Origin of the sequence: Pedobacter sp. GR22-6, assembly GCF_037402555.1 — a bacterium.
Classification (GTDB): Bacteria; Bacteroidota; Bacteroidia; order Sphingobacteriales; family Sphingobacteriaceae; genus Pedobacter.
This window is the reverse complement of record NZ_JBBEUC010000002.1, coordinates 1,152,845-1,210,515: the sequence shown is the minus strand read 5'-3', so window position 1 is coordinate 1,210,515 and position 57,671 is coordinate 1,152,845. Positions and strand designations below refer to the sequence as shown.

The following is a 57,671-nucleotide window of genomic DNA, read 5'->3' as shown; positions in this document are numbered from 1 at the left end:
ATCATCGGTGATGATCTTTTTAAAATCGAACTGTTCATCCAGCACCCTGCGGTTGCCATATTTAGGTTTCGGTGTGCCCAATTGGAGCAGGGTGAGCACCGATTGCAGTACATGCTCATTGTTCCAGGGCTTATTGATGAAATCATTGGCACCCAGCTTCATCCCTTGTACTGCGAGCTCTATACTGGCCCAACCCGTGATGAGGATCACCGGAACCTGAGTGTCCAGCTCCCGGATCTGGCGGAGCAGTTCCATTCCTTCATGACCGGAGGTATCCATGGAAAAGTTCAGGTCCAGCAGGATCAGGCGTGGCATCTGCTGGCCGATCACCAGTAGCGCATCGTCCACATTATCCGCCGTCAGGACCCGCAGGCCGGTACTTTCCAGCAGCAAACTTAAAGAGGCCCTTACAGCAACATCGTCGTCAACAATCAGAATCATATCCAAATATAATTATTATTCTTCATGCAGGGCTATGGCGGGCTGTATGGCCGCCGCTTGTTTACCGGGGTATAATGCGCAGATGAAGACCAATGCATAGATAAATATTACCGCAATGAATAAAGCAATGAGGTAAACCAGTGCGGGGATATTGAATACGTTGAGCATCGGAAACTGTATGGCAAAAAACACCCCGACCAGCAAGGCCAGCGTAGTCATCACCACAGTTTCTGTAACCAGCTGGTCGGCAATGGCCGATTTGCTGGCGCCTATGGCCATCCGTAATCCAATCTCTGAGCGGCGCTGACTGATGTTGTACCAAAGTACGCCAAATAGCCCCAGGGCTACGTTGATGATCAAAAATCCGGCGATGGTGAGGCAGATCATCATCGGGATCAGGGTTTCTGAATTCTTGGATTCCCGCATGTCCTCCAGGTGCTTAATCTCCAGATCTGAGTTTTTCATCAGCGAGGCAAGAGTCTTACTCAGCTTGCTCTCAAAGGCGGCATCGGCATCCGGGCCTACCTTTAATAAGAGATGTCCGGTCCAGTTGAAGGCCAGGGTATCCATGAGCTTATAGAAGGCTGGGGCAACCGGCTTATAATCGCCATCTGCTTTCGTATCTGCCACCACGCCAATGATCTTGAATTGCTCCTTGTTATCATAATCTCCTGCATGTTTTCCGACAGCCTTACTATCTCCAAACATCATTTTGCTGAGCGTCGCATTGATGACCATTTTCTGTTTGGCATCGCTCACATCTGATTTGTCGAACCAGCGCCCTTCCAGCAGTTCCATACTGAACACCTTTGCATAGTCATTTTCTACACTGTAAAAATTGATCATGCTGTTTACCTTGCCATTGAAGGTAAGTCCGGTGGAGGAATAGCTTTCCGAATAGGGATAATTGGAGGAGCTGAAACTCAGCTCTTCAATCTGGGGCAGCGCCTTTAGTTGCTGACGGATTTGCTCGTAAAACTGGCTTAAGGAATCTTTATTTTCCGACTTAAAGGGTGTGGAATAGGCAACACTCCAAACCTGTTTGTATTGTAAACCATTGTGCTTGGAATAGTTTAGAAAGTAGTAAACGAACATACTGCAAAGCGCAAATATGACCAGGAAGGAAATCAAAATCTCCGAAAGAAAGAGGAAATTCTGTTTTCGTTTGTTCCATATCAGTTTGATCAGGTGTTTAAACATGATGATATCTTTTAATTAAATAATTATTGTGCTTTCAAAGCGTGTACGACATTCAATCTGGACATCCGCCAGGCAGGATAAACCCCGGAAAGCAGGCCAAACAGGAGGCAAAGCAGTAGTCCAAAACCCAAGACCCTGTAGTTGAGCGCCAGATCTATCCCGGGCTGCATGTCCGACTGGTTGTACAGGTAGATCACGATCAGGGAAAGCAGCGTTCCGATGAGTCCGCCGATGATGGTCAGGATCACGTTCTCCACGATGAACTGGTAGACCAATGTTCTTGATGAGGCCCCAAAGGCCTTCCTCACACCGATCTCCGAGGAGCGTTCCATGATCCGGGTGATGTTGATATTGATCAGGTTAATGGCGGGTAACAGCAGAAAGAGGAAAATGGCCACACTGCCCGCTCCGAACATCTTGCCGACGCCGGCTGATTCATCGCCCCCAAAGATGTTCCTCGCAAACGCTTCCATAGCGGTGTCTGCATGGACGTACAGTTTATCATAGCCTTCTTCCGGTTTAAAAATCCTGGCCAGTACCTGATCGAGTTCCTCCCGCATTTTGGGTACTTCTGCTGTTGACCTGGCTATCAGCGCTGCACCGAAACCTCCCATGTAGCGATCTGTAAGGGATATTTTCAGCTGACCGGGCTTACCAGTCTGCCGATAGTCTATTTTGGAAACGGTATATGGTAAATAGACATCACTGTAAAAATTTCGGTTGGGTTGCGGGGCTGTTTTTACCACCCCGATCACGCGGTACTTTACGTTATCCAGTTCAATGAACTTACCGGCTACCGGGCCTTCACTATCAAAATAACGCTGCTTTGTACGCTCGGTAATGACCGCTACCTTCTGGGCTGTGCCGACATCTGCTGCTGCGTAGGCTCTGCCCTCCAGGAACTGAAAGCTGGCAATCTCCCAAAAAACGGCGTCTGTGAACTTATATTCGAGCGACAACTTTTTGTTGTCTACATAAGCGTTCGTAGAATTGGGAAAAGTGTAGATGGATACTTTCTCCGCACTTTTCAATTTGGTAATGTAATTTTCCAGTAGCTGAAAAGAGGCCGAATTTCCGTTGTACCATCCCTCCTTTGTATTTAGCAGGGCCACTTTGGAAATATACAGAGAGCGGCCCCGGTTGAAATCAGGGTAACCGGGGCTAAACATTTTGTCGAAAAACGCGGTAAGCACCAATAGCACAGTTAAGGTCAGGCTGATCCCAAACAAACTGATGAAGGTGAAGAACTTTCGCCGGCGCAGTACTGCAATGGCGATTTTGAAGTAGTTTTTAAGCATAACTATAGAACTTGGGAGCCATCAAATAAACGAACCAGGCGATGGGTTTTGAGCGCCATCTGCTCATCGTGCGTGACCATCACTATGGTGCTGCCATCGTACTTATTCAGGTCCATCAGGATCTGCATGATCTCATTGCCCATGGCACTGTCCAGGTTACCCGTAGGTTCATCTGCCAGGATGATGCGGGGTTTGCCCACAATGGCACGGGCAATGGCTACACGCTGCCTTTGTCCGCCACTGAGCTGGGTCGGGAAATGTTTCAGACGGTTGCTCAGTCCTACTTTTTCCAGGGCTTCCGCAGCCAGGCGGCTTCGTTCTGCAGCGGAAGCGCTCCGGTAGAGCAGCGGCAGTTCGACATTGTCCAGTACCCTCAGGTCGTTGATCAGGTGATAGCTTTGGAAAATAAAGCCCAGCTTTTCGTTCCTGAAAGCCGCCAGTTTGCGGTCAGGGTAATTGGAAACTTCCTGTCCATCGATCCGGAGGCTACCAGATGAAGGTTCATCCAGCAGTCCCATGATGTTCAGCAGGGTACTTTTGCCGCATCCGGATGGCCCCATAATGGAGAGAAATTCGGCCTGTGCCACATGCAGGCTGATGTTGTTGATGGCCAGTGTTTCGATGGTATCTGTCCGATACACTTTTTCAATATTTTGTAATTGTATCATAATGTGTATTTACTAATATATCATTTTGCTTTCCTTTATCTTTTCATTTTTCTCGAAGTCGTAGAGTGAGAGGTACCGCAGCTGGTAGTAGGCCGCCCAGAAGTTGCGCAGTGCAGCGACTTCATCACGACGGGCACGGTCGTTTTCCTGGAAAGCAATACTGAGGTCGGTAATGCTCAGATTGCCGAGCACATAACGTTCTGTAGCGATCTGGTACTTCTCCTTTGCAATACCGGCAGCCTGCTCCGTGAGCAGCATCTGCTCTTTCATCATGTGAAAAAGACTGAGTTGCGTGGTGATTTCCTGTCTGAAGGTCAAGCGGGCCTGTTCCACTTCATATGCCGCCAGTTGCGCATTGGCTTCGGCAGTCCTGGTTCTGGACTTGGAGCGGCCCCAGTCCAGCACAGGGATGGACAACTGAATCTCCACAGACTGCTGACTTTTAGGAGAACGGTATACATCTGGAATCCTGGTGCCGGCATTGGAAAAGCCCAGGTTGGCCCTCAATGTGGCGTTCAGTCCATTTTCACCTTTTGCCTTTTGGATATCGCGCTTGGCCTCTGCCAGTCTTCTGGCGAATGCGATCGCGTCGGAGCGGTTTTCCAGTGCTTCAGCTAATACTTTTTCCTCCGGAATATCCATCGTATGGTTTGGTGGAGCAGGTTTCAGCACCAGGAGCCGCTCATTACCTTCTATACCCGCATAGCTCCTGAGGTTTAGCGTAGCGATCTCTACATCCCTTTTGGCTGTGCCTACGGACTTCTGCGCGTTTAAGCGCTCCAGCTGCAATTGCAGGATTTCATTTCTTGCGATCTTACCCAGTTCAAATTTGGTATTGGCAATATTGAGGATCTTTTCGGTGTTGCTGAAATTGCTTTCCGATAGGTGGAGATTTTCCTGGGCCAGCAGGAGATCGAAGAAATACTCCGTCACTTTCAGGGAAATCTGCTCTTGGGATTCGATATAGGCTTGCTGGCTTTCCTTATATTTCAAAGGTTCGATCTTCTTATCCCATTTCAGGCGGTTGAACTGTAAGAGGGGCTGCAAGTAACCGATCCCGTAAGGCGTGCCGTTGTACAGCACGGTATTGCGGTCGAAATCACTGAAACGCTGCAGTTCCGTAGTGCCGTAAACCGTCCCTCCTGTAGCCGCAATGCTTTGTGTAAAATCCAGCTTCAAGGAAGAATTGTCATTGCGGATGGGCTGGAAACTGATGGTTCCGTTGGGCTGCAGTACCTGGGCGTAGGTCTTATTGTAGCCCGGCAGGATTCCGCTGAGGGCCAATTGGGGCTGATAGTTGGACTTGAAAGTACGCCACTCCCAGTACTTGGTTTCTTTGACCGTGACGGCTTGTTTTGCAGCGATGGAATTGTTTTTAGCTCTTGCGACGATCTCCATCAAGCTGAGCTTCAAGGTATCATTTGCGGGAGCCGATAGGTAAGCGGCCATGCAATCGCTGTAGCAGCTTGAGTATGCGATCAATAAGATGAATAGATACCTCATAGCGCTAATCTTTAATGTCGACTTCAGCCGCATGTTCATATTTCCCCATGTCTGAATTGATGACTTTCTCTCCTACGGCAATCCCCTGCTGAACCTCTACATAATCGAAATTGCTGAGCCCTATTTTCACATCCCTCCTTACAGCTTTGCCGTTCCTGAGCACAAAAACATAGGACTGGCCTGCACCTTTAAATGCCGCGCCATTGGCCAGGCGTACCACATTGCTGCGTTTTTCTGTGACCAGGTAGAGCTCTACTTTCATATTGGGCCTCAACAGCGAATTGTCTTTGTCATCGAGCCTGACTTCAAAGGAAACAATAGAATTGCTGACGGTAGGTGAAATGTCACTGACTACGCCTCTCAACTGTGATTCGTTGATCCGGATGATGGCAGGCATGTTCAGACGGAGCTGATCTGCCTGTGTATCTGCTATAGTTCCGGAAACTTTGTAGCTGCTGAGGTTAGCGATCCTCGCCAGGGGATCTCCTTCGCGGATGCTGGCGCCAATATTCCTGTTGACCCAGGTGACCACTCCTGCCCGGGTAGCGCTCACATCTGCCAGATCGAGCTTCCTTTTGAGCGCCTGCTGATCGCTCTGATGGATGGCCAGTGCGATTTCCGCTTCCCTGATCTCGATCTTCATTGTTTGTTGCTTGTTTTTGATCTCGTTCTCGAGTTGCTGTTTTTCGAGCACAGCCACCTTCAGATTGAGTTCAGCAGCTTCAATATCTTCCCGGGTGGCACCACCGGCTTTGTATAAGCGCTGGGCACTGGAAACGGCGTCTTTCAGGTTACCGATCTTCAGTTCCTTAATTGTATTGCTGTTGCTGATGTCGTAAAAGCTCTTGCCGAGGTCTAGTTTCAGTTTCTTGATTTCGTTGTTTTTAGATTCAATCTGGAAACCCAGTTTATCATATTCGGTTTGAGCGGCGCCTTTATCGAGTGTAAGTATCGATTGTCCGGCATTGATGCGGGTACCGGCAGTCATGTGCACTTCGCGAACTGCGGCATTGATCGGACTGGTGAGCACTTCTTCAAATTCCGGCAGTACCTCTCCCATCGCATTCAGCGTATTTTCTATATCGCCTCTTTGAGCGACAGTGGTAGTGAAGGCTGATCTTTCAATGGAAGGCTTGATGTAAGTTCTCAGCGCCAGCAAGAGCAAGGCGATCAGCACTACAATTATCAGGATAATAAAGATCCGCTTTCGTTTCCTGCGGAGTTGCACTGAGTCTTCTATCGGTGTGTCCATGTGTGTTGGTTTTGCTAAGGTTTTGGCAAAGCAAGCGCCAACAGTAAAGTGTTGTAGTTTAGAATATTACAAGAAAATAGGCTTTAAAGAAACGCCCGATATCGAACAAAATAGTCGATATCGGGCGTTTTTGGTAAAAAATAAAAAAGCTCCTATCTTCAGTCTCAGATGGAAGCCCGCTGCTCATATAAATTTGGAATCTTTGGTTAAAGCTGCTTCATCAACACCAAACAATGCTGCTATTCGCTCATCCAAAAAAAATTTTACTTCAGCTTTGTTAACAGTTTTTTCCTCTTGTCTGGAATCGCTATAGTGATCGCGTGCAATTACCTCGGCAAACTCTGCTAAGGTTTCATTCTCGAATTCCATTCCGAACCGGCGACCTAGATTCCAGATAGCTATATTCAGGATAATGCCGGAAACTGCTATTTTCCAACTGAAGAAAAATGCAACAAGACACAGGATCGAAAATAGCAAAACAAGATTAACATACCAGGTTGAAGGCTTCAGACACAGAATTTTTATTCCCAGATTTCCATTTACATTTTTAACAATGCCAGGCCTGCGATGTGCAGGGATTAATGTTTCGAGTTTGGTATCTGCATTTATGTTTGACTCGCTAATCGCTAACGCAGAGGCAATTGCAGCCCTAAGTTTGTAAAAGGCTTGCTCCGTAGTAGAGTCGGGAACATCTTCAAATTCATCAAACTTAGCTATGATCATGTCACATAGCTCACCATAGGTGTTTACGTCGGCGAAATCCTGATCTCCAAATTTAATTCCAAATGACTTCTCAATGTCGAAGGTAAATTCCAGGAGTGCTTCATCATCAATATTATACAGTTTGAGGTAAGAGACTTTATTCGCTTGCGTTAGACTCATAACAGCTTATAGATCCTAGCCTTTTGGCACAGGTAAAACGGCATTAATTTATGAAATGAAGGTAACGAATATTTTTTAAACAAATAATCTAAAAACTCTGCACCAAATCTACTTTGCCTTTCTTAACGATTACGTTAATCTGATATGGAAATTCACCTTTCAGGTCGTCCTTGATGAGCACAAGGCCTTTTTTAATTGAGTCAACTAGCATGATTTTCGAAAGCTTTGATAATTTGCCGGTAAAAGAAAGATCTGTAAGCTTGTTGTTTGTGAAACTAAAAGAGATGCCAAAGTGACCATCTACTGAGTTTTCGAAAACACAGTGTTCAAAAAGGTACTGTTGCAAGCGCTGTTTACATTCAGGGCTAATATATCCCGTAGGCATCGCCATGCCGGCGTAAGTTTTAAAACCAGGATCGGAATCAACTACCCTTGGCTTAGCACCGCCGAGAATAACTGATGCTGGCTTTGGCGCTTCTTTGCAGGCTGTAATCCCAATGGCGGCCAACATGGCCATGAGCCAACCCCGCCAGCCTACTATATTACTACGGACCGGCATGTTTATTTGTTCTGCACGGAACCGTCCGCAAACACTGTTGTTATTTTCCCGCATGATCTGGATGAAGTATGCAGCGTTTTTATCACTCAGGTCATAGACCTTTTTTTGGCAGCTTTCACAAAATCGCCCGTCCTGATCTGGTTTCATCTTCTCCCATTCCTGGTTACAAGTAAAGCTTAATCGTGCGTTTCTGATTTGATCTTCCATAGTCTGTTTGTTGGTTTTTCAGATGATGCGATCCTTTGGCGGATTCCATAATTGCTAAAAACCATTTAGTATGCATTTATACTCTGATCTCTGAAATAATCCCTAATATTGGGCAAGATTCAGATAAGAATACATTATGGCCAAAGAGATAGAACGTAAATTCCTGATTGAACCGGAACTCTGGAAACAGCTAGACAAACCTAAAGGTCAACATTATAACCAGGGATATATTGGCGGAAATGAGGATGTCACCATCAGGATCAGAATCGCCGAAGACAAAGGTTACCTTACATTAAAGGGAAAGACAGTTGGCATTAGCCGGGATGAGTTTGAATATGAGATCCCACATGGTGAGGCAATTGCGATGATCAGCAGCTTTACTACCTCAGGTACTGAGAAAATCCGTTACAAAATTGCCCAAGGCGACCTGATATGGGAAGTAGATGAGTTTCTTGGTTCAAATGCAGGTTTGATCGTGGCAGAAATCGAGTTGCAATACGAAGAACAGGCATTTGATAAACCGGAATGGATAGCTGAGGAAGTGACTGAGGATCATCGCTATTTTAACTCAAATCTGGCGACAAATCCATATTGCAATTGGGAAACTAAGTGATTGGTTATGGATTTCAACTTAGGTAGTTGTAAATCGAAGTATATAATTATCTTAGACCAATAATCAATACGCTAAATTAACCTTTCAAATATGAATAGAATCCTGCTCATAATCGCAATAGTCACAGTTGGCTACAGCACATCCACTTTTGCTCAAGATGTCAACATCAATCTGATTGGAAAAAAGTTCAGTCAGGCGGTCAATAATGAAGCGAAAAACAAGGGTGTTGTGTATATCTCTGACGGTGACGTCATCATTCCTGGTGGGATGGCTGAGCCGGTAGTCTACACTCGTATGGGCAAAGATGTCAAAGAATTTTTTGTAGAATATACTGTCAGTGAAAAGGATTCGGTGGTTCGTCGAATTGAATATACATGGGGAGAAGGCAATGGCAAGAACGCATTGACTGAGAAATTTAAGCTTTTTCTAACTGGTTTAACTGAGAAATATGGCAAAGGTAAGGCTGTAGGCGAATATCAGCATCATTGGGTTACCGACGAAAAGATGGAAGTTGCTCTTTATGGCAATTTTACCACCTATCCAAAAGTGACAGTAAGGATAAGGAAAGACCAATAATATCATGCAATACAATCTCCTATCTTATACTTCCATCTTCGTTGATTACATCTTTGGACGGGTTTGCTATCGGATCCCAATCATCAATCTCTGCTTGTATTCCTTTCGGATTTGGGCCAAATTGATTTTCGCCCGGTTCACTATCTCCAAATAGCAGGATAGCGCCATAAAATGGGATGAATTGCCATACTGCTATCACCCCTCTATCATGACATCGCTTTGCTCTTTGTGCAAAGAAAAACCAAATAATAGGGATAAGCGCGATGAAGCCGGCAATACTGTAGCCGCCATCGGGACGTTCAGGACCCAAAAAAGATGCTACCACAGCGGCACTTAGGAAAGAAATGATCAAGCTCAAGCCATATTCTAGTCTGCGTATACGGCCATTAAATGAGAACGGTTTTTTAAACATGTGTCAATTTATCTATCACAAAATATTAATTCTTTTAATGCTGCTTTTTCCGCGCGAAGTTCTTTTCTCCTGCTTCTATAGCTAGACCTAGTTTATTTTCTTCAGGAGGCTTAGGACAGGCATAACCACCTCCAAACGCACAATACGGATTATACGCTTTATTGAAATCGACCACCAGCATTCCATTTTGAAAATCTCCTTCCCTAAAATCCAGGTATCTCCCACCGGCATAGGTATCCCGAAGATTAGTTTCATCTGTAAAAGGCAAAAATAGATAATCCGCAAAGCCAGGACGCTTGGACAATGCTAAATTGCGGTACACGGTCAATTCCAATGCTTTACCTTTCAGACTAAACTTCAGCAGGGCATATGGTACATATTCCGCACCTTTACCTCCTGATATGACGGGCATATTAAAAGCATCGGCGTCAATGAGTATGCTTGCTTTAGCTGTAATGCGGTACGAACTATCGGCATCATAGAAACGCAAATACGCCAGATCATCTTTTTTGAGGGGCGAATTACCATCTTTTAAAAAGTCGTTCTTATAGCTATCACGATATGCCGCAATTTGTACATCATAGCCTTGAGAGAAGCCTTGTAGGCTGATCAACAGCAGAAAGAGAAGCAAATATTTCATGTTTTTTATTTACACCTAAAGATATCCAAAAAGAAAGGATTAACCATATGCAATTATTAATGATTTCTCTAAAACTGTTGCAAGGCCTGTCTCACGGTGTCCTTATTGGGTTTAGAAATAGGGCCTTATGGGATTCTTGATTTATGGTGAAAGGGATCACATATTAGCTATCAGCACTTATATGACAGACACCGTAGATTTCAAATTGAGTTAAGCTTATCCAAATGTAAAATTGCAAAAGTAACAACTTATTTTGATGGCTTGGCCAATAATTCCTTAGCAGGGACATGTTTCACCTTACCCTCTTTATCTGCAATGACTAACGTTTCATCGTTGGCGGCGGCACTTATAATCAGTTTATCGAATGCTTTATGGATGCCAGCCATGATCTTATCTCTCAATTCGACATTTTCCGGTTTTAAATTCATATTGACTGAGCCTTTATTGTGTTCCAAATATCGTGATTATAAATCAATTCTGATCGATCGGCCTCACCGTCTGCAATTATTTCCGATTTCCCCAATGAATTATTAACCACCATCCAGAAATCGCAAATTGGTTTATACAATTTGACCAGATTATTTATCCCTGCATAATATCGTCTTCTGATTACTTCTTCTGGTATGTGATGTCCGCCCTTACTCACTCTCGTGGCAACCCGCTCAATGGCCTCTTCAGGGGAAGACAACCAAAAATATACCAGTGTAATTTTATATCCCAAAGCCTTCGCTTTTTGAATCAAAGAAACATAACTCTTCGTCGCTAGCGTAGTTTCGAAAGCGAAATCGGCACCTTCGGTGAGCAACTCATCTATACGTTTCAACATGATTCGACCTGCGCCAAGGGCTACACTTTCAGGGTTAAATGGCGAGATGCCTGCTGCAATATTGTCCGCATTTACAAACTCGCGGCAATTGAGCATTTCAGGCAATACAGTATAACTCGCTGTAGTTTTACCAGCTCCGTTACACCCAGAAATAACATATAAATTGGGAGCTTGTGGCAATGTTTTCATTGTATGCGAAAATAGCAAAAAGGTTTACATTTTTGATTCTTAAAGCTGTTGCAGGGCCTGCCTCACGGTGTCCTTATTGGGTTTAGAAATGGGAATCTTTTCTCCGGATTGCAGGAGCAGAATACCGCCATCTTCTTTGAGCCAGCTTTTTACATATTTGGGATTGACCAGATGGCTTTGGTGAGTTCTCAAAAAGCCGTTGGGCTTCAAGAGATCCGCGTATTCTTTTAATGATTTGGAAACCAGTATTTTTTCATCATTTGAAAGGCAGAAGCGGGTATAGGTATTGTCGGCCTCGCAACGGATGATTTCTTCTAAAGCGATGTAACGGATTTCGCTTTGCATCTGCAAGGCAATTTTGGTCACATTGGCCTCTGGTTTTTTGAGCTGTTGCAGTAAAAAATCCAGTTGTGAAGTAGGTAATTGTGCCCGTTTTTGTTCTGCTTTGCCCACTGCTTCGTTCAACTCCAGGATATCAATTGGTTTTAAAAGATAATCCAATGCGGCAAATTTGACTGCCTGGATGCCATAATGGTCGTAAGCAGTCACAAATATCACTTCGAAATTGCGCATAGGTAAGCGCTTAAGTACATCAAAACCTGTATCCTCTCCCATCTGAATGTCCAGAAATACCAGATCAGGTTGATAAGCTTCAATGGCATCGACCGCATTGGCGATATCGCCTGCTGTAGCCTGGATAGTCACCTGCGGGCAATGCTTTTCTAGTAAAGTCCGCAGGTTCTCTAAGTTGGATATTTCGTCGTCTATTAAAATTGCCTTCATCATATTATAACCAGTCGGTTAAGGTCAATGTTATTTTTGTGCCGCTGGCAGTGGATTGCAAGTATAAAGTAAAGCGATTTTTCCGATAAATACTATTTAATAGCGCCACCCTATTGTTGCTTAGGGATAACCCCAGGCCATCGCTTTTTTTCTGCGTATCATATCCATTGCCATTATCGCCGACGCTTAACACCAAATCATTTCCTTGTTTAACCATGGTGATGGTCACTTTTCCCTCAGTAGCTTTCTTCGCAATGCCATGCTTCACCGCATTTTCTACAAAGGGCTGCAACAGCATACTTGGTATCTCTACAATATCTAAATCCAGATCATTCGAATGATTGATTTCGTATTGGAAGCCGAAGCGCAATTGCTCCATCTGCAGGTAATCGTCCAGTAAAGTCTTTTCTTGTGATAGACTGATCAGTTCCTTACTATCCAGCACATTACGGGTCAATCTTGCAAATTTGGAAAGGTATTGATTGGCATTATCTATCTCGTTTTTATTCATCAGGTTCTGAATTCCGGAAAGGGCATTAAAGAGAAAATGAGGGTTCAGTTGCGAACGAATAGAGTTCAGTTGGAGCTTTGCGGTGTTTTTTTGCTGCTCATTTTCAAGCAGTTTTTTTTTAGTTCTTTTTTTATTGAAGTAAAGAATGATCAAAAAGATGAATCCAATAAACAAGGCGGCGGCCAGCGCATAGATCAGCAGTTCTTTTTTAGTATAACTTTCTTCTTCTAAGGTGATAGAAAGCGTGTGCCTGGTGATGTATTTTTCAATGTCTTTTTCCTTAAAATCGCAATCACGACATCCATGCCATCTTATTTGAGGTTGAATGATGATTTCATAATCCCCCGATTTTTTGAAAATGCTTTTATCGAATTTGATATAAGGTGAAAGTTGACGTGATTCATCGACATAGCCGCCATAGTTCCAAATAGTAGATTCGAAGATGATCTTATTGGTTTGCTTGTCCTTTATCGACGTGGAGTAAACATAATCGATATCTGAAGCATCCTTTATGAGGGTTAAATCCACGTCGCGCTTTGCAAAAGTGACCTGAGTAGGTTCCTTAAGATCTGTTATGTGGCTAGAGCTATAATTTCCTTCTTCTCCAGTGAGCTTGCTGAAGAATTGGATCTTTGCCTTCGGAATAGGCTTCCCGTAAAAGATAGTTTTATACACATCCTGAGGTTTTTGGATGTCGTATGTGAGGATGGTGAGGATTTTATTTTTAATAGGATATGTTCCAAAATCCATAGTCCGGAGTATTTCCCCCTCGTCCCGATCGACACTCTTTAGTTTTGCTAAGTCTATAGGCTTGTTGACCACCAGGGGCTTATTATCCTCCAAAATGGTATAACGATACTGCCTTGGATTGTCCTTTTTTCTAAAATAAATGGCCACGCTTACATTGTGTACCTCAGGTAAGAAGTTGAAGGCCGTATGGGGTTGATTTTGAAATACATTTGCGTAAAAGACATTCTTTGCAGAACTGTCCACGCTCATGAGCATTTTTCCTCCCGCAGCATAACTACTAAAATTGTTGATGCCTTTTTGTGCGTGTACAGTGGATAGTGCTATTACGAAGCTGAGGAATGTGAAGAGGATCTTTTTCATAGTGTTAAGTTTAATTTTCATCAAACTTGTCACAATAATAGCAAAACTAAAACCATAAAACAGGGACGGCTAGCTTTGAAATAGCAGAGGTATAGGTTTGTGCAGTATTTGAATATCGTGAAACTTTTGATCGTTGCGGAAATTGAATTTTAGCTCCGACTATGGAAATACACTCTTGTAAGCATCTTCAATGAAAAATCCCTTACCTTCGACTAATTTCCAGCCTATGAAAAAATTAATATTATTGGCTTCCCTCGTAATTGCAGCGATAAATTCATTCAGTCAGGAAAACGAACGGTTAAAAGAGCTACATCGGATATCGAGTCAAATGATGGATAGCTTAAATCGCAAGGCGATAAAAGACACTAATCAAGTCGTTATGTTTGCCTATAAGGTGAGGGTTGCGAAACAAAGTTCTGGATCGTATAAGATCATTTCCAGTAGTGTGAGTGATTCGGTTGCATTTTTATATTACCCAAGACCTGGCTTTTTAAAGACCATTAATTATCACTTATTTACTCAGGAAAAGGCTGAAGCCACTTTTGTGCTGCCTATGGCGCTGATTATCGGATATCCTACCAATATAAACCCTGGCCTAGTCGACATCAATAGCTTCGGAAAAGGCTTAGTTAATTTCTTATATGTACACGATGAAAAATCAAATCTCCTGGATACTTCAAATTTCATATACTTGCCAATTGGAATTATAAACACTACCAGTGCAGTAGATTACTGATAATGAAATATAACGATATGAAAAGATGACCACCCTTATACTTCTTTCTCGTTGATGTGGGCCAAATTGATTTAAACATGTCTAAAAAAGTGTAACTTATTTAATCTAGCTTGCTCTAAGCTAAAAAAACTAAAATACGATATGGGATTATTTTCTGCATTAATGGGCAATGCCGGTTCGGTGAGCCAAGACGACTTAAGAAAAAACTACGGAACATTACTTACTGATAATGAAGATATTGAACTAGGGTTCAAACTGATCAGGGACACTTTTATATTCACCAATAAACGATTGATCATTGTGGATGTGCAGGGATTAACCGGCAGCAAAACGGAATACGTTTCTATCGCCTATAAAGCCATTTCCAGATTCAGTGTAGAAACTGCTGGTACATTTGACCTGGATGCCGAACTTAAGATTTGGGTGTCGAGCGAAACCATTCCCAGTATCCGCAAAAAATTCAATAAGTCGGTCAATGTATTTGAGGTGCAGAAAGTACTCGCACATCACGTACTGGGCTAATCTGAGCGTTGTAAATTAGTCGATTAGCAATAGCGCCTTTTTTAAGGCTTCATCACTTTTGATCGGTATGGAGGGAATCACTCCATGCCAATCATCTGCTTTCGCTCTGATGTTTAGGTGAACGTTAGGCATTTATAATTCTAATTATTTCTTTGAAGATTCAAATAATCTCGCAATATTTGATATAAAATATCCCTAATTCATCTCTATGGCCACCAAAACACCACAAGACATGAGCAATGAAGAATTGCTTAAAATTGAAAATATATACAAGACCAGCGTGACGGTCACCATTATTAGCTGCACCATCATGCTGGCCGTGGGAATTTATTTGCTGATTGCCAAAGAAGGAAAGATCAATGTTTTCTTATTCCTGCCAATTGTGTTCGCCGGTACCGGATACACGAGCTACACTTCGTTAAAAAGCATCAGAAAAGAGAAGGCTTCCAGGAACATATAAGAAGATTGTTTGTCAGTGTTCCTCCGCTCCTCCTTCGAAAAAACCGACCATAGCCTCCAATGCATTTTCTGAGTGCATAATTTCCCCATTGTCCAATGATTCTTTAGCCATCACCGCCGCTCTTTTGCGCATATTGCTTTCATAAGCGGCAATTGCTTCCTTAAGGTTGCTGTATTGCGTAGCAGTTAGGGATTCGCACAATTCAAGCGCATCCAGCATGGCCATATTTACACCTTCACCTGCAAAAGGTGGCATCACATGCGCAGCATCGCCCAGCAAAGTTACATTAGCCAGGGCTTCCCAACTTTGGTCCAGGGGCATGCAGTATATTGGCCGGGGAATAAATGGCAAAGCTGAATTTTCAAACAGTTCAGTCCAAACCGGAGCCCATTCCGCATATTCCTTCCTAAACCAGGCCAGCATCGCGGCACTGTCGGAATAATTCAGTCCACTGTCTTTTGCCCAGTTTTCATCTGCCCTGAAGCTTGCATAAAAGCCGACTTCGCCATTGCCTTTCTGACCGATCAGCAGGTTCTTTTCATTGCCGAAGGCCATGATCTTACCACCAGCAAGTAAGCGGTGCAGATTAGGTGCTTTATTTGCAGCATCGTACACATTCCCTTCGAGCATCAGAATACCTGAATAAAAAGGTTTGATATCGGTTACATATGGACGGATCCTGGAATTGGCCCCATCCGCAGCGATGACCAGGTCGGCGTAGATGCTGGTTCCGTTTTTAAACTGCAGCTCCCAGCCATCGCCCTGCGCATCCATGCTCAGAAAATGGCTGTCCCAAACAACAGTATCAGGCGCAAGGGATTCCAATAGAATCTTTCTCAATGCACCACGGTCAATTTCCGGACGAAAGTGTTTGTGTCCAAAGTTTTCTTCGGGCTTACCTTCATGATCGCTGAAGAAAACCTCTGCCTGCGGATTGGTGATGAGCTCCCGGTCGGCCCCTGCCATATAGTTTGCTTTGAACTCTTCCAGCAGACCAGCAGCTATAAGGGCTGCCAGGCCAGACTCCTCATGCAAGTCAAGGGGCGAGCCTTGTACGCGGGCATGTTTGTCCAGATCGCGTTCATATACTTTCACATTTGCGCCTTTCAGTTGTAAAAGTTTTGCCAGTGTCAATCCACCCGGGCCGCCGCCCACGATGGCGATGTGTTTATTTTCTAGTAACATAAATTAAATTTTATGTTACAAAGCTATTGGTCCTTCAAAACCGATAATAGTACAAATCGGTCATTTTTATTTTTGGAGAGTTCCTTAGGCACTACGCCTGAAAATTTCTTGATTTCTTTGATGAAATGGGTCTGGTCGGTAAAATTGAGTTCTGGCGCTAACCTGCCCTGCGCGAGATGTTCCAAGGAAGCTCTAAATCTCAGTATTTTACAGAACGTCTTTAGAGAAAGACCAAACTGGTTACTAAAGTAGCGGTTGATCTGCCGGCTGTTCCAGCATGCCGTTTCTGAAAGTTCTTTGACACTCATTTCCCCCTTTGTTGCATAAACCAGGTCAAAGAGCTTCAGTTTTCTATTGTCGACCTCGGGCGGCAAAAGCGAGGCGATTTTCAAGGAAGCTTTTTTGTAAAAGGCATCGAAGTCGTTTAGATCATCTGCATGGAAACCCCAAAAGTCTGCAGGCATTTCCTTTGCACTGTTCAGAAAACCGGCAATGGAACTTTTTAAGAGGTATTCTACAGCAAGTGGCCTGAAGCTGATGGAGAAGGTGATTGTATGCGGCAAAATGCTGCGTTGCTTTGGGGCGGTTTCCAAACCCATCAACCAGACCTGGAAAACGGTATCAGGTGACTGGTAGAAAAAGAGGTCGATACGCCCATCCGGGATGATGGCCACTTCTTTGGGATGATCAGAGGGGTTGTGAAACATGCCTATGCTCTCCACAAAATGCCCGACTGATGGCTCCGGCGGCAGGAATTTATAGTTGAAATCGCTATGCATTGATTGCAGGTAAATCCATAATTATTTATGCTTTCAGCTCTAAATTACTGAATCTCCATTAAAGTTTTCATATCGCTAACAACACTAAGTTAAATTGTATTGCTTAGAGTACCGCGTGTAGTAACCTGCCACTGCGTCTAGCAGGCCTCGGTTTTCTTTTTCAGTTTCCGGCTAAATTCCTGCTTTGAGAAGTTAAAATATGTACATCATTAAATTTCGTGTTTGGTATATTGCAATTCATCAAATTACCTGCTCATGAAAGCTACACTAACGCCATCGAAAATCATTGTGCTTATAGGCACTGTTTCCACATTTTTGATCTGCTCTTTCCAGCCTGCTACCAAAACCCTGGATTATAAAGATTTTACCATCGAAGTCCCGAGTCACTGGGAAAAAGTTAAAGTACAAGGAATAGACAGCTATGTAGGGCGCTTCAGCATAAGCGCGAATGAGTATGCCGGTTTTGATCTTGGTCGCTATTCCTCTAAACTCGAAGGTGAAGACCAGATTTATGAATTCACCACGATAAGTAACAAGAAAGCCAAAATAGTAAGGCCTAAGGTGTCAGGAAAGGGCCTTACAGGTGTTTATATTGACAGCATAGGCAACACGCCATATGGCAGAATTAGGTTTCAACTTAATGGTAGAAATCTAACAGCTGCCAATGAGGAACTCTTGTTAACAGCCATTAAAACGATAAAATTTGCGAACACCAGCAATTGATGGCGGGAAAACAAATCTATTTTAAGCCGGCTCTTTCATCTGTCAGCCCCAAGGCATACGTCAGTTTGTATTTGCAATAAAGATATTTATATTGCAAGACCAAATAAAAACACTGACGATATGTACGATTTCCCGAATAAAACTTTCATTACAAAATCCCTTCGTTTATTCGGTTTTATCCTGATTACCTTAATTGCTTTTTCGGAGTATACAACTGCACAAAGCATGCCCAGGATTGGTGATCATTGGGACGCAACAATTGATTCGACCCAAAAGATACTACTTCCTCCACCTCTGGGTATTAAAAATAAAATAGATTTCGAGCGTGAGGGGATAAAATTTACAGGAGCCGTATCAGATAGAAAGATTATATCCATAATTACCCGTGACCCAAATTTTGAAATTGGGGGTTTAAAGTATATTGGCACCGAGCTTTCTTCCTTTAAGGACAGAAACCAAATTAAACAAATAAGAGGCTGGGGAAACTTTTTACCGCTATCTGATGGCTGGTATGCTGTTTTTGATTTCAAAGACCTATCTGATACTTCGAAGGTGCTCTACCTCTTCAAGAAAGAAGATCATTTTTAGCAGCCGCGGACGATTATCCGGTTATTTCTTTTCCGCCGAAATCAAGCATATATTTTCTTCTTGAAAAATCCACAACTGATTCTAACGCACGTGTCTGTGGATTCAATTTCTTCATTTTATGTCATAGGCTTTCGACGCGGGCAAAGCCTCACACTGATCAGTCTTTCGATCAATAAACCATTAAAAAGACAATTAAAGAGTAGCGTAAAAATAAATAAATCCCCTTCAAGGTATTCGAAAAACAAAGTATGAGTTGGAAAGCGGCAGATATGAAAACAGAATGCCAGCGCCTCAATTAAATTACCTCTGGAAGTGCCCTCTTCCAATGCGGCATATGCGACCAGAGAACAGAATGTCAGCAAAGCTAGCAGCAAAACTGCTCCTGCATACATCCAGATATTAAATCTTTTAAAGATCATGACTTTTTCACTTCCTTTATGTACCACGAAGGATAGCCCTTCCTGAAAAAAGACATTCTATTTTTCTTCCTGATTATGCACCTGTCTTCGGATATTGCAAATAACTTATTCTTTTTGAAAATAAGTTCCTTTGGAAAATGCCGTACCTCTTGTGTTACAAATTCATCAGGATATGTAAATTTATATGCTGAGATTGGATAATAGGCGTGGTTTGATTCCACGTCTCCGGAGAGATAGCGTTTTGTGATATTAATCCGCTCATCAGAATAAGTGACAGTATCATAAATTGGGATTACTTTAAAATAAATGGTGTCGTTTTTTAGCCGCCAGGTCCCGCTCGACCACCTATGTATCAAGCAAAATGTCACACGGAAGGTAAATGTGGAATCTGGTCTGAGTTCGAGCGAATTATTCGATAATTTATACTTGCCAACTACCCCACTTTGCGCCCATAAAGAGCATGGTACTTGGGTAATAATGGCTAAGAGTGTTACCAAGAAGAATATAGAGCGCCTGTTCGGTTGCATACCTAAATATAACAAATCTTTTAACACTCAGGAAATTCAGAGCAATTTAGATCTTGTGATTGCATTTAGTTTATGGCCGGTTCAAATATAGTATGCCTTTCCGACCATGCCATTCTTTCAGGGAGATCTTGGTTGCAAAGTTCAATATGAATAACTCTCCTCCTGCTGTTATTGGTTGTACGGTTAGAACTGTGTAGCAACAACGGCTTCATGATCATTACACCTCCCTTTTGCACTGGGCAGATATGTTCTGACTGTTTACTCCAATCGATCGCCTCCAAGCGAGCTACCTTTCTTAAATGCGATCCGGGCACGACTTTTAAAGCGCCATTATTTTCATCCGTATCATCGAGATGGATTCTTACAGTAAAGCTGTTTTCTAAGATATGTAAAGGTGGTTGCACGGCGAACTGTCCCTGCTTTACAGTCCAATTGGTAAAACCCTCCAACTCCAATCGCTGATCTACGGAAATTGTAAGATCCTGATGGTAAGAAACAAACCAATTAGATTGCTCCGGCTTATCAAAATAGATTGACTTGACCACAAAGTAGTCTTTACCGAACAGCTCTCCAATCAGTCCTTTAAAACTATTATTAAAAATTAAGCTGTGGATATCCGGTACTTCCTTCAAAAACTGCCGGATAGCAAAGAGGTCTGCAGATCTTCTGAAGGTAGTATTCGAGCCGTTCGCATGCGCTATTATATCGCGAATCTGCTGGATTTGATCATCAGAAAAGATATCATGGATGGTTGTGAAACCCTCGGCCTCTATTTGGGATTTATGCTGCTTCATGATAAGGGTTTTAGTTATAGGTTTATACAACCATTTTTACATGGAGGCTAAAATAGTAAAACACAAGATATTTGGAGAGAGATTGCTTGCTTAATTGCCATCCTTATAGTGTATTATATAGATTGGATACTTCTGGCGTCATTTATGCTAGAAACGCCCAGCATCCCTCCACTATGAAAAAATTAATACTCTTTACCTTCCTCTCCCTCCAAGTTTGTGCATTTGCACAACAGAAGAAAAAAGCAGACCGTTTTGACACGAAGATCAGGGAAGCTGAGGGTGACCTAAATGGTGACGGTCTTGCAGACAAAGTAATCCTGAGCATGGATACTATAGCTGCAGACGTCCCCCTGAGATTGCAAATATTTTTTGCTCAAGCGAACAGAACGCTGAAACTGGTTACCTCAACTACTCAGCTCATTGAACCGCAATACCCCAACGGTGGAAAATACAGTGGTCGACAAATTCCCAATTTTGAGATTGAAAAAGGAAAGTTGATCATCATATCTGATACTGGACATGGTCAATCGCTACACACATTCAAATACCAGAATGGAAATTTTGAACTCGTTCATTTTTTTAAAGTTTACTGGGACGGTAAGAACACCACTACTGAAACTGATTTCAATCTGCTGACCGGAATGAAAACCCTGAAAAGTAAATCATTGGGCTCAGAAAAAATCAACAACCAAACGAAGTCCAAAGTGCTGATCAGGCCCTTACCTAAGATCCAGGACTTGGTCGCATTTGAGAATAAGCCTTATTATTAGCTCCCCCAATATAATTTACCCAAGCCCCATAATTTTCTGCGATTCCTTTGCAGATGAGTCTAAGCCCTATCCAGCGTCAGCCCGTCTCCGCTCCGTCTCCTCTCCGTCTTTTCTCCGTCAATAGACGGTGGGGAGGCGCTTCGGACAGGTGAATGGTAAAGTAAATACCTACACTCACCTTTATCTCATTTGCATTACTGAATTTTTGTGATAATAATTATCTTAGCTGCATTTACCATTCAAAAATTAACCTTTCAAATAACATATGAAAAATCAATTGACACTCTTTGCAATCTGCGCATTGTTCGGTTTGCTCATGAACAGTTGCACAAAGGATAATGAACAGGTTTTTCCTGTAAAATTTTATCCTGAAAGCATTGAGGTTAAGTCCGCAGCAAGGATGTTCAGATCCACTGGCGAGGTGAAAAACGCAATGGAGATTTCCACTGCATTAAACGGAACACCTTATTTTTCGCTCGAAAAAGAGCCTTTTGATAAGAATGAGCTTGCGCTGACTTTTACTACTGAAGATTCTGTAGTCATCGGCAATTCGGATTTGAAATTTTCTGTCAAAAGAGATGGCAAGCAATTTCTATTCTACTCAAAAGCGACAATTCGTGTAGACGCGGATCCTCGCAATCCAAATGGCACTACCTTGTGGCATTTGCTTAAATATACCTATAACGGGGTACCAATTTCCCGATGGAATACAGCACTTACTAAAGAAACCAGGGTTGCGTACGGTAATTTTAAAGAGATCAGACTTTCTGCAATGGCTTACCTCATCCTGAGATCATCGCAAGGAAGTGTCTCTTCAAATAGTGGCCTAACCTTCAACGAATTTAATTCAGAATCCGCTACGAAACTACAGCCTGATGAGACGGTGATTGTAAAGGAGTACGAATTGGTACTGAGATCGCGGTAAATTGGGCACCTGCCGGAAGGAGAAACTCAACGAACTTAACCTATCTTTCTTTACTTCTTTTCAATGGCGTAACAATCCATAAATCTCGCTATCAAGGAACTTACCTTCGAAGTAATAATCTTCCCGAAAATAGGCTTCTTTGATGAAACCATGTTTCATCAGCAACTTCCTGGAAGCCTCGTTGCCGGGATTGATATTTGCACAGATGGAATGGAGATTTAATGTATTGAACCCAAAATCAATCACCGCCGCTAAAGCTTCGGAAATAATACCATTTCTCCAGTAATCGGGGTGCAGCATGTAGCCCAGTTCAGCCCTATGGTTGTCTAGATCTATACGCCAATAACCCAGATTTCCTATCATCTGATCGGGATGATCTTTTAGCGTTAAAGCCCAAATTACATTCATGCCTTTATGGAAATTTTCATTGATTGTTCGGATGACTTTCTCGGAATCGGCTATTGCGGCCGGTTGCGGTCGGTCAATGTACCTCATCACTTCAGGATTGGTTCGAAGTTGAAACAAGGCGACAGCATCCTGAGCAGTTTGTTTCCTTAACAATAATCTGTTGGTACAGATTTCAGGCTGATCATGTAACGTGAATTTCAACATAATGAGTTGTAAAAATAAGTGCTATAAAAATATTGAATTAAAGTTCAAAACATTTTATTTTCTTAACATACAAATTATATTTTTGCAACTATACCCACTCTAAATTGATAAGGATAATTATTGCCCCCATTTTGGCTCTCTTGCTGTGTGGCTTTTCTGGCTATGCCCAAATAAATCTAACGGCTGTAGACGCTGGCCCGTATACACCAGGTTCTGATATTGCTGCACTTTTTAGCACGGATGTTTCAAGTAACATGAAACCCGGAAATAAGTATACGCTCTATTTGTCTGACCCTTCGGGTAGTTTTGCAACCGAAGTAGCCATAGGGGAATTTAATGGTTTCTACAATACTTTTGTGAATGGGCGCTTACCGGCTAATTTGCCGCCAGGAATGGGTTACCGCTTACGTATAAAATCAACAAGTCCCGCTTTGGTGAGTAATGAATCCAGTCCATTTGTGGTAAGAACCGGTGCCCTTGTACAAGCAAGCCTATACAACAGAAACCTCCTGAATGCTGGGGACGACCAGTTGATCGGGTTTTGCTCCGGACGAAACAACTTCAATTATAACCTGGAAAATCGCTCTACATCGGGTGCAGAAGTGAGCGCATCATTCAAAAATGAACTCACATCTGCACTACTCCCCAACCTCAATTTCGATATCTCGGCCAAGACATTTACCGCCCAGCTTGCACATTACACCGTCTTGGTAAAGGCGGTATTGAATGGCAATGTCGCAACCCGTGCCTACATGATTGTGAACAACAGGGCCACTACGGCATTTGGTACAGCTGGTACAAATGACGTGTGCTTAGGAGGTGATGCCTTGCAATTTAATGTGATCGTGGCTGGCAACGATGGGATCATCAACAATTATCCAGGTCTCAGCTATCGGGTAGATTGGGGTGACAATACCAACACCGTATACACCATCAAGGACATCATGGCCAATGACAACAAGGTAGGCCATAACTACACGCGTACAGCCTGCGGCAACGTCATCAACCTTGGGAATACGACAGTTTACAATGCATTCGGAATCAGCATATCCGCACAAAATGCTTCCTGCGGGACTGTCGGCACGCCAATCTCTACTACTGCTAAAGTGAGTGTACGTCCGCAGAACAATTTCAGCATTTCCAATACCACCTGCTTGAACACACCTACGGTCTTTACCAATACTTCTATAATCGGTGATAATCCAGGTGCAGATCAGGCGGGCTGTGTGCAGAACATCAGTACCTACACCTGGTATGTAGATGGAAATGTGGTACCGGGTGCTATAGATAAACCAAAATCTTTCAACCTAAGCTATCAGTTTAGCAGTCCCGGCAATCATACGGTTACGATAGAAGCTACCAGTAATGCAGCCTGTCCGCCCGCGCCGGTTACCAAAACAGTATGTATACAACAACCTGCGGTGCCGTCTTTTACACTCAATGGAACTGCAACTACTATCCAACTTTGTAATACCAACATCCTCACGCCACAGAATACGTCCTTCGTAGACAATTCCGGCTGCGGCACCAACACCTACCTCTGGACAGTAAGCGGTGGCTCCTCTCCTGCTACATTTGTGGGTGGGACTTCGGCAAACAGCGCACAACCGCAAATTAAATTTAACGGAACGGGCGAATATAAAGTCAAACTGACCATCAATGCGCAGAAATGTGGAGAAGTAAGCAGCGCAGAACAGTCGGTGATCGTAACTGCACCCCCGGTGGCCACATTATCTGCCAATACGGTATTGTGCAACCTTGGAACATTTGATTTCAACACCAATACAGGACCAACACGGACAATCCTAAGCGGAACTCCAGACATCGCACTTACTCCGAATACCTATACCTGGACAGTCACCGGTGGCGCGGCCAGTTTCGTCAATGGCACGACAACCAACAGCCGCTATCCCCGCATCCAGTTTAGCGAATTTAAAACCTATACGATCAAAGTAGTGCACCAGAACGGATGTACGGCCGTAGAAGATGAGCAAACGATAGAGTTCAGACCAGCACCCATAGTAGAGGCTGGTACTCCCGCGGCCATTTGCTATGAAGGAACAGTAGCTCTGAATGCGAGCCCGGTTCCGGGTTACACTGCACAGTGGGTCGGTGGAGCGGGCACATTCGCTCCCGATAGGTTCGCTCCCAATGCCGTATATACGCCTGCTCTGGCTGAACGAAACGTGGGAGGGCTCAATTTACGCTGGCAGATCAATACTGCACTTGCAGCTCCATGCAATGTCGTGTACGACATCGCTTCTGTGGTCATCAACCCCAGAAACCTCATCAACACAGCTACTGAAAAGATCGTTTGTTCTGATGCCAGCGTGGACTACCTGCCTGCCAGTAATGTCAGCAATAGCACATTCCGCTGGACTTCCATTGCCAGCACAGGCATCACAGGTGCGACTAGGAGCGGCACGGGCCAGATCAATGACCGGCTAATCAACACCAGCGCGAGTGTAGCGGGAACGGTAAAATACACTATTGTGCCCAGTGCCAACGGTTGTTCGGGTGAAGCTTTTGAACTTCTGGTCATTGTAATGCCCCGGCCCATACTTACTGCCAGTGCAGCTAAGGCTTCCATCTGCAGTGGCGAAAGTTCTGCCATCAGTCTAAGTTCCAATCTGACTGATGTAAAATACCTATGGACGGTAAGCAGCAGCAGTCCAAACATTACAGGCTTTGCAGCAAACAGTACGGCCATAGAAGTTTCGGAGATCAATGATCGCCTGGTCAATACAGGAAATACAGCTGGTGTGGTTACTTACCGCATCACTCCTATAGCCAGTTCCGGCTGTCCGGGCACTGTCCGGCAGATTGCCATTACCGTTCATCCGCCCGGTACCATTGCACAGGCGGGCGCCGATGAAACGATCTGCAGTAATGCTGCATATGGACTTGAGGCCAATATTCCCGAAGGGACAAGTACAGGTAGATGGACACTGGTATCCGGCCCCCCGGTCACCTTTACAGATCCAGGTAAATACAATACAACCGTAAATGGACTAGTCGGTGGCAATACCTATACCTTCAGGTGGACCATCAGTACGCCAGCGGGCTGTGCAACATCTGATGAGGTGATCATCACCAACCTATCCGAATTGTCTAACACAGATATCTCTGCCAATACAAGTCCGGTATGTAAGGGGCAGGAAATTACCATTATCGGGGAACAGCCAAGGGGTGGAAATGGTTCCTATAGTTATATCTGGGAACAGAGTACTGATGATGGAGCCAGCTGGGGCTTAATGAGCTCTGAAATCGGTAAAGATCTGGTGACCAATGTCAATGCAAGCAGCATTTACAGAAGAATCACGCGTGGCGGAAGTTGTACCTTACTGAGCAATTTGATAAAGATTCAGGTACTCGATCCTTTGGGAAACAACAACATCAGCCTATCCAACAGTTCATCTGCCGATCAAAGTATTTGTTTGGGTACTGCAGCTGCAGCCATGAAGGGAAGTATACCCAGCGGCGGAAACGGGATCTACCTGTATCAGTGGCAGCAAAGTACTGATGGTGGTTTGCAGTGGACAGACATTGCAGGTGCTACTGCAATTGATTATACAGCAGGGGTAGTACAAATAACTACTGCCTACAGGCGGATTGTGCGCAGTACCATCTGTACAGGTTATACAGAATCTGTCAGCAATACGGGCACGCTCACTATTAAAGTTCATGCGAAGGCCGAGTTCAATGCCCAAAACCGCGAGGGTTGCGCACCCTTTGTGTTGGATGCTTTTAAGGTAAAAGCTACACATTATGCCGACCGTAATGCCATTTATACCTGGTATGCAAACGGTCAGAAAATCGGCGAAGGGCTCAATTTTCCCGGATACATCATTACTACCGACAAAACAGCGGTGGAAATCAAACTGCAAGTGAGCAGTGCCCAGGGCTGTGATCCTGACGAAAGTACCATGACCTTCAAGACCTACGAGAATGTAAGGGCTTCCTTTAGTCAGAGTCAAAGTTCAGGTTGCGGTCCCATATTGGTGACCTTCACAAATACCTCTAACATCACCAATGGGGTAAACTTTGTCTGGGATTTTGGCAATGGACATACCTCTACGGCCGTCAATCCTGATCCGGTAAACTTCCTGCAAGACCCGACAGGTAAGGACAAAGTTTATCAGGTTACACTTCGCGCCAGCAACGCATGTGGTTCCAGTGTCGTCTATCAAAGCACCGTGACTACGATGAGTACACCGGTGTCCATATTCTCTCCCGGCAGTACGCTGGGCTGCGCTCCCGTCAACGTAGCTTTTACCAACACTTCACCTGAAGCCAGTACGACGACCTATACTTATGATTTCGGTGATGGAAAAGCTCCGGAAGTGTATACAGATAGAAGAACGGTGACTCACGAATTTGACGCGCAGGGAACTAAAAAGTCATATACCATCCGGATGACTGCGAAAAATGAATGTGGCGAGCATACCTCATCACATACGATCAGCATCCTGCCCAATCTCCTTCGTGCCGAATTGGTGGTCGATGCCCAGAACAAACAAGGCTGTGCACCACATACTGTTCAGTTCAGCAACAACAGCAGTGAGGCTACTTCCTATACCTATGATTTTGGAGACGGAAGTGCCCCTCAGCTTTCCAACACTGCCCCTGAAAAGATTACCCACACCTTTAGACAACCCGGTATCTACACAGTAAAGCTGACTGCGAGTAATGATTGCGGCAGCCTGAGCACAACGGAAGTGATTACGGTGATTGCGCAGCCTGCTACACTTTTTAGTGTCGACCGTCCAATTGCTTATCCAGGGTTGAAACTGAAGTTTAGTAATAATACAACTGGTGCCATCAGATACCGATGGGATTTTGGAGACGGCAGCAGTTCGACCGAGAAAGATCCCGAACATGCATTTGAAGAATTGGGCAACTACCAGGTAAAACTAACGGCAACTAACGTAGAAAACTGCCCTTCTACTTATCAGATGAACGTTTTTGTAGATGGAGAGCCGGGATCACTGTTTGTACCCAATGCATTTATGCCAGGTAGTGAAAATACCGAATTCAGGTTGTTTAAGGCCAAGGGCACCGGAATCCAGTCCTGGACAATGATGGTCTTCGACAAATGGGGCACGCTGCTTTGGCAAAGCAATAAACTGGAAGATGGAAAGCCCTATGAAGGTTGGGACGGAACCCATAACGGGCAGAAAATGCCGGAAGGTGTCTATTTCTGGAAAATAGATTTGAAACTGAGAAACGGTTCGGAGTGGAAGGGTGTAAGCCTGAATTCGGGCAGTCCAAAACGTACCGGAACAATAAACTTGATCAGATAGGAAATGAGGAAGAGCCTACTATTGACATTTTGCATCCTGTCTTTTACAGCACAACTGTATGCACAGGACCATATATACTCACAATTTTTTAATGCGCCAGTCTATTTAAACCCGGCCTTGACGGGCCAGTTCGAAGGCGATATCAGGATGAACCTCATCTACCGCAACCAATGGTCCGGACTGGGCGGCGACCTCTCCTATCTAAGTGCATCAGCAGACCTCAACATTCCAAATTTTGGTGGAGGACTGGGTTTGCTTTTCAGCAGGAGTAACGAAGGATCGGCATATCTGCGCAAGAACAATCTTGCTGCTACCTATTCTTATAGTGTAGGAGGTGACGATTTTGTCACCTCATTTGGCATACAAGCAGGTATGGCATCCAGACAGCTTGACCTCAATAAACTGGTATTTTCGGATCAGATTGATGCCTCTACAGGTTATATACCCGGCAGCATCACCAATGCACAACTTCCTACGGTGAATACCCGCAGCTACTTTGATGCCGGCGCAGGGGTCAATATGGTTTACCGTAATTTTATGGGAGGCATTGCCTTGCATCACTTAAACAGCCCAAACGAGAGCTTTAGTGATGTCCAGGATAAATTGCCGATGCGCATGGTTGCCAATGCCAGTTGGCGGATTACACTCAATCCGCAGTTTAATTTCCAAAATGATGACGGTGTTTACCTGATTCCATCTGTCGTATATTATCGGCAGGCAGCTTCCAGTTCCGTCAGTATGGGGGCCCAGTTCAAATATTCCAGTGTAAATATGGGATTATGGTACCGCACGAGCGGGACCAGCACAGCAGACGCGGTAGTGGTCTCTTTCATTTTCGATATTTTCAAAGGCAGTAAAAATGGAGAAAAGCTTCGTCTGGGCATTAGTCATGACGCGACCACATCAAAAATCAACTATACGAATACTAGCGGAACAACAGAAGCGAGTGTAGGATTTGAGAAGTATTTTCCCAATAGCTCTTCTTATAGTAAGTTTAATGGGTTAAGGAGTTACGATTTTTATTAGTGCAGATGATTTAGCCCTAAATCCCCTTTAAGCATAAATTTGATTCAAAATGCCTAAACTTTGAGACGCTCGATCAAGGTTCTGGAATAACGCTGCACATTATTTTTTATAATTTAGTTGGAGTATAAAACCATAACCACAATATGAATCTCAAATTTTTAATGATTGCCCTATGTTGCCTCCCATTTGGGCTCGATGCACAGGAAGCGAAACTTAGAGAGAACCCTTACAAAGAACTTTCCCTCGGAGCTATTAAACCCAAAGGATGGCTCAAAGAAATGCTCATTCGACAAAAAACAGGTTCTACAGGCAGCCTGGATAAACTGTATCCGGCGGTAATGGGCAACCGCAATGGCTGGCTCGGTGGCGACGGAGATCAATGGGAAAGAGGCCCCTACTGGCTCGACGGCTTATTGCCTCTTGCCTACCTACTTAACGACAAAGAACTCATTGCAAAAACAAAGCCCTGGATAGAATGGGCGATTAAAAGTCAACGCCCTGATGGCTACTTCGGTCCTTCAAAAGATTATCCGTATGAAAATGGGATACAGCGCGACAATAGCCAGGATTGGTGGCCGAAGATGGTGGTACTGAAAGTATTGAAACAGTATTATTCTGCCACTAATGACCAGCGCGTCATCAAATTGATGAGCAACTATTTTAAGTACCAGCTTAAGGAACTTCCTGCCAAACCACTAGATCACTGGACCTTTTGGGCAAAGTACCGGGGTGGTGACAATCTGATGCTGGTATACTGGTTGCACAACATCACCAAGGAACCTTTTCTATTGGAACTGGGTGACCTGATTCACAAACAAACCTTTGATTATACCAATGCCTTTGCCAATACCAGATTATTGGAAACTAAAGCCAGCATTCATTGTGTCAACCTGGCTCAGGGTATCAAGGAACCGATCATTTATTACCAGCACCACCCGGAACAAAAATACCTGGATGCCACAAAAAAGGGTTTTGAAGACCTGATCCGATACAATGGAATGGCACATGGAATGTATGGTGGTGATGAGGCATTACATGGCAATAATCCGACCCAGGGCTCTGAATTTTGTTCGGCGGTAGAGATGATGTTTTCTTTGGAAAGTATGCTGGAAATCACCGGTAATGTAAATTTTGCAGATCAGCTGGAGAAAATTACTTTCAATGCCTTACCTGCCCAGGCCTCAGATGATTTTGTGACGCATCAGTACTTTCAACAGGCCAATCAGATCATGGCTACCCGTAAGACCAGAAATTTTGAAGTAAACCATCACGGTACAGATGTTTGCTACGGCGTGCTCACAGGATACCCTTGTTGCACTTCCAACATGCATCAGGGTTGGCCTAAATTTACACAAAACCTATTTTACGCTACCGCGGATAAAGGAGTTGCAGCCCTGGTTTATTCGCCAAGTGAGGTGAGCATGAAAGTCGCGAATGAAGTGCCAATCAAAGTAATCGAAGAGACGAATTATCCATTCAATGAAAACATTAAGTTTACGATTAGCATTCCAAAAAAAGGTTCAGCTACATTTCCCTTTCACCTGAGGATTCCTGCCTGGTGTAAAAAGGCAAGCATCAAGATCAACGGTAGCCTATTTAAAGAGGAAACCGGCAACCAGATTGCAAAAATCAACCGGGAATGGAAATCAGGAGATGTGCTGGAGCTCGTGTTGCCGATGCATATCTACAAAAATACCTGGCAGGAGAGTTCTGTTTCTATAGAACGAGGTCCATTGGTATACGGTCTGAAAATCGCTGAAGATAAGCAATACGTAAAAAATCTAACTGACCCACAGGAGTATGGAGATGGATATTACGAGATAAAGCCCGGCACTCCATGGAACTATGGTTTATTGAATGTCAGAAACGATCAATTGGCGGCGAACTTTACCGTGGAAAAACAAGAGGGTGCTCTTTCGCTGTACCCCTGGAACCTGGAAAACGCGCCAATAAAAATCAAAACGAAGGCGAAACGGATTCCGCTGTGGCAGGTTTACAATGAAATGGCCGGCCCACTTCCCTTCAGCACTATTTTTCAGATGGAAACCGAAGATAAAGTAGAGGAAATCACCCTGGTACCGTATGGTTGTACCGAGTTGAGGATCTCTCAATTTCCGGTAATCAGGTAGAAATGTTTTCGTGAATTTCTATTTTGCCAGGCAGTCGTGATTGGTGCTTTCTTTAAATGCCAGTAACTTTCCGTAGTTCTTCAATATGGGCTGAATGGGTTTGCATTCGACTTCTTTATTGGCAATTTTATCCGGGTTCGGAAGATCCGAAGACTGCGAACGCTTGCTGTACTTTTTCTCGAGGCAAAGCAAAGCCTTGTTTTTGCTGATGTACAAACGGTTTTCGGTGATGTCGTCTTTAGTAGCACCCTCTGCGGCCTGGCCAGCCTCAAAACTCCAAACTATGCTATTGGTGTGAACGAAAAAAGACTATCCTGACGAACAAAGTACTGGTCTACTGCTGAAAAGTGGCTATATTCATTAAAACTATGCTTAATCAGCGCTAGCCTTCCCTGCTCTGAAAAGTAAGTAACTGTTCCAGTCCTTTCGCCTTCACAATCGTATTTGAATGATACAGAATCTAAGCGCTTACGCTGCAGTTTATCGTTGATTGCTGCATAAGCATTTTTGATCTCGGAGACGGAGCTAGGATTAGAATGTGATTCAACGGATTCAGTCACAACTGAAACAGAATCTTTTTGGACAGGATTTTGCACCGTGCTATTCTGCGACTGTCCACAGGCCAGGAGTAACAGGCAACAGGTGGTATAAATGTAGTTTTTCATTTTTGAGGTTCTATACAGAATCGCTTTAGCGAAATAATTTCATTAGAAAAAGAACACCAACAAGAAGAATTTGTTTAAGGCATAGCAAATGAAAGTTAAGCGTTTCCTACGGGAACGCTGCTGGCAGCTATAACCAGCCAATTCTGATCAAACTTTTTCCAGGTTCTGAGAAACCGTACCCTGCTTTCGAATTCAGCTCCCTGATAGCTGCCGACAATATGTTTAAAAACGGAAACTACTGCCAGGTCGTCAAAAACCGTAATCTGCTGGTCTGAGGTAACAATTTCTGAGAAAGTAAGTTCAGCACTTAGATGAGGAGCGAGGTCTTCCGATTTACTCACGAGCATCCCCAAATGATTGATAAAAATAAGTTCTGCATGCAGCAATTGATCTAACACCGCCACGTCGCTATAAAGGATAGCGTTAATTAATCTCTCTTCGAGTTGGATAATCTGATCGATCATATCTTCTTGTTCTAGCCCCGGTTATTTGCTCAGAGAACATCCGATGAAAGGAAATGTTTTGAGACTAATTTAAAAAGGGCAATCTCCAGATTTGATGCTTTCGATTGCCCTGATAATACCTGATCTTATTTTTTAGATGCCTTTACATCAATGCCGATCTCGATATCCTTACTGATCATCCATTCTGCAGGATCAGCTCCGGATGTACCAAATTTGATTCCCCAATCTGCACGGTTGACGGTAAATTTAGCCAGTACTGAAACTGCATCTCCCTGCATTTCAATCTTGGCAGGAAAGGTTAGGTTTACCGTTTTTCCAAGTAGCGTTAAGTTGCCGCTTACGGTTTTATTTGCGCCCTCTACAGCGTCTTTTGCCGTACCGGGTGCTAAAGTGGCAACCTGGGTAATCTTAAATTCTGCAGTCGGGTTTTTTTCAACATCGAAAAAATCGGCGCTTTTTAAATGAGCTTCCAACTCCGTGTATTTTTTATCTTTCTCGGTTACAGATGCTGAATCAACACGGAGAGACTTCATGTCGATTACAAAGTCACCAGCGGTAACTTCATTTTCTGCAACTGACACTTCACCGGATTTAATCGACAGTGTACCCCACCGTGGTGCAAATCCACCTTTATGAAAGGCCTTCCAGTTTACTTTTGAACTCTCCAGGTTTACAGCATATACATTTCCACTTTTTTCTGCTACCTGCTGTTCTGTGTTCGTCGAAGCATTATTGGATGAATTTCCACCGCATGCTGCGAGAAAGAGGACAGCACTTGCCAGCACACCTACACTTAATTTTTTCATTTGATTTTGATTTAAAGGTTTAAAACTATTTCATTTTCTTGCTCAACCATTGTACCACATCTGCAAATAGTTGTGAATTAGATGCCAGATTTATTATTCCAGAATGAAATATACCTTTAAAGCAGGTTATTTAATGACATTATAGTATTCCTGATCGCTCAGGGTTTTTCCGTTTTCCCAATTGATGTATTTGTTTTGAGTAATGATCAAACACCTGCTTTCTTTCTGCTTTGAAGGCAGTCATCATTTCTTCTGCCTTCTTGCCCAATTTTACATGGTTCTCTATTAAAGATAAAGTAATTTGCTTTTCTGATGATACCATAAGTAAACCCAGGGTATTCATAAAAGCTAGAATTTCATCTTTTAACAAAAGATAGCTATCAGATAATTTGATCGGATTTCCGGTTAATCCCACAGTATTCGGAATTGTTTGGGACAGTTTTGCCACTGATTTGATTTCTACTTCAAAAAAGTCCAGTTCAGATAACCACTGTTTACCCATAAGGTAAAGCTCCTGTAGTTCGGTGTCCAGTTGGTTGTTTTCTATTGAGTTATTCATGGCTTTAAAATATAGTTTAAGAATTCACAGCTTTTATTCAGCTAAAACCCGACAACTGCCTCAATCACATAACCTTTAAACTTTCCACCGGAACGCAGATCGGCAGCAGGAAAGTCCTTATATTTTTGTACTACATATTCAGCTTTCATCAGGATGTTTCTGGTCATGAACCACCCTGCAGCACCTGCAATACGGTCTATTTTCACATCAGCATTGTAAGTAACCGGACCGGCACCAGATCCAAGGGCATTATTAGCGAGTCTGGCAGAAACGGTGTTATATTTCAAACCGATGAAGAGCTGTTCGTTGCTACCGAATCTATAGACACCGTCAATTGCAAATTGTCTGGCATCCCTCGTATCCGTTTCCTTTGCGGTTCTACCCGATGCCAATTCATAAGTTCCGAAAAGTTCAGCACCTTTAATTTTTAAGAATCCATTGAACATTAAGGCATTTACTTTTTTCGTGAAACCCGGGTTGAACCTTCCGGAGAAGGCCATTGCCGTAGATTCAGAAATGGTATTTGGTTCCATTACAAATTGATAATTTGAACCGGTGCGGTCGCCTCCAAACAAGGTATTGGCTCCTCCACCCTGATTGCCATAGTAAGATCCACTCAGCCTTAACCTGATGTCGGGAGTCAACTGTTTATCCAAGCCTCCTTTCATTAATAGAGAAGGAGATTTGGTATAATCTCCATCTGGATTTGCCGCTACAGTAAGCGAATCAATATTTCCTTTGATCATACCACTGCTCATTCCGATCAACCCAAACAATCCGTTTTTCCTGAGCATAACCTGACCACCTATTTCAGTGGCGAAAGCATCCATAATATTGTTTTCCATAAATGGATTGTAAATGGTATTGCCACCATCACTCCTCCGGTAGTGGACATCGCCGTAATCCAATTCATAGTGCCCGATCCTGATTGTGGCAATTTTCATTAGCTCTTCCCATAACTGGCCTTCAAATGGAAGTTTATCAAACTGAATATAGCCGCCTTTAACCCACACTTCGTTGTGGTGTCTTGAAGAAAGATAATTGGTGATGTTCAAGCGAATTCCGTCAGCCAGCTGTACGTCCATAAACAAATTGGCTTGTGCAGTCATAAAACCAGGCGTGATGCTCCTTAGCCTGTTTCCTGGTGTTCCTACAGCACCAATATTGTTGTTTAAAGCACCTGGGTTTTTATGTTTTAAACCCTGGAACTGCTGAGTGAAGCCAGCGCCAAATTTAAGCTTTAATCCTTCGAATGTAGTGAGTGTATCTTTTGGGTCTTCAAAGACATTAATCCCGGTTTGATCGTAAGCCCTTAGGTTGTTAATTTTCTGAAATTGAGCCTTGCTGAGCAAAGGGAGTAAACACATGGCCATCAATGTCATTGAAGACATCAGGCGGTTTATTTGTATAGCTTTCATGATATTAGGTATTTTACGTTCTAAGTTTGAGCATTACTTTTTCAGATTGAGGCTGAAGCTGATATCGAGATCATTACCAACTTTCATAGCGCCCAACATAAAGCTGGGAGGCTGTATACCATAGTCGGTGAGCTTTATCTTTTCCTCGCCGGTACACAACAGGCTCTGATCTGACTTGAGTTCAGCCTTGACCTGCAACTCTATTATTTTGGAGACACCAGCAATCGTTAGCGTACCTTTTGCGTTGATCAGAAATCTTCCTTTCTGAACGTTAGTAATGGCAGCCTCCTTCAGTTTGAAAGTAATTTGAGGATAACTATCGGCTTTGATGGCCTTATAGGTCCTGTTATTCATGGATTCGCTCTCGCTTTTCAGATTTTTTGCGTTGACACTGAAATTGAGTACCGTAAGGCTTCTTGGAACACTTTCTTCAGCGCTAAGTGCACCAAAGCTAGCTTCGCATATTGGATTTTCCGCGCGCATTGTCCAGTCATGTACATTTGATTTGCCAGCGATTTTTATAATATTGTCTTTTGAACTGCTGAGCTTATAAACCACCTGAGCCTGCAGCTGGCTTAGCGACAATGTACTTAGCACAATAGATAGTAAAAGTTTCAGGCGGTTGGAGTATAAGAGATTTTTCATAACACTTTGATTAAATTATTTAACCAAAAGTAATTAAACCAAAAGGAAGACAAGATGAGGAATGACACTTAAATACATGATCCTCATCACCTTATTCAATTGATCAAGGATTGAGTTTTCCGAGTAATATACCTGCTATCACCGCCTGAGCAAATCCATATAAAAACCAACTAAGAACCATAAATATGGTAATGTCGAGTGAACTGAAAGTAATCCACATAACCGGGAGTAAAGACACCATCGCATAAATAAAACCGAACTCAAATCCCCTAAGGATGAAATGGCCTTTCAATAATCCTTTAAAACGGTCCCAAAACCAGGACAATGCAAAGCTAATGACAAAAGCATGCAGATAAAACAGGCCATCTCTGTTGCCTTCTGAATTAAATAATGGATTATTGTAATCTATAAACAGCGTTGGAAAAAATCTGATTCCAAGATATAAGCAGCCATAACTTAGTATAAAAAGGAAGGCTCCGGTAATGATACCGGACAGGATAATCTTTTTCATTTATTGGGTATTAAGTTTCATAGTAAGGAGAAATTCAACAACGAGTTCATTATTCGTTTTAATCATACCGCCCAACTTTCTTGGCGGGCTGATATTGAAATCAGAAAAATTAACCTGTTTTGTTCCGATCAAACGAAGATTTCCATTGGCGAGCGTAATGTACCTGTAGTCTACTTCAAATCTCTTCGTAGTCCCGGCCAGTTCAATGGTGACTGCTCCCTTCAATACTCCTTCTTTTATATCCGGATCAGGATATTTGCTCAAATTGAGAAAGTGAATGATGATCCTGGGGTATATCTTAGCTTTAAGGGTTTTTCTTAAGTCACTGGTCATGACTGGATTGTGGCAATCAAAATTTTGCACATCAAGAGACAATGAGCCGCTCAACTGCAGTGGTTCATTTTTTTTTCTGTAAAACAGCAAGGTATCCGGCCTGGCATATTCCGGAATTATACAGCTGAATTTATTAATATTGGTACTGCCATTCACCTTGAGCGTACATTCTTTAGTCAATATCCATTTTATAGGATCGGCAATATTACCAGCCATTAACCTGGATACAGGAATGAGTGCCAGCATAAACATTATTATAATTTTGAGTCTTTTTACCTGGTCATTCATAGCGATGAAAGAATAGGTAAATGTTGACTTTATATCATTAACGCCTAATGCTTAGTATCATTTATAGGCATGACTTTCGTCATTCTTTAATCAAAGTGCGCATCACTGGTATTTGTTCACATAGTCCTGCAATCCGCCCCTCATTCCAATGCCCACAGCCTCGAATTTCCATTCTCCATTACGACGGTAAATCCTTCCAAATTCTACAGAGGTTTCGATGGAAAAATCTTCTTCCAATTCGTACCTCATAATTTCTTCTCCGTCTGTATCGATAATGCGAACAAAAGAGTTTTTTACTTGTCCGAAATTATGCCTGCGTGCGACCGCTTCGTGTATGGTAACAACAATGCACAGTTCGGTTACTGCCGGATTGACGATGGTAAGATCTACATTGATAGCTTCATCATCTCCTTCTCCCTCTCCCGTCAAGTTATCTCCTGTATGAAGCAATGCACCATCAGGAGAGCTTAAGTTATTATAAAACACAAAATACTCATCGGCAATTAGTCGTTTATCTTCTCCGAGCATAAACACGGAGGCATCTAAATCAAAATCATAACCACTTGCCGATCTATTGGTATCCCATCCCAGTCCGATTGTAAACTTCGGAGCTTTCAAATTTTCGCGCTGTCCTTTTTGTAAATTGATTGCCATGTATCTTAAATTTAATTTTCCATCCTTGCACTCCAAACATTGAAGTGGGAGATGCTATTGCAATGAGTGTATCGATTCATTCAAATATTAGGAAATAATCTTTAAAAACATAACCGGGTTAATTTTTGTCTATTTGGCAGGGGGAAATTATGAAATGTAACTACGGGTGATCGGCTTGAGCACTAATCTTTAAAGAATATGGGGTTGGCATTTGTGTCGTCAACCTACTGACTATTGCTGATGATGTGTCTTACAACCAAATCCAGTTCATCGGCCGACTGACTTAGGTAACTCAACAACTGGGACTGACTATGCGTATCAAATTCTGCATCTTTCAATAGCTGGACTAAGCTCATGATTCTTGCAAGTGGTGCCCTTACCAAATGAGATTGAGCGTAGGCAATCTCCTTCAACCGGGCATTGTTTTCTTCGATCTCACGGATGTACTCCACGCGCTCTGTAACATCCTGCATCGAGCCGATCATCCTGATAGGCTGACCACGCTCGTCAAATATGAGGAAACCACGATCCAACACAAACTTATAGGTTCCATCGGCGCAGCGAAAGCGGTACTCGCTATGCCAGCGGGCTTCTTTTTGAGCGACCTTGTCGGCAATCAGGCCAATCATCCGATTCAAATCTTCAGGATGTACATGCTCATACCACCAGCTATAGGTACCCAGTGGGTATTCATAACCAAACATACTGGTTACATTCGGATTCCAGGTAACTTCTCCGGTCAGCATATTGTAATCCCAAATGGTATCGCTGGTTGCCTTGGCTACGGCATTGTAGCGATCCAGATGTTCTTTGTTTGCTTGCTGTATTTTTTTGCTCTCCGTAATATCCAGGCATGCCCCTATCATTTTTAGCGGTTCTCCATGCTCATCACATTTCAATGTGCCCCATGACCTGAGGTAGCGAATCTCCCCGTCCGGACGTACAATCCGTTCTTCGAATTCAACGTCCTGTTTATTTTGCAGGACGCTTCCGATGATATGAGCTACACGATCCCGATCCTCAGGATGCAGCATTCCCTGATAACCTTCGAAAGTGGCCTTAAATTGAGTCCGATCTATTCCGTAAATATGAAATAGCGTATCTGACCAACTCACCACATTATCCGGGATTTCCCAGGACCAGTTTCCAAACTGTGCCAATTCCTGACCCTGTGCCATAAGTTGGCTATTTTCAGTGATCATTTCTTCATATTGTCGGTTTTCCAGAATCACTGCCAATACAGAAACAACCCTTTCTATGATCTGCTGCTCCTGTTCATCGGGCCCTGCCAATTCCTTATAGTAAATAGCGAAGGTACCCATTACTTCCCCAGAGGAATCAATGATGGCATGCGACCAGCAGGCACGGTATCCGGCCTGAAGCGTCACATCTTTGAATGGAGCCCAGCGGGGATCTTTGTCCACATCAACTACGATCACTGTCTTTTTGAGGTAGGCTGCTGTCCCACAAGACCCTACAGCAGGTCCAATTTCGAGCCCTTCCATTTGATCCAATAAGGCGAGGGGAAGTGATGGTGATGCCCAGTTATAGAGGCATTGATTTCTCACGCGCATGACTGAGCAGGTCATTCTTGGAAACAACGATTCTACACCGGATACATAGGCCGACAGCACTGCTGTTGTCGAAGTACTGCTTTTCGCATAGAGCTTCATGATGTCACTCTCCAACTGATTCAATTCATTAAAGAATTGTTGCTCTACAAGATGAATCGAGGTGATGTCCACCGAACTCTGAACAATGTGAGTGAGGTTTCCTTCATTATCAAACAATGGATAAGTATCTATTTTCCAATAACATTGACCGGAAGAATGATCAGCCCCGAAAGCCATGTCATACCGATGTTTTTCAATTTGAAATGGTTTCTGTTCTGCAATTACATAATCAAATGCATACTTTATTTTTTGTATCCTGGTACCATCATCATCCAGATTCATAGGAAAAGCTTCAAAAAAAGGCAGTCCAGCCACCTCTTTATTAGAAACAGAAGTTAAATTGATGAATGCGTTATTTACAGCGACTATGGTAAAATCCGGCGCATCAATATTCAGTAACACACTTGGCATTGGCAGGCAATTAAACAAAGTATCTATTTGTTCCAATGACATTCTTTTGTGTTTCACATGAATAGCAACTGCAAGATAATTTTTTTTCTGAAATTATCTGCCCGATCATAGGTTTGAAGTGCTTAATTCTTTTTCAAGATGATCGTAGTCGTAGTGTTCGACAATGGAATCTCGTAAGCATTTTTCGATTTGTTGAATCCAGACACTGGTTTATAGCTCCCTTCTATATGCAAAAAGGCCTTTTCTGTGTACTCATCTGCTGCGGCAAGGTTTAAGGTAATTGCGTCTGCCTCAGGATTAAAACTGATTGAATTGATCATCCCGGCATCCAATGTTAGCCAAACCTGAAATGGCGCAATAAAAACGGCTGACCGGGCTGCCGTAGTCATTTGTACTTCGATTTGCTTGCCTTTATGTGCTAAATTGCCTCCAAACACCAACCATCCGTAGACCGGATCATTTACGATATAGGTAGCGGTGTTTACTGCATATCCATAGAAATTGGAACCGTAGTCGCCGGATAGTGCATCAATCTTAAGCGTAGATGGAAAGGAATGGAAAGCGGCTGGTCCGAAGCCCTCCTCTGTAATGTTAGCAACTGAGCCCATTAAACCTCCATAACCAACCCTTAGTAAATATAGGTCATCCGGACGGTTTCTGAAAGCCTTTAACACAGGAATGGCATTCAAGCCAGAACCATAGTGATGCAACTGACGCTCCACCCGTGCCAGTTTTCCTCCGTATAAAAAGTCCCAGTAACGACGGGCACTGCCGTTATACCCCCAGTGCGGTAAAGTGGGCATATAGCCCAATATGGCATTTAAAGTGACCTCTGCTTTGTCATGGAAATTAAAATAATCAGACCACATATACACCTCTTCCTGACCAGTGGAATCCCAGGGCATTTCACTACCAAAAGGATAATTCAAACTTCGCCAGTGCAGTGCCCTTTTTTTCATGGCCTGCTCCAGACGATCTGCCATTTCTATTAAACCCTCGTTTTTCAAGTCATTGAGGATGTATAAAAAAACGGAACCTTCCATTTGTCCGTATTGCGCATAATGAGGAGCCAAATTGACCATAGCCATTCCGGTTTGATATGCACTTTCCAGATACCATTTCCAGTCTCTTTGGGTAACCAGGCCCTGGTGGTAACGCGCTAAGCGGTAAAGTACCCAATGGGCGGCAGCTACATGCGGATAATTGTAGGAGCGACCAAGTGAATTCGCCTCCTTTAATGGCCATGCTGCCCAAGTTTTATAGTTGACGTTGGCACTATAAGTTCCCTGAGGCATAACCGAAGGTTCGTAATAAAACAAGCTCTTTTTTACACCATATTTCGCGGAATCGGCACTGATTTGCAGGTTTCCCCAAATGGTCTGATTTACAAATTGTTCAAGTTTGAGCAACTCTGAATGATCCGGACTGACCAACTGCTTCATTAAAGCTCCCAACCAGCTGCCAGCCCCGCCTTCATCACTCAGACCTGCGATCCAAGCCCTACTATCCTCAGTTACAATCTTCCTGGTGTCATAGTCGTAACTCATCACAGAAGGCACACGTTTAAATGGGTCATCCTGATCAGTATACCACTGTTTCGTAGTCAGAAATTTTCCGAAATCACCCACAAGTTCCGACTCAGGCTTAATGACTTTATAATGTATTGTTTGTATTGTCCCGTCTGTATATTTTATGGTCAACCTCGACCTACCCCATTGCCTTCCGTTTACCTGGAAGGATTTCAACCCAGATTTCAATACTGCCAACTTTTTAATCGTCAGTGCCCAGACAGGATACACTTCCATCGACTGCACTGTTTTATTATAATCAAGGAACAATTTGGCATCTACATCCTGTGGAATCACGTAACCAGGAATTCCAACCGCTACAGGCCTGCCGGCTGTCCTCAAACTCTGTTCAATTCCACGAATGTCAGGCGCAATAATAAATTTCAATCCATATTCACGGGAGTCCCCGGGTTTTAGGATCAAGCTACTTGGCTTATTCCATGGTAGTGCATTTTTCCAGTCACTTTCCACATGAGCTCTGGTCAGAGGCATCCACTCATAGAACCCCTCAAAAGTAGTTCCTCTGGGACTCGGATCGTCCAGAAGTGGACTGTAGGCCTCAAAAGGTGTTTTGCCATCTGGCAAAACCAGGAGAACAGGTCCTTTTCCACTTAAGCGGGTAACTTGCAGATAACCAGCATCTGCACCGATATATGGATCATAAAATACATTTCGGGCATGGGCATCATCCAATGTTTCATCATGCAGAATGTTATTGAAAATTAAAGGTATGCCCAGGGATCCGATCTCAATCTCCGACTTGGAGGAATTAGTGATTTTGAACTTCAGCACGAGAACACCATTTTCCTGCTCCCATGAACGCTCTATTGCAAGCGGAATATCTAAAGGTAAAGTTGGTTTCAAACTTGCAGCAGCGAGCGTTTTATCTGTAACTGGAAGTGCTGTAACTGGAGCCCTTTTTGTTGCTGAGCTGAACTTTTTCCATTCCCCTCCTTTAAATCTAAGCCTAAGGTTGAGGTCGCCTAATTGGTAAAGACCATCACTACTTCTACTTTTCAGAAATTTCTCAGGGCTATAGTTGAAGCCGGTATCCGCAAGAGGTACCAATCCGGCAAGGGTTTGGGAAGATTTTAATAATTTAACTTTAAAATTGCTGGTTTTAAAGTTCATATATCCCTGTTCAATGCCGAGGGTTGCGGGTCTCTTTGAAAGCTGATCCCATGGATTTTGTGCCATTGAAATTTCGGAGACCAAGATGGCTAATGCTACTAAACTAATCGAAATGTGTTTCATTTTTAACTGCTAAAGCAGCATAATTTACGCAAATTAGCCGCTTAGCTTCAGTTCTCGAACGTTTAGGTTAAGATCATGCTACACTTTGCTAATATCTAGTATTTCACTGTACTACCTGCATCGTCTTCGAGGTTGCTTAGCAGGCGGCTAGCCAATGACCTCATGCTTCCTGGAGGATATCCGAAATATAACCTGTAACGTTTTGAGAAATTAGCAAGCTCAGAGTATCCCAATTTAATTGCTACCTCTTTGATCAGCAAGCCCCGTCTGATCAGGTTAAATGCAGCCTTCATCTGTGCGTCCAGAATGAGCTCCTGGACATTCATCTTAAAAGTCTTCAGGCAATAGCGCCTCAAGGCCTTTGGTGAAAGGTGAAAAAACTCTGAAATTTCATTTACACGAGGTATGGTTTCGCTGGCTACCACTTCAATAATACGGTCGCGAACTTCGTATGCAATCTGCTTACTTGGCCTTTTCAGTTTAGAAACTGGCTCTACAAGATGCTTATTGTATTCTATAGCCAACCTGTTTACAGAATGAAACAATGTTTCTTCAAGATCAATTTTATTGTTCAGCCTGCAATGGATGATCTTTTTTAAATGCTTCCTTGAATAAGGACTCATCCTGTAAGTACGAAATGACTCATAGATGGCATCCTGATCTATCAGTAAACGATTAATTTCTACTAACTCATTAAAGACACTTTTCATTTGCTGAATCCATTCTGGATGGAGAACCAGACAAATCACTTTCAATTTGCCTGGTTGGAGCGTCCATAAATATTTTCCTGCGGGCAAGGATTGTGCAAAACATTGTCCGCTCGAAACAACAACTGTATCTGAAGAACCGGGTATTTTAAAATTCAAAGTGCCCTCCATCACATAAGTCAAAACTATGCAATGCTGCTTGACCTCCATATTTACTACGAGCTTTCGTTTGACCGTTGCGGTGACTTGTTCCAGATAAAATAAAAAGCCTTTATAAAATTGTCTGAACAAGTTCAAATGCGCCGAACGGATCAATTTAGACTCAGCATAGCTAAGTCGGTGCTGATCAGATTTGGGACGACGCTTTCTGATGTTGAGCCTGGGCTTGATTTCATCAGGCGTTTCAATAATAAAAAGCGGGTTCATAAGCATAATAACATGTTCGGATCAATTTCACAGGTGCGGTAATCGCAGCGTTCCCGTTTTGAAGTATCATTTAATGATAGTCTTTTTTCTAAAGCCAATCGACTAACCATTTGACCGAGTAAAATTGCAAATCATATGCCGAAAATAATTTAGCCAAATCGGACAAAATTCTATTCATTCAAAACGGACACCAGTACATATATTATAAATCAGAGGCTTAACTGCAGATCTGAAGTGCCAACTACAGTTGTCAGAAAGTACAATTTTATGGGAATTGATTTTTCAAATCAACTATCTTTGAAAAAGAAACATCTCGCAAAAAAGGCACGCAATGTCATGCACCAGTCGACCAAAGATACATGCATCCAGTCTCAATTTTCTGGAGAAATTAAACAACAACAAAAATAGGGATTGGTTTAACCTTCATAAACCTGATTTTCTGGCAGAACAGAAATACATGGAAAATCTTGCCTCTTCTGAAAAAAAAGCCTATACAGGATCTATCGTGACACGCGTTTTTCGAGTGACAAAAGCCCCTTTAACGCCTATTGAAGCGGAATCAACTGGCAATGTACTTGGTATAGCAGGCAATTTTGCTTTAAACTGTTCTACAACATCCCATATAGAGGCATTTTCATCTTGTAACGGCCTTTGCGCTACATTCCTTTCATCAGTAAGGCTTTGTACTCGGCCAATTTTGGCTGTTCTTCTTTTATTAACACAGGAAATTCCAGTTGAAGTTCTTTTAAGGTTTGTTTTAAAATTTCACTGATGATAAGTCTTGCATACCATTTTTTATCTGCGGGAACAATATACCACGGGCTATTTTTGGTTGTCGTGGCCGAAATAGCCTCTTCGTAGGCCTGCATATATTTCTTCCATAATTTACGCTCTTTTAAATCAGCCGCAGCAAATTTCCAGTTCTTTTCGGGATCTTCAATTCTGCGCAGTAGACGTTTCTTTTGCTCAGTTTTAGAGACATGCAAAAAGATTTTGACAATCGCGGTACCATTGTCATAGAGATGTTTTTCAAAATTTTTGATGCTGTCGTACCTCTTTTTCCAGAACGCTTTATCAACTTGTTTCACATCAGTATATGCAGGTAATTTCTCATTTAAAATGTATTCAGGATGCACCTTACTAATAAGTACATTTTCGTAGTGTGACCGGTTATGGATACCTATACGGCCTCTTTCAGGGAGTGCGCGATAATGCCTCCATAGAAAATCATGATCATATTCTTCGGAGGTCGGTGTCTTGAAACTATAAACCTGGCAGCCTTGTGGATTCAGCCCTGACATGACATGCTGTATGGCACTGTCTTTTCCAGCTGCATCCATAGCTTGGAAAACTACCAATAAGGAATGAGAATTAGCGGCGTATAACTTCTCCTGGCTGTTGCTCAGTTCTTGCTTAATTTGGTCCATCTGTAGTTTTCCAGTTTCTTTTTCTACCTGCCCTTTATAGGTAGTATTGTAATTTTTTAGATCTACCTTTTTCCCACTAGGGACTAAATATTGCAAAATGTCTTCTTTCATTATTACATGCTGATTTAAAGTTCAACATTAAGAAAGACGATTTGTTTGTTACAGCAAAATATAGGTTTTAGCGTCAGTAATGATGTTTTTCTATCTAAATAAAAAAAACCTATATTTGTTCTCGCACTAAATAGCACATCAATGTAGGATCTGATTTCTCATCAAGACAATTCTAAAGGCTTATCACTTAGCCTAACTGTTCATTTTTGAAAGAGAAATTTATGTTTATACTACAAGGTGTTTCATATACACATCCCGACCGGGACATGTTGTTTGCGGATCTTAATGTCGCTATCAACAAACATGATAAGATTGCACTCATAGGCAACAATGGTGCTGGAAAATCTACTTTACTCAAGCTAATGGCCGGCATACTTGAACCTACATCTGGTATGGTCCAGACCGATCATACTCCATATTATGTACCTCAGCACTTTGGACAATTTAACAAAATGTCCATAGCAGAAGCATTAGGTATAGACATTAAAATAAATGCACTTTACGAGATTTTAGGAGGTCATGCTACATCTGAACAGATGGATATTTTAGCAGATGACTGGGATATCGAGGAACGATACAAACAAGCTTTCGCTCACTGGGGCTTATCAAAGTTAAACCTTAAGCAACTCATGGGCTCCCTAAGCGGCGGCCAGAAAACAAAGGTATTTCTAGCAGGTATAGACATCCATCAACCAAAAATTGTATTATTAGATGAACCCAGTAATCATCTTGATGTTGAGTCCAGAAATCTACTATATAACTATATCAGCAAAACTAACCAAACATTAGTTGTTGTAAGTCATGATCGGAAACTATTAAACTTACTTCATACTGTTTACGAACTAAGCAGAAGCTGCATCAAAATTTACGGGGGAAATTACGAGTTTTATGTTATCCAAAAGGATCTGGAAAACGAAGCCATGAGTCAAGACCTCAAAAGCAAGGAAAAAGCACTTCGAAAGGCTAGAGAAATAGAACGAGAAGCTTTGGAACGACAACAAAAACTGGATGCAAGGGGTAAAAAGAAGCAGGAAAAAGCTGGCGTACCCACAATTTTTATGAATACATTAAAAAACAATGCAGAAAAAAGCACTTCCAAAATGAAGGATGTACATGCTGAAAAAATTGAAGCGATTAAAGACGATGTGGGCAGACTGCGCAGGGGAATTGCAGAGACAGGAAAGATGAAAATCGGATTTGAGCACTCAGGAACCTACAAGGGGAAAACCTTGGTTAGTCTAAGCAATATCAATTTCAAATACGACATCACGCATTTGTGGGACTTCGAATTGTCATTAGATATCAGGAATGGTGACCGCATCGTTATCAAAGGGAATAACGGTTCCGGAAAAAGTACCTTAATCAAGCTAATTTTAGGAGAACTAGCGCCAGATCTTGGAAAGATCGACAAAGCGTCATTTAAGGCTATAGTTCTTGATCAGGATTATTCTTTGATCAATGACAATCTTAGTATTTATGAGCAAGCTCAGCAATTTAATACATCCGGTCTTTTAGAGCATGAAGTTAAATTAAGATTGAACCGCTTTTTGTTTGCACAAGCTAACTGGCACAAATCCTGCTCTTCACTTAGTGGTGGCGAAAGAATGAGGTTGGCGCTCTGCGGGCTGACCATGAATGCGATCGCTCCTGATATGATTGTCCTTGACGAACCGACTAATAACCTGGACATTCACAATTTAGAGATACTTACAGCAGCTATCACTGAATATAAAGGGACGCTTATCCTGGTCTCCCACGACACCTATTTTCTAGATGAACTGAAACCCTATTTCACTATAGATTTAAGTCCATAGCGCAATACAAACGAGTATTCGGAGGGCTTTAAATAGAATCAGGCTGCAACAGTCGAAAATCTGTTAAGACAATTCAAATTTATAGCCCACTCCTTTTACCGTAGCGACATAAGTCTCCCCTAACTTTTCACGAAGTTTACGTATATGCACATCGATAGTACGATTTGTCACCACGACTGAGTCTTCCCAAATATTTTTGAGGATTGATTCACGAGTGTATACTTTTCCTGGCTTAGATGCCAATAAATACAACAATTCAAATTCCTTTTTTGCCAACACTACTTTCTTGCCATTCTGATATACCAGATAAGCTTCTCTATCAATAACCAGATCACCGATTTCGACTTTGTTGTCAGATACTTCGTCTGCACTGGAATTTCTCCGCAAGATCGCATTGATGCGACTCACCAAAGCTCGTGGTTTGATCGGCTTAGCGATATAATCATCAGCACCTACATTGAAACCAGCTATTTCAGAATATTCTTCACTGCGTGCAGTTAGAAATACCATAAAAGTATTTTTAAATTCAGGGATAGCGCGCATGAGTCGACATGCTTCGATACCATCCATTTTTGGCATCATGATGTCCAGAATGATCAGGTCGGGATGCACCTTTTTTGCAATACTAATACCTTCCTGGCCATTATTGGCCAAGAACACCTGATAACCTTCCTTTTTCAAGTTATACTCGATCAACTCCAAAATATCCGGTTCGTCATCAACAATCAGTATCTTCTGTTTTACAGTGCTCATAGCTTTAATTATTTGTTACGAAATTAGGCAATCAATTATAATATAGCGTTAAACACAAGTTAACAAATTGTTAAGACACCAAAGTATATTAACATGGATTTAGGGTTAAAGTAAAGTTTTATTTAAGAAAGCATCCAACTCCTCACCTCGTAGTCCTTTAGCTACAATCTTGCCATTAGGATCGATGAGAAAAGAACTTGGAATGGCTTCCACTTGATATAAACGTACAGTAGCACCATCAAAATCACTGAGTTCACCAGCGTGGTTCCAGGTCAGCTGATCTGCTTCGATTGCTTTTTTCCATGCTGCTACATCCTTGTCCAGTGAAATACCCAACACGGTAAAATTCTTATCTTTAAATTGACGGTAAGCCTTAACCAGGTTTGGATTTTCCTGCCTGCAAGGCATGCACCAAGAGGCCCAGAAATCAATGAGCACGTATTTACCTTTGAAATCACTGAGCTTAACTGGCTTTCCATCAATGCCGTTGATTGTGAACTGAGGAGCGGGCTGCCCCACTTGTACTGCTTTCAACCCAGCCATTTTCTTCAAAAAATCGGTTACAGCCGCATTGTTGCTAAAGCTGCTTTTGATTTTGTCAGAATAAGCCACTACCTCTTTTTCATATTCAGCCGGGTTCAATAAATTGATGGCATAGAAGCCGGCAAGTGACGAAGAATTCGCCTCTGCAAATTTCAGAATAGCAGCGTTCAGCGCCTGTATTTCTGCATTATACTGAGGCCTTACCTGCTCCATGATCATATCTCTTTTATCGGGCTGTGCAGCTACAGTCTCCTCAAATTTTGACTGTATCGCATTAATACGGCCGATGTATTCATTTTTAGTCGTATTGAGTTCTTGTAATTTATCGGCCTCTCTTGCTCCGGAAATGTGGTAACCCAGATTTTTATCACTTAAATCGGCACTGATGCTGATCACATCGCCGTTCTTCGCAATGATCATATACTCATGGCTGTCTGCGGAGATTTTGAAAAAGTCGACATCTGCGGTACTATGGCTGAATCTAAATTCGCCTTTTTCTGAGAAGACCGTCGAATCCAGCGCCACGGCATTATCTTTCTGTAAGCCGAACAGGTAAACTTTACTTTGAGGGGTTGCATTCTTAAATTGGCCTTTAATTTCAAATTTATCATTCTCTTTGCAGGCTGCAAACGCGAGGCAAAGGATCAATAGATAGCTGATTCTTTTCATTTTATTTTAATTTTTCCTGTAGAATTTGATTTATTTTTTGTGGGTCAGCTTTTCCTTTGGCAAGTTTCATTACTTCACCTACGAAGAGTCCGAGCACACCTTTTTTACCTTTTTTGTAGGCTTGTACCTGGGCCTCAAATTTAGCAAGCACCTCATCTGCAAAACCTTCCAGTTCAGCGTTGTTCTCTGTGATCAACAGGTTGAGCGTGGCTGCCTGTGCAGCGGCATCGGTATCTTCCGAACCAATCAATGAGGGGATCAATTGCTGGAGTGCGATCTGTTGCGTAATCCGCTTATCGTCTACCATATTGATGACATCCGCCAGCTGTAATGCGGACAGTCCCAGTTCGGCAATACCAATTCCCTTCTCGCTCAACAAAGCCCTGATGGAACCGGTAAGCCAGTTTACGAGGCTTTTAGGCTGATTTACAGTTTCAAGTGCTGTATTGAAATAGCTAAGCAGCTCATGGTCTTCAGCTAGCATGGTTGCTTCAGCAGCATTCATGTGGTAGTCGCGCTGCAGATTTCTTGCGATCTCTCTCGGCAAGGCAGGCATATCAAATTTCAATTGTGCCAGCCATTCGTCTGAAATGTGTATCGGCGGCAGGTCAGGATCGGGAAAATACCGGTAGTCATTGGCTTCTTCCTTACTGCGCATGGGTGAGGTTGTTCCCTGATCTGCATCGAAATTAAGTGTACTCTGTATGATCTGGCCCCCATTTTCTATGACTTCCTTTTGTCTGCCGAATTCAAAATCCATGGCCCTGCGCACGTTTCTGATGGAATTGAGGTTCTTCACTTCACAACGGGTTCCGAACTCAATGGATCCTTTGGGACGGATAGATATATTGGCATCACACCTAAGACTTCCCTCTTCCATGTTGCCATCACTCACATCCAGGTGACGCACCAGTTTTCTCATTTCAGTCAGTAAAGCAGAGGCTTCCTCAGCACTGCGGATATCAGGTTCAGTAACGATCTCAATCAGCGGTACACCGGCGCGGTTCAGGTCGACGAATGAATACTGATCAGCCTGGTCATGCATACTTTTTCCGGCATCCTCCTCGAGGTGAATGCGGTTTATGCCAATCCGTTTTTCTTCCCCATTGCTGAGTACCACGTCCAGGTATCCGTTCTGACAGATGGGCTGATTGTCCTGCGTAATTTGGTATCCCTTAGGTAAATCTGCGTAGAAATAGTTCTTCCTGTCAAAATAGTTGACCTGGTTAATGCTGCAGTTGAGTGCCAGTCCCATACGGACTGCTTTGGCGACCACTTCTTTATTTAATTTTGGCAATGCACCGGGCAAAGCCAGAGAAACCGCAGAAATGTGCGCATTACCTTTGGCGCCGAAGGCAGCACTGTCTGAAGAGAAAATTTTAGTTTGTGTATTGAGTTGTACGTGTATTTCTAATCCAGATACCAGTTCGTATTCTGATGGGGAAACTTCTGTTTTCGTACTCATTTATAGGCAATAATTTATCTGAATCAATCAAGTTTGACATACAAACATAACCATTTATGCGTTATTAACGCAGGTTTGTAGCCACAATTATACTTATGGCATAAACTTTGAATTTGATATTACACACACAAATACTAAAAATCAATTCTATGAAACGACTAATTTTATTGACAATGCTCGGATTGGCATTCGCAATAGCACCATCAGCAAAAGCACAAGTTAGTATTAATGTCAACGTTGGCTCACGTCCACCTGTTTACAGGTACGTAGATTATGGCTATAACTATGGCTACGCAGCGCCAAGACCGGTGGTAGTACGGCACTACCATGTGAAACAAAGGCCTCATGTCCATTATCAAGCGCCAAAAAAATATTACAAAAAATCATTCAAGCGTTATGACAACCACAGACGTGTAGAACATAGAAGACATAGACATTAATTCAAATCGCCCCAATGATCACTGGGGCGATTTGCTTTCTAAAGCATATCAAACAATACTGAGGCGCTCATATAGGTCATGATGATCACTACAGCAGTTCCAAAGCAAGTAAGCCATAGCGGATGTTTATAATCTCCAATGATCCGCGTTTTATAGGCAGCAAATAAAATAGTTGCAAGTGTCACAGGCAGGATGAAACCATTGACTACACCTGCCATGATGAGCAAGCTCACCGGCTTTCCGACCCATATGAAGATCAATGTTGAGATCAGTATAAATCCAATGATCAGACTTCGTTCGTTGTCTTTGATCTTTTGATGAAAAGATTTGATAAAGGATACCGAAGTATAGGCCGAACCAATCACAGAAGTGATCGCAGCCGAAAACATCACCAGTCCAAACAAACGATAACCTAAATCACCCGCAGCCAACTGGAACACAGAACCTGTTGGATTTTCAGCGTTGATCTGCTGCCCCTGGGCGATAACACCTAGAGAAGCCAGGAACAGAAAAATGCGCACCAGTGACGCAACTGAAATGCCCATCACCGCGCTCTGGCTCACTGCTTTTAAAGCAGATTTCCCTTTGATACCGGCATCCAGCAGGCGATGGCCGCCTGAAAACGTAATGTATCCCCCGACTGTACCCCCAACAAGGGTAAGGATGGTCATTAAATCAATCTGATCTGGCGCAAAAGTCCGGAATAGGGCTTCCTGTACCGGAGGCTTAGAACTTCCTGCAATGTAAATAATCGCAATGACCATGACGGCACCCATCAGTTGCGCAAATTTATCCATCGCCTTACCCGCTTCTTTTATCAGGAATATCGCAATTGCCATTGCTGCCGACAGCATCGCCCCGGTACTCACCGGAATTCCCAGCAAGGCATTCAGACCGAGCCCCGCACCTGCGATATTTCCAATATTGAAAGCAAGTCCCCCCAGCACGATCAACAGGGAGATCAAACCACCGAGACCTGGCAAGAGGGCATTGGCGATATCCTGTGCGCGTTTCTCGGAAACAGCGATTACCCGCCAGATGTTCAGTTGCACACCAATGTCGATGATAACGGAAGTGAGGATAACGAAGCCGAAACTTGCGCCAAGGGATTGGGTGAATACGGTAGTCTGGGTAAGGAAACCCGGTCCTATGGCGGAAGTGGCCATTAAAAAGGCTGCTCCGATCAGTACGCTTAAATTTTTTCCGGCTTTCATTAACTTCTATTTTGTTGTGGTGACTTCATAAGGATACCTTCTTTATCAAAGTTTTGGTGGAGTGTTTGCACGAACTCCAGGGCATGACTGCCATCTCCGTGGATGCACAGGGTGTCTGCCCCTCCCGAATGAATCAGGCGCTTTACCTGCAGCACGGCCGCAGCAGGTTCGGTAATCAATGCGCCGGGCAGGTGACGCGGCCTGAGTGTGCCATCGGGCTCGTAGGTCCTGTCAGCAAAAATTTCCCGGGCCGAGGCGAGTCCGATGCGTTCCGCAGCGGCAATGAGCTCGCTTTCTGCCAGGCCGTAGAGTATCAACCCGGGAGATACCGCATAAATGGCTTCCGCAATTGCGTCGGCCAGTGAGGCTTTTACAGCAGCCATATTGTAGAGTGCGCCATGAGGCTTTACATGGTGTAAAACTCCCCCCTCAGCATGAACAAATGCCTGGAGGGCACCGACCTGGTAAAGTACCATATCATAGGCATCTTCCTCGCTAATGGTCATGTTTCGCCGCCCGAAGCCTTGAATATCCGGCAAGCCAGGATGTGCTCCTATGGCCACCCCATGTTTTATTGCACTTTTGACCGTGCGTTTCATGATCGCAGGATCCCCGGCATGAAAACCACAGGCAATATTGGCTGAGGTAACAAAAGGCATGATCGCATCATCATTGCCCATCTGGAAAGCACCGAAGCCCTCCCCCATGTCGCAGTTAAGGTCTATTGTATAATTGCTCATTAAAGAATTCCTTTAACCATTAAAGTATGTTTCAGTTGTTTGAATTGTTTTGCCCTTTGCTGAAGCAGCGCATGTGCCTCTTCCACGGTAACTAATTTAAAGCGGATCTGTTCTCCAGGTCGCTTTTGCGCAAGCAGGCTGAAGTCCGCACTGATCACCTGTGCGATCCGCGGATATCCACCGGTGGTCTGGTGGTCTGCCATCAAAAGTATCGGACTTCCTTTTCCGGTCACCTGTAACGTGCCAAAAGCGACGGCAGAGGACAACAGTTCACGGGCTTGTTTCAAAGGCAATTCGACGGATTCCAACTGATAGCCCATCCGGTCGGCGGCTGTACTCAATTTAAAATCCTGATGCTGAAGGGCTTGTTTAGCCTCTTCAGTAAACCAATCATATTCAGGCCCCGGAATGATACGGATTACCGGATCCTGAATGCCGGGGTACAATTTACTAAGGTCTGCCGACCAGTTTGACCTGGCCTGAGCACCAGTATATGGATTTGCAAATTCCAGGAAATCCCCTTTTTTCAATGCACGACCTTTAAAACCTCCAAAACCAGCTTTTATATAGGTAGCATGGCTCCCCAAAACCAAAGGAAGCTTAAAACCACCTGATGCAGTAATGTAGGTCCTGCAGCCCAGCACCCCTGCACCAAAACTGAGTACAGCACCCTTTTTCACAAAAACCGGCCGCCACATCTTTACAGGTTCCTGATCTATCCGGGGGGATAGATCACCTCCGGTAATGCAGATGAGCTGAGCCGATTCAAAAAGCAATTCGGGCCCCATTAGCGTACATTCAATGCCCGCGGTGTCTTCTGCATTTCCAATAAGTAAGTTTCCAATCCTCAACGCGAGGCCATCCATTGCCCCGCCGACTATAATTCCATCCTTCCTGTAGCCATTGCGGCCGAGGTCCTGAATGCTGCTCAGCAACCCAGGTTTCGTCACATTAATACCCATTGGCTATTCTCTCAAATTCTAATTCAGTAATTGGTACAAAACGCAGCTTATTGCCCGCTTTCAACAAGGAGGGTACTGTCCTGTCCAGATCAAATAATTTCAGCGGCGTCCGGCCAATGATCTGCCAGCCCCCGGGAGTCGACAGCGGGTAAACACCAGTCTGTTTTCCTGCTATCCCTACGGATCCTGCCGGAACCACTGCTCTTGGGCTCTCCCTTCTTGGTATTTCCAGGTCAGGATCCATGCCGCCCAGGTAAGGGAAGCCCGGGGCAAATCCGATCAGGTGCACCAGGTAATCCGGCTGGGTATGACGGAGGATTACTTCCCCATCACTCAAACCGCAATGCCGGGCAACGAGTCCCAGGTCCGGTCCCATCTCCCCTCCATAGCAGACAGGAATGTCCAAAATCCCAGGTTCCAAAACAGGTTCTTCAATGGCGATTTCATCCAGCATCTCTTCCAGGTTCTGCACGATCTCGGGATAACTGATCAGCAATGGATCATAAAACAAGGTTACACTCGTATACGCAGGCACATACTCAACCAAACCCTCAAAGGAATACTCGTCGAGAAAATGGCTGACCGCAAAAATAGTTCGTTGGACCAGGTCGCTTATGCTTTCTTCCAACTGAAGAATTACTGCAGTATCACCCAAAGGATAAAACCTAATGTCTTTTGAAGAAATTTCCATGAGCTGATTATTGAATAACAAGGTCAATTTACATTTTTTCCCTAACAAAGCATGATCTAATATTGGAATTGCAAATAAGTATTTAAAGCATTGTTAAATCGTTTTTTCAAAAAAATTGCGAAATAAAATTTCATTCCCTATCTTGGATTTAATAACCAAATAATACCTGTACCCCCACCTTATTATTCATCGAAACTGAAAGCCGGCAAATACTTGTCCGGCTGAGCTATGCATTACCTAACCAATTTATATTAACCTAATCAATCAAAAAAAATGCTCAAAAAAAATCATTTCTTGTTGCTCTACTTCGCCATAGGTCTCTCTATTGCAATGGTAAGTTGTGCTAAAAAAGACACGACATTTAATGCCGTGGAACTCCAGGTAGAACAATCGAAAATTGCGCTGCTCCCCGCCAAAAGTATCAATGTTAAAATCGAAAATGGAAACGGTGAATACCGCGTGAGTACTTCAAACGAAAACGTTGCCCGCGCCTCAGTGGCCGGAGACGTGGTTACAATTACCGCAACCAGCCTTCAGGACCGTTCACATGCAGTCATCATTGTGACCGATAAAGCCTTTAAAAGAACAAGTATTGATGTGGAAGTAGCTAAAGTCTTCAACCTGACTTTGGATCAAACTCAGGCGGCGCTGGAAGTAGATGTTCCTGGCAAAAGCGAGGTGGTCATTTCCATTAGCACAGGCAATTTTGGCTACAAGACTGAATTGATGGAAAACTCAGCGCAATTCGTCAGCCTTGACCCTGCAAAATTAGAAAGCTATGGTCAGCTCGGCATCAAAGCCCGCGCCGCCGGTATTGCAAAAGTAAAGCTGACCGATGCGCAGGGAAAGGAAGCGTTAATCACGGTCAATGTCAGCGCTCCCACTGCCCTTACCTTATCTAAAACCAACATCGCTCTCGATGCCATCCAGGCATCCGAAGAGATCAGCATCAGTTCCGGAAATGGCGGCTACAAGGCCACCATCGCGAATAAATACATAGCCAAAGCTTCTATCAGCGGCAATACCATCACCATCACCGGGAAAACAAAAGGCAACACCACAATGACGCTTCAGGATAAAAAAGGCAGGACGGTGACGGTCAATATTGCCATAGACGGTCCTGAATACGCTATGAATCTAAGCGACCAATATTTTGGTTACGCCAATTTTTCTGATATCGCGATAGTGGATGAGTCGATTAAGAGATGTAAACAAACCACCTTCGAACTTACCTGCAGAATCACGGGCTACAGAGGGCTGCAAACATTTATGGGCCTTGAAGGGAAATTGATGATCCGAGGTAAAAATGACGACTTCAGGCCTACACACCCAATTCAGATTTCCGGTTTAGGTGACAAAGTGGTATTGGAGAGCACTAAGAATTTCAACCTCAACGAGTGGATGAACATTGCATTGGTGGTCGACTGCGAGCGCAGTACAATTGGAGAAAGGTACAAACTATACATCAATGGCGTACAAGACGTCCTTGTAGTAGCAAAACAAGACGAAACCCATAGTACTATAGACCTGACCAGTTCAAGCGATGGAAACAGATTTGTTGTGGGCCGCGCTGCAGGTCAGGACTTCAGGGCCATGAAAGGCAGCGTTTCTGAAGCCAGGGTCTGGACCGTTGCCAGGACAGAGCAGCAGATCAAGGACAACATGTGTGGGTTGAAAGAAACCAGTCCGGCAGGATTACTGGCCCGCTGGAATTTTAATGCCGGTGCAGAGACTGAATATATCCAGGACAGCAACGGCGGGAAATATGAGACCAATCTAGTCATTGCAAATGCAAAAACAGGTGGGAGCTACAGCCCTTTCGCAGCATCAAAATCAGCATTCGTCAGCAAAGGCTGTCCTAATTAATCCCTAACTCAAAAATATTTAATATGAAATCCTTAAGAATAATCGTATTGCTGATGTCCAGCCTTTGCCTCTCTTTATTCTCCTGCAAGAAAGGGAACATCCTTTTCCCGGGAGATGAAATCGGCACAACAATCGCTCCGGTCAGCCAACTGACCGCTGTTGCCACTACACAAAAAAATGAACTGGAACTCAGCTGGACCAATCCAGATGATGACAACCTGCTGAAAATAGAAATCAGCTACAGTCCTGCTTCAGCCAGTGCAACAGCAGCCGCAAATCCCATTTTGCTAAGTGCAACCAAGGCCAGTCAGATCAAGTATAAGCTCGTTTTCCCATCCGGGGCCCGCTACACCATCACTCTGGTTGCCATCAATAAAGCAGGGATAAAATCGAGCCCGGTAAGTGTAAGTGCAACGCCACTAACGCCAGTTGCAACAGATGCCACGCCCCTGTTTTTAAAAAGAGCCGATACGCTGATGAATTCACTGGTGAACCTTTACCTGACCGGAAAGCCAAGAGACATTTGGAGTTCCAACTATCCTCAGTCAGATGGCTTTTGGGACGGGGCTGCAGTAATTTGGGGGCATGGTGGTGCCTTCTCCGGTTATGCCGCTTTGAAAGAAGCTGCGGAAGGGATCCCAGCCTATAAAAGCAAGTATGAAAATCTCTATGATACACGCTTACTGACCGCCATTGATAAGTTCCGAAATACCAAAAATGGCAAAGCTGAGGCCTATGCTGTATATCCCGGCACCGGTGATGAGCGTTTTTACGATGACAACATCTGGGTGGGCATTGATATGGTAGATTTATACCTGCTGACCAAGAACCCAGCATATCTGACCCGGGCAAAAATGGTATGGACATTTGTATTGGAAGGAACCGACAATGTGATGGGTGGAGGTGTCTATTGGAAAGAATACGGCAATTCCAAGAACACCTGTTCAACTGCTCCGGCCGCCGTACTTGCTGCCAAGCTTTATCAGGCGACTAAAGAAGCTCCTTTTCTTAAAAGCGCAAAGGATTTGTATAGCTGGTGCAAGAATGTATTACAGGATCCGGCAGATAAACTGTATTGGGACAATGTAACGCTTTCAGATCCTTCCAATCCGAATTCTGCCCTCAATGTTGCCAAACAAAAGTATCCGTACAATTCGGGTCAGCCGATGCAGATTGCTTCCCTGCTCTATACGATAACTGGAGAAAGCCAATACCTGTCCGATGCCCAGGCGATTGCTAAATCTGCTTACAAGAAGTGGTTCATTCCTTTCAATTCCTATACGCTGGGAGAATCCTTCCAAATACTGGAGCCGGGACATGTCTGGTTTCAGGCGATCATGTTTAGGGGATTTGTTGAGCTCTACAAGATCGACGGAGACCGCACCTATGTAACGGCATATGAGAAAACACTGAGCAATGCCTGGCT

General features: G+C 43.4%; 55 protein-coding genes and 2 pseudogenes (2 of these 57 running past the window's edge). 18 read left to right on the top strand and 39 right to left on the bottom strand.

Annotation, left to right across the window (positions count from 1 at the left end):
* The 8 genes from WAE59_RS12775 to WAE59_RS12740 form a co-directional block, all read right to left on the bottom strand.
* Positions 1-441, bottom strand: the beginning of a protein-coding gene (locus WAE59_RS12775; RefSeq protein ID WP_337856354.1) for a sigma-54-dependent transcriptional regulator. Its footprint begins 936 nt before the window's first position; only the first 441 of its 1,377 coding nucleotides appear in the window; its start codon is at positions 439-441; the stop codon falls past the left edge of the window.
* A 15-nt stretch (positions 442-456) separates the two neighbouring features.
* Complete coding sequence (locus tag WAE59_RS12770) at positions 457-1,641, bottom strand: ABC transporter permease (RefSeq protein ID WP_337856353.1); 1,185 nt, start codon at positions 1,639-1,641, stop codon at positions 457-459.
* Positions 1,642-1,664: 23 nt separating this feature from the next.
* Positions 1,665-2,939: an ABC transporter permease gene (locus WAE59_RS12765; RefSeq protein WP_337856352.1), complete on the bottom strand. Its 1,275-nt coding sequence runs from the start codon at positions 2,937-2,939 to the stop codon at positions 1,665-1,667.
* A gap of 2 nt (positions 2,940-2,941) precedes the next feature.
* Entirely contained in the window at positions 2,942-3,607 is a 666-nt protein-coding gene (locus tag WAE59_RS12760) for an ABC transporter ATP-binding protein (RefSeq protein ID WP_337856351.1), read from the bottom strand.
* A gap of 12 nt (positions 3,608-3,619) precedes the next feature.
* On the bottom strand, positions 3,620-5,110 hold the full coding sequence (locus tag WAE59_RS12755; protein ID WP_337856350.1) for a TolC family protein: 1,491 nt from the start codon (positions 5,108-5,110) through the stop codon (positions 3,620-3,622).
* Between the two features lie 4 nt (positions 5,111-5,114).
* The gene (locus tag WAE59_RS12750) at positions 5,115-6,362 is read right to left on the bottom strand and encodes an efflux RND transporter periplasmic adaptor subunit (RefSeq protein ID WP_337856349.1); all 1,248 of its coding nucleotides are present in this window, start codon (positions 6,360-6,362) and stop codon (positions 5,115-5,117) included.
* Between the two features lie 183 nt (positions 6,363-6,545).
* On the bottom strand, positions 6,546-7,244 hold the full coding sequence (locus WAE59_RS12745) for a hypothetical protein (protein ID WP_337856348.1): 699 nt from the start codon (positions 7,242-7,244) through the stop codon (positions 6,546-6,548).
* Between the two features lie 88 nt (positions 7,245-7,332).
* Positions 7,333-8,010, bottom strand: a complete 678-nt coding sequence (locus tag WAE59_RS12740; protein WP_337856347.1) for a hypothetical protein — start codon at positions 8,008-8,010, stop codon at positions 7,333-7,335.
* A 136-nt stretch (positions 8,011-8,146) separates the two neighbouring features.
* Here WAE59_RS12740 and WAE59_RS12735 point away from each other — a divergent pair, with 136 nt between their 5' ends.
* Together WAE59_RS12735 and WAE59_RS12730 are read left to right on the top strand one after the other, a co-directional pair.
* Positions 8,147-8,623: a CYTH domain-containing protein gene (locus WAE59_RS12735; protein WP_337856346.1), complete on the top strand. Its 477-nt coding sequence runs from the start codon at positions 8,147-8,149 to the stop codon at positions 8,621-8,623.
* A 90-nt stretch (positions 8,624-8,713) separates the two neighbouring features.
* A complete protein-coding gene (locus WAE59_RS12730) occupies positions 8,714-9,199 on the top strand; it encodes a hypothetical protein (RefSeq protein ID WP_337856345.1) in 486 nt (161 codons plus the stop codon).
* A 19-nt stretch (positions 9,200-9,218) separates the two neighbouring features.
* Here the strand turns inward: WAE59_RS12730 and WAE59_RS12725 are convergent, their stop codons facing one another.
* From WAE59_RS12725 to WAE59_RS12700, 6 genes are all read right to left on the bottom strand, one after another.
* Positions 9,219-9,611 (bottom strand): DUF805 domain-containing protein, encoded by a 393-nt coding sequence (locus WAE59_RS12725; RefSeq protein WP_337856344.1) that lies wholly within the window; start codon positions 9,609-9,611, stop codon positions 9,219-9,221.
* Between the two features lie 34 nt (positions 9,612-9,645).
* Positions 9,646-10,251 carry a DUF1684 domain-containing protein gene (locus tag WAE59_RS12720; protein ID WP_337856343.1) on the bottom strand — a complete coding sequence of 202 codons (606 nt, stop codon included), beginning with the start codon at positions 10,249-10,251 and terminating at the stop codon, positions 9,646-9,648.
* A 248-nt stretch (positions 10,252-10,499) separates the two neighbouring features.
* Positions 10,500-10,679 (bottom strand): hypothetical protein, encoded by a 180-nt coding sequence (locus tag WAE59_RS12715; protein WP_337856342.1) that lies wholly within the window; start codon positions 10,677-10,679, stop codon positions 10,500-10,502.
* Entirely contained in the window at positions 10,676-11,266 is a 591-nt protein-coding gene (locus WAE59_RS12710; protein ID WP_337856341.1) for a zeta toxin family protein, read from the bottom strand. Before WAE59_RS12710 ends, WAE59_RS12715 begins: the two co-directional genes overlap by 4 nt.
* A gap of 39 nt (positions 11,267-11,305) precedes the next feature.
* Positions 11,306-12,052 carry a LytR/AlgR family response regulator transcription factor gene (locus WAE59_RS12705; RefSeq protein WP_337856340.1) on the bottom strand — a complete coding sequence of 249 codons (747 nt, stop codon included), beginning with the start codon at positions 12,050-12,052 and terminating at the stop codon, positions 11,306-11,308.
* A 1-nt stretch (position 12,053) separates the two neighbouring features.
* Positions 12,054-13,670 (bottom strand): sensor histidine kinase, encoded by a 1,617-nt coding sequence (locus WAE59_RS12700; protein WP_337856339.1) that lies wholly within the window; start codon positions 13,668-13,670, stop codon positions 12,054-12,056.
* A 226-nt stretch (positions 13,671-13,896) separates the two neighbouring features.
* Between WAE59_RS12700 and WAE59_RS12695 the strand changes: the two genes are divergently transcribed.
* From WAE59_RS12695 to WAE59_RS12685, 3 genes are all read left to right on the top strand, one after another.
* Complete coding sequence (locus WAE59_RS12695; RefSeq protein WP_337856338.1) at positions 13,897-14,406, top strand: hypothetical protein; 510 nt, start codon at positions 13,897-13,899, stop codon at positions 14,404-14,406.
* A 141-nt stretch (positions 14,407-14,547) separates the two neighbouring features.
* Positions 14,548-14,928, top strand: coding sequence for a PH domain-containing protein (locus tag WAE59_RS12690; RefSeq protein WP_337856337.1), 381 nt, complete (start codon positions 14,548-14,550; stop codon positions 14,926-14,928).
* Between the two features lie 208 nt (positions 14,929-15,136).
* Positions 15,137-15,388 carry a hypothetical protein gene (locus WAE59_RS12685; protein ID WP_337856336.1) on the top strand — a complete coding sequence of 84 codons (252 nt, stop codon included), beginning with the start codon at positions 15,137-15,139 and terminating at the stop codon, positions 15,386-15,388.
* Between the two features lie 12 nt (positions 15,389-15,400).
* On the opposite strand, the gene WAE59_RS12680 is transcribed toward WAE59_RS12685, so the two are convergent.
* Both WAE59_RS12680 and WAE59_RS12675 read right to left on the bottom strand, forming a co-directional pair.
* Positions 15,401-16,573, bottom strand: coding sequence for an FAD-dependent oxidoreductase (locus WAE59_RS12680; RefSeq protein ID WP_337856335.1), 1,173 nt, complete (start codon positions 16,571-16,573; stop codon positions 15,401-15,403).
* Between the two features lie 23 nt (positions 16,574-16,596).
* Entirely contained in the window at positions 16,597-17,352 is a 756-nt protein-coding gene (locus WAE59_RS12675; protein ID WP_337856334.1) for a helix-turn-helix domain-containing protein, read from the bottom strand.
* A 255-nt stretch (positions 17,353-17,607) separates the two neighbouring features.
* Between WAE59_RS12675 and WAE59_RS12670 the strand changes: the two genes are divergently transcribed.
* Complete coding sequence (locus WAE59_RS12670) at positions 17,608-18,075, top strand: hypothetical protein (protein ID WP_337856333.1); 468 nt, start codon at positions 17,608-17,610, stop codon at positions 18,073-18,075.
* A gap of 120 nt (positions 18,076-18,195) precedes the next feature.
* A complete protein-coding gene (locus WAE59_RS12665) occupies positions 18,196-18,663 on the top strand; it encodes a hypothetical protein (RefSeq protein ID WP_337856332.1) in 468 nt (155 codons plus the stop codon).
* A 1,011-nt stretch (positions 18,664-19,674) separates the two neighbouring features.
* Here the strand turns inward: WAE59_RS12665 and WAE59_RS12660 are convergent.
* Complete coding sequence (locus WAE59_RS12660) at positions 19,675-20,403, bottom strand: phytanoyl-CoA dioxygenase family protein (RefSeq protein ID WP_337856331.1); 729 nt, start codon at positions 20,401-20,403, stop codon at positions 19,675-19,677.
* A 173-nt stretch (positions 20,404-20,576) separates the two neighbouring features.
* Between WAE59_RS12660 and WAE59_RS12655 the strand changes: the two genes are divergently transcribed.
* Both WAE59_RS12655 and WAE59_RS12650 read left to right on the top strand, forming a co-directional pair.
* Complete coding sequence (locus WAE59_RS12655; protein WP_337856330.1) at positions 20,577-21,173, top strand: hypothetical protein; 597 nt, start codon at positions 20,577-20,579, stop codon at positions 21,171-21,173.
* 265 nt (positions 21,174-21,438) lie between these two features.
* Positions 21,439-22,098 carry a hypothetical protein gene (locus tag WAE59_RS12650; protein WP_337856329.1) on the top strand — a complete coding sequence of 220 codons (660 nt, stop codon included), beginning with the start codon at positions 21,439-21,441 and terminating at the stop codon, positions 22,096-22,098.
* 60 nt (positions 22,099-22,158) lie between these two features.
* Here WAE59_RS12650 and WAE59_RS12645 read toward each other — a convergent pair whose 3' ends face one another.
* A complete protein-coding gene (locus WAE59_RS12645) occupies positions 22,159-22,710 on the bottom strand; it encodes a GNAT family N-acetyltransferase (protein WP_337856328.1) in 552 nt (183 codons plus the stop codon).
* A 254-nt stretch (positions 22,711-22,964) separates the two neighbouring features.
* Here WAE59_RS12645 and WAE59_RS12640 point away from each other — a divergent pair, with 254 nt between their 5' ends.
* The 3 genes from WAE59_RS12640 (at position 22,965) to WAE59_RS12630 (ending at position 31,168) form a co-directional block, all read left to right on the top strand.
* Positions 22,965-28,013: a PKD domain-containing protein gene (locus WAE59_RS12640; RefSeq protein WP_337856327.1), complete on the top strand. Its 5,049-nt coding sequence runs from the start codon at positions 22,965-22,967 to the stop codon at positions 28,011-28,013.
* Between the two features lie 3 nt (positions 28,014-28,016).
* The gene (locus tag WAE59_RS12635) at positions 28,017-29,039 is read left to right on the top strand and encodes a PorP/SprF family type IX secretion system membrane protein (RefSeq protein WP_337856326.1); all 1,023 of its coding nucleotides are present in this window, start codon (positions 28,017-28,019) and stop codon (positions 29,037-29,039) included.
* A gap of 143 nt (positions 29,040-29,182) precedes the next feature.
* Entirely contained in the window at positions 29,183-31,168 is a 1,986-nt protein-coding gene (locus tag WAE59_RS12630) for a beta-L-arabinofuranosidase domain-containing protein (protein ID WP_337856325.1), read from the top strand.
* 18 nt (positions 31,169-31,186) lie between these two features.
* Here WAE59_RS12630 and WAE59_RS12625 read toward each other — a convergent pair whose 3' ends face one another.
* The 13 genes from WAE59_RS12625 to WAE59_RS12565 form a co-directional block, all read right to left on the bottom strand.
* Positions 31,187-31,384, bottom strand: a complete 198-nt coding sequence (locus WAE59_RS12625) for a hypothetical protein (protein WP_337856324.1) — start codon at positions 31,382-31,384, stop codon at positions 31,187-31,189.
* 65 nt (positions 31,385-31,449) lie between these two features.
* Positions 31,450-31,833: a hypothetical protein gene (locus WAE59_RS12620; RefSeq protein WP_337856323.1), complete on the bottom strand. Its 384-nt coding sequence runs from the start codon at positions 31,831-31,833 to the stop codon at positions 31,450-31,452.
* A gap of 95 nt (positions 31,834-31,928) precedes the next feature.
* Positions 31,929-32,297 (bottom strand): nuclear transport factor 2 family protein, encoded by a 369-nt coding sequence (locus WAE59_RS12615; RefSeq protein WP_337856322.1) that lies wholly within the window; start codon positions 32,295-32,297, stop codon positions 31,929-31,931.
* A 125-nt stretch (positions 32,298-32,422) separates the two neighbouring features.
* Positions 32,423-33,103 carry a YceI family protein gene (locus tag WAE59_RS12610; RefSeq protein WP_337856321.1) on the bottom strand — a complete coding sequence of 227 codons (681 nt, stop codon included), beginning with the start codon at positions 33,101-33,103 and terminating at the stop codon, positions 32,423-32,425.
* Positions 33,104-33,242: 139 nt separating this feature from the next.
* A complete protein-coding gene (locus tag WAE59_RS12605) occupies positions 33,243-33,605 on the bottom strand; it encodes a hypothetical protein (protein WP_337856320.1) in 363 nt (120 codons plus the stop codon).
* 98 nt (positions 33,606-33,703) lie between these two features.
* Positions 33,704-35,080 (bottom strand): hypothetical protein, encoded by a 1,377-nt coding sequence (locus tag WAE59_RS12600; protein WP_337856319.1) that lies wholly within the window; start codon positions 35,078-35,080, stop codon positions 33,704-33,706.
* Positions 35,081-35,113: 33 nt separating this feature from the next.
* Positions 35,114-35,725: a YceI family protein gene (locus WAE59_RS12595; protein WP_337856318.1), complete on the bottom strand. Its 612-nt coding sequence runs from the start codon at positions 35,723-35,725 to the stop codon at positions 35,114-35,116.
* 103 nt (positions 35,726-35,828) lie between these two features.
* Positions 35,829-36,236 (bottom strand): hypothetical protein, encoded by a 408-nt coding sequence (locus WAE59_RS12590; protein ID WP_337856317.1) that lies wholly within the window; start codon positions 36,234-36,236, stop codon positions 35,829-35,831.
* On the bottom strand, positions 36,237-36,815 hold the full coding sequence (locus tag WAE59_RS12585) for a YceI family protein (RefSeq protein ID WP_337856316.1): 579 nt from the start codon (positions 36,813-36,815) through the stop codon (positions 36,237-36,239).
* Positions 36,816-36,959: 144 nt separating this feature from the next.
* Positions 36,960-37,511 (bottom strand): TerD family protein, encoded by a 552-nt coding sequence (locus tag WAE59_RS12580; protein ID WP_337856315.1) that lies wholly within the window; start codon positions 37,509-37,511, stop codon positions 36,960-36,962.
* Between the two features lie 224 nt (positions 37,512-37,735).
* Positions 37,736-39,637, bottom strand: a complete 1,902-nt coding sequence (locus WAE59_RS12575; RefSeq protein WP_337856314.1) for a PAS domain-containing protein — start codon at positions 39,635-39,637, stop codon at positions 37,736-37,738.
* An 80-nt stretch (positions 39,638-39,717) separates the two neighbouring features.
* The gene (locus WAE59_RS12570) at positions 39,718-42,417 is read right to left on the bottom strand and encodes a DUF5695 domain-containing protein (RefSeq protein ID WP_337856313.1); all 2,700 of its coding nucleotides are present in this window, start codon (positions 42,415-42,417) and stop codon (positions 39,718-39,720) included.
* A gap of 95 nt (positions 42,418-42,512) precedes the next feature.
* Positions 42,513-43,550 carry a helix-turn-helix transcriptional regulator gene (locus WAE59_RS12565; protein WP_337856312.1) on the bottom strand — a complete coding sequence of 346 codons (1,038 nt, stop codon included), beginning with the start codon at positions 43,548-43,550 and terminating at the stop codon, positions 42,513-42,515.
* A 331-nt stretch (positions 43,551-43,881) separates the two neighbouring features.
* Between WAE59_RS12565 and WAE59_RS25870 the strand changes: the two are divergent.
* Positions 43,882-44,016 (top strand): annotated as a pseudogene (locus tag WAE59_RS25870) (hypothetical protein); the annotation flags it as partial.
* A 17-nt stretch (positions 44,017-44,033) separates the two neighbouring features.
* Positions 44,034-44,102: pseudogene (locus tag WAE59_RS25865) on the top strand (DUF2461 family protein); the annotation flags it as partial.
* A 104-nt stretch (positions 44,103-44,206) separates the two neighbouring features.
* Here the strand turns inward: WAE59_RS25865 and WAE59_RS12560 are convergent.
* Positions 44,207-45,088 carry a polyphosphate kinase 2 family protein gene (locus WAE59_RS12560; RefSeq protein WP_337856311.1) on the bottom strand — a complete coding sequence of 294 codons (882 nt, stop codon included), beginning with the start codon at positions 45,086-45,088 and terminating at the stop codon, positions 44,207-44,209.
* 206 nt (positions 45,089-45,294) lie between these two features.
* Here WAE59_RS12560 and WAE59_RS12555 point away from each other — a divergent pair, with 206 nt between their 5' ends.
* Positions 45,295-46,902, top strand: coding sequence for an ABC-F family ATP-binding cassette domain-containing protein (locus WAE59_RS12555; protein WP_337856310.1), 1,608 nt, complete (start codon positions 45,295-45,297; stop codon positions 46,900-46,902).
* A gap of 63 nt (positions 46,903-46,965) precedes the next feature.
* Here WAE59_RS12555 and WAE59_RS12550 read toward each other — a convergent pair whose 3' ends face one another.
* The 3 genes from WAE59_RS12550 to gatB form a co-directional block, all read right to left on the bottom strand.
* On the bottom strand, positions 46,966-47,655 hold the full coding sequence (locus tag WAE59_RS12550) for a response regulator transcription factor (protein WP_337856309.1): 690 nt from the start codon (positions 47,653-47,655) through the stop codon (positions 46,966-46,968).
* A gap of 105 nt (positions 47,656-47,760) precedes the next feature.
* On the bottom strand, positions 47,761-48,867 hold the full coding sequence (locus tag WAE59_RS12545) for a TlpA disulfide reductase family protein (RefSeq protein ID WP_337856308.1): 1,107 nt from the start codon (positions 48,865-48,867) through the stop codon (positions 47,761-47,763).
* A gap of 1 nt (position 48,868) precedes the next feature.
* Entirely contained in the window at positions 48,869-50,332 is a 1,464-nt protein-coding gene (gatB, locus tag WAE59_RS12540) for an Asp-tRNA(Asn)/Glu-tRNA(Gln) amidotransferase subunit GatB (RefSeq protein WP_337856307.1), read from the bottom strand.
* Positions 50,333-50,481: 149 nt separating this feature from the next.
* Between gatB and WAE59_RS12535 the strand changes: the two genes are divergently transcribed.
* Positions 50,482-50,772 carry a hypothetical protein gene (locus WAE59_RS12535; protein ID WP_337856306.1) on the top strand — a complete coding sequence of 97 codons (291 nt, stop codon included), beginning with the start codon at positions 50,482-50,484 and terminating at the stop codon, positions 50,770-50,772.
* A 38-nt stretch (positions 50,773-50,810) separates the two neighbouring features.
* Here WAE59_RS12535 and WAE59_RS12530 read toward each other — a convergent pair whose 3' ends face one another.
* From WAE59_RS12530 to pxpB, 4 genes are read right to left on the bottom strand one after another with little or no spacing between them, the layout of a single operon-like run.
* Positions 50,811-51,986: an NRAMP family divalent metal transporter gene (locus WAE59_RS12530; protein ID WP_337856305.1), complete on the bottom strand. Its 1,176-nt coding sequence runs from the start codon at positions 51,984-51,986 to the stop codon at positions 50,811-50,813.
* Positions 51,986-52,726 carry a LamB/YcsF family protein gene (locus WAE59_RS12525; protein WP_337856304.1) on the bottom strand — a complete coding sequence of 247 codons (741 nt, stop codon included), beginning with the start codon at positions 52,724-52,726 and terminating at the stop codon, positions 51,986-51,988. Before WAE59_RS12525 ends, WAE59_RS12530 begins: the two co-directional genes overlap by 1 nt.
* Complete coding sequence (locus WAE59_RS12520; protein ID WP_337856303.1) at positions 52,726-53,688, bottom strand: biotin-dependent carboxyltransferase family protein; 963 nt, start codon at positions 53,686-53,688, stop codon at positions 52,726-52,728. Before WAE59_RS12520 ends, WAE59_RS12525 begins: the two co-directional genes overlap by 1 nt.
* Positions 53,678-54,379 carry a 5-oxoprolinase subunit PxpB gene (gene pxpB / locus WAE59_RS12515; protein WP_337856302.1) on the bottom strand — a complete coding sequence of 234 codons (702 nt, stop codon included), beginning with the start codon at positions 54,377-54,379 and terminating at the stop codon, positions 53,678-53,680. The genes WAE59_RS12520 and pxpB overlap by 11 nt, the downstream gene beginning before the upstream one ends.
* Before the next feature lie 273 nt (positions 54,380-54,652).
* On the opposite strand from pxpB, the gene WAE59_RS12510 reads away from it, so the two are divergent.
* Entirely contained in the window at positions 54,653-56,245 is a 1,593-nt protein-coding gene (locus tag WAE59_RS12510; protein WP_337856301.1) for a LamG-like jellyroll fold domain-containing protein, read from the top strand.
* Positions 56,246-56,268: 23 nt separating this feature from the next.
* Positions 56,269-57,671 carry the 5' portion of a glycoside hydrolase family 76 protein gene (locus WAE59_RS12505; protein ID WP_337856300.1) on the top strand. The gene runs 145 nt beyond the window's last position, so 1,403 of the gene's 1,548 nt are visible here — the first part of the coding sequence; the start codon lies at positions 56,269-56,271; its stop codon lies beyond the right edge, outside the window.

Coding starts and splice junctions, on each gene's coding strand:
- WAE59_RS12680 (WP_337856335.1), bottom strand. CDS start 16,573: ATGTTACTAGAAAATAAACACATCGCCATCGTGGGCGGCGGCCCGGGT.
- WAE59_RS12735 (WP_337856346.1), top strand. CDS start 8,147: ATGGCCAAAGAGATAGAACGTAAATTCCTGATTGAACCGGAACTCTGG.
- WAE59_RS12545 (WP_337856308.1), bottom strand. CDS start 48,867: ATGAAAAGAATCAGCTATCTATTGATCCTTTGCCTCGCGTTTGCAGCC.
- WAE59_RS12610 (WP_337856321.1), bottom strand. CDS start 33,103: ATGAAAAAATTAAGTGTAGGTGTGCTGGCAAGTGCTGTCCTCTTTCTC.
- WAE59_RS12765 (WP_337856352.1), bottom strand. CDS start 2,939: ATGCTTAAAAACTACTTCAAAATCGCCATTGCAGTACTGCGCCGGCGA.
- WAE59_RS12730 (WP_337856345.1), top strand. CDS start 8,714: ATGAATAGAATCCTGCTCATAATCGCAATAGTCACAGTTGGCTACAGC.
- WAE59_RS12770 (WP_337856353.1), bottom strand. CDS start 1,641: ATGTTTAAACACCTGATCAAACTGATATGGAACAAACGAAAACAGAAT.
- WAE59_RS12535 (WP_337856306.1), top strand. CDS start 50,482: ATGAAACGACTAATTTTATTGACAATGCTCGGATTGGCATTCGCAATA.
- WAE59_RS12605 (WP_337856320.1), bottom strand. CDS start 33,605: ATGGGTAAACAGTGGTTATCTGAACTGGACTTTTTTGAAGTAGAAATC.
- WAE59_RS12565 (WP_337856312.1), bottom strand. CDS start 43,550: ATGAACCCGCTTTTTATTATTGAAACGCCTGATGAAATCAAGCCCAGG.
- WAE59_RS12550 (WP_337856309.1), bottom strand. CDS start 47,655: ATGAGCACTGTAAAACAGAAGATACTGATTGTTGATGACGAACCGGAT.
- gatB (WP_337856307.1), bottom strand. CDS start 50,332: ATGAGTACGAAAACAGAAGTTTCCCCATCAGAATACGAACTGGTATCT.
- WAE59_RS12660 (WP_337856331.1), bottom strand. CDS start 20,403: ATGAAGCAGCATAAATCCCAAATAGAGGCCGAGGGTTTCACAACCATC.
- WAE59_RS12720 (WP_337856343.1), bottom strand. CDS start 10,251: ATGAAATATTTGCTTCTCTTTCTGCTGTTGATCAGCCTACAAGGCTTC.
- WAE59_RS12695 (WP_337856338.1), top strand. CDS start 13,897: ATGAAAAAATTAATATTATTGGCTTCCCTCGTAATTGCAGCGATAAAT.
- WAE59_RS12595 (WP_337856318.1), bottom strand. CDS start 35,725: ATGAAAAATCTCTTATACTCCAACCGCCTGAAACTTTTACTATCTATT.
- WAE59_RS12665 (WP_337856332.1), top strand. CDS start 18,196: ATGTACGATTTCCCGAATAAAACTTTCATTACAAAATCCCTTCGTTTA.
- WAE59_RS12510 (WP_337856301.1), top strand. CDS start 54,653: ATGCTCAAAAAAAATCATTTCTTGTTGCTCTACTTCGCCATAGGTCTC.
- WAE59_RS12685 (WP_337856336.1), top strand. CDS start 15,137: ATGGCCACCAAAACACCACAAGACATGAGCAATGAAGAATTGCTTAAA.
- WAE59_RS12740 (WP_337856347.1), bottom strand. CDS start 8,010: ATGGAAGATCAAATCAGAAACGCACGATTAAGCTTTACTTGTAACCAG.
- WAE59_RS12705 (WP_337856340.1), bottom strand. CDS start 12,052: ATGATGAAGGCAATTTTAATAGACGACGAAATATCCAACTTAGAGAAC.
- WAE59_RS12710 (WP_337856341.1), bottom strand. CDS start 11,266: ATGAAAACATTGCCACAAGCTCCCAATTTATATGTTATTTCTGGGTGT.
- WAE59_RS12560 (WP_337856311.1), bottom strand. CDS start 45,088: ATGAAAGAAGACATTTTGCAATATTTAGTCCCTAGTGGGAAAAAGGTA.
- WAE59_RS12600 (WP_337856319.1), bottom strand. CDS start 35,080: ATGAAAGCTATACAAATAAACCGCCTGATGTCTTCAATGACATTGATG.
- WAE59_RS12650 (WP_337856329.1), top strand. CDS start 21,439: ATGAAAAATCAATTGACACTCTTTGCAATCTGCGCATTGTTCGGTTTG.
- WAE59_RS12755 (WP_337856350.1), bottom strand. CDS start 5,110: ATGAGGTATCTATTCATCTTATTGATCGCATACTCAAGCTGCTACAGC.
- WAE59_RS12655 (WP_337856330.1), top strand. CDS start 20,577: ATGAAAAAATTAATACTCTTTACCTTCCTCTCCCTCCAAGTTTGTGCA.
- WAE59_RS12630 (WP_337856325.1), top strand. CDS start 29,183: ATGAATCTCAAATTTTTAATGATTGCCCTATGTTGCCTCCCATTTGGG.
- WAE59_RS12640 (WP_337856327.1), top strand. CDS start 22,965: ATGAAACCCGGAAATAAGTATACGCTCTATTTGTCTGACCCTTCGGGT.
- WAE59_RS12675 (WP_337856334.1), bottom strand. CDS start 17,352: ATGCATAGCGATTTCAACTATAAATTCCTGCCGCCGGAGCCATCAGTC.
- WAE59_RS12750 (WP_337856349.1), bottom strand. CDS start 6,362: ATGGACACACCGATAGAAGACTCAGTGCAACTCCGCAGGAAACGAAAG.
- WAE59_RS12520 (WP_337856303.1), bottom strand. CDS start 53,688: ATGGGTATTAATGTGACGAAACCTGGGTTGCTGAGCAGCATTCAGGAC.
- WAE59_RS12760 (WP_337856351.1), bottom strand. CDS start 3,607: ATGATACAATTACAAAATATTGAAAAAGTGTATCGGACAGATACCATC.
- WAE59_RS12570 (WP_337856313.1), bottom strand. CDS start 42,417: ATGAAACACATTTCGATTAGTTTAGTAGCATTAGCCATCTTGGTCTCC.
- WAE59_RS12585 (WP_337856316.1), bottom strand. CDS start 36,815: ATGCTGGCACTCATTCCTGTATCCAGGTTAATGGCTGGTAATATTGCC.
- pxpB (WP_337856302.1), bottom strand. CDS start 54,379: ATGGAAATTTCTTCAAAAGACATTAGGTTTTATCCTTTGGGTGATACT.
- WAE59_RS12525 (WP_337856304.1), bottom strand. CDS start 52,726: ATGAGCAATTATACAATAGACCTTAACTGCGACATGGGGGAGGGCTTC.
- WAE59_RS12645 (WP_337856328.1), bottom strand. CDS start 22,710: ATGTTGAAATTCACGTTACATGATCAGCCTGAAATCTGTACCAACAGA.
- WAE59_RS12580 (WP_337856315.1), bottom strand. CDS start 37,511: ATGGCAATCAATTTACAAAAAGGACAGCGCGAAAATTTGAAAGCTCCG.
- WAE59_RS12715 (WP_337856342.1), bottom strand. CDS start 10,679: ATGAATTTAAAACCGGAAAATGTCGAATTGAGAGATAAGATCATGGCT.
- WAE59_RS12745 (WP_337856348.1), bottom strand. CDS start 7,244: ATGAGTCTAACGCAAGCGAATAAAGTCTCTTACCTCAAACTGTATAAT.
- WAE59_RS12670 (WP_337856333.1), top strand. CDS start 17,608: ATGAAAGCTACACTAACGCCATCGAAAATCATTGTGCTTATAGGCACT.
- WAE59_RS12575 (WP_337856314.1), bottom strand. CDS start 39,637: ATGTCATTGGAACAAATAGATACTTTGTTTAATTGCCTGCCAATGCCA.
- WAE59_RS12530 (WP_337856305.1), bottom strand. CDS start 51,986: ATGAAAGCCGGAAAAAATTTAAGCGTACTGATCGGAGCAGCCTTTTTA.
- WAE59_RS12725 (WP_337856344.1), bottom strand. CDS start 9,611: ATGTTTAAAAAACCGTTCTCATTTAATGGCCGTATACGCAGACTAGAA.
- WAE59_RS12615 (WP_337856322.1), bottom strand. CDS start 32,297: ATGATCGATCAGATTATCCAACTCGAAGAGAGATTAATTAACGCTATC.
- WAE59_RS12700 (WP_337856339.1), bottom strand. CDS start 13,670: ATGAAAAAGATCCTCTTCACATTCCTCAGCTTCGTAATAGCACTATCC.
- WAE59_RS12690 (WP_337856337.1), top strand. CDS start 14,548: ATGGGATTATTTTCTGCATTAATGGGCAATGCCGGTTCGGTGAGCCAA.
- WAE59_RS12635 (WP_337856326.1), top strand. CDS start 28,017: ATGAGGAAGAGCCTACTATTGACATTTTGCATCCTGTCTTTTACAGCA.
- WAE59_RS12590 (WP_337856317.1), bottom strand. CDS start 36,236: ATGAAAAAGATTATCCTGTCCGGTATCATTACCGGAGCCTTCCTTTTT.
- WAE59_RS12620 (WP_337856323.1), bottom strand. CDS start 31,833: ATGAAAAACTACATTTATACCACCTGTTGCCTGTTACTCCTGGCCTGT.